Origin of the sequence: Streptomyces sp. NPDC058295 (genome assembly GCF_042880655.1) — a bacterium.
Classification (GTDB): Bacteria; Actinomycetota; Actinomycetes; order Streptomycetales; family Streptomycetaceae; genus Streptomyces; species Streptomyces coriariae.
On the sequence record NZ_JBHVYO010000045.1, the window covers coordinates 1 to 57,671 of the forward strand.

Sequence of the window (57,671 nt, forward strand, 5' to 3'; positions counted from 1 at the left end):
CCCGTCGCCGGGTGCGCCGCCCCTGTGGTCGAACCGTCGTCAGCCCTGCTGCTGGGCCTGCTGTCCCTGCTGCCCCTGGCCGCCGCCCGGACCGCCACAGCCGCCGCCCTGGCCGCCGCCGGGGCCACCCTGACCGCCACCGCCGGGACCGCCGCTCGGCATGCCCGACGGAACACCGGTCGGCGTTCCGGTCGGGGTGCCCGTCGGCTGCCCCGAGGCGGCACCGGTCGGCGCGCCCGACGGGGCCCCCGAGGGAGCGCCGCTCGGCATGCCCGAGGGGTTGCCGGACGGCGGCTGACAGGACTGCTGGGCGGACGTCCCGCTGGTCGAGGAGGAGTCGCCCGAGCCACAGGCCACCAGGGCGAGGGGCGAGAGCGCCAGCAACGCCACCGCGGGGACGAGACGGACGGGCATCAGCGCACGCTTCATGAGAAACAGCTCCGGAGATGATGAGGAGAACCTGAGACCGGAACTCAACCAACGGCGCATAGGCCTTCCTTGGGGCCCCTCTGTCCCCCGCCTGTCAATCAGGTAAAGCACTTCTCAAGGAACCTTGCTGACCTGGGAGTTCACCCGGGTGGACCGGTCGGTGCGCTGGTACAGCTCCGTGACAGAAGCCCCCGCGCACCGGGTCTCAGCCGAGCCTGACCCGGGCCAACTGCCGTGACTGTGCGACCAGTCGGTCCGCGCTGTCCCAGACCTCGGCGTCCTCCTCCAGGAAGCCGCCCGCGAGATTGCGGGTGGTGATGGAGACGCGCAGCGGGCCCGGAGCCGGACGGCAGCGGACGTGGACCGTCAGCTCGACCGTGGGGACCCAGCCGCGCAGGCCGATCTCGAACGCGGTGGGCGGCAGGGCGTCCACCGCGAGGAGGAGGGAGAGCGGGTCGGGGTCGCGACCGTCCTTCAGACCGAACCAGGCCCGCATCTCGCCCTTCCCGGACGGCTGTCCGAGCGCCCAGCCGAGGGTCGACGGGTCGAGCTTGAGCATCAGACGGTCGGCGATCGCGGAGCTGCCGTCGACGGGCGCCGGTCCGTCCTCGGGACCGAAGCACTGGTCCATCGGCGGGATCGCGGGCGGCTTCGCCGTCGTACGGACGTCGTCCGGCAGGGTGTCCAGGTCGCCGTAGGAGGCGAGCACCCGGATCCGCTCGACCTCGGCGCCGTTCTCGTCGTACTGGAAGAGCGAGGCCTGGCCGGTGGAGAGGGTGCGGCCGGTGCGCACGACGTCCGTGCGGACCACCGCGGGGCCGGGCTGGGACGCCGTCAGGTAGTGCGCCGAGATCGTGAACGGGTCGCGGTGCGGCAGGGCGTCGGCGAGCGCGCGGCCGAGGACGGCGAGAAGGTAGCCGCCGTTGACGGCGCTGATGATCGTCCAGCCGGCCGAGAGGTCGATGTCGTAGACGCCGGGCGCGCGTCGGGTGAGCGCGGTGTCGCGGTCGAACTCGAACGCACCGTCTCCGGTCGGGGCCGTGACGAGGGCGATGGAGGCCGGCTCGGCCGCCGCGGTAGCTGCTTCTGGCATGCCTGAACCGTACAACAGCCCATTACTAAGCGGTAGCTTTGGCTGTTGTGGCCGTGCGGCGATCGCGCTACGGCCGGATGAACAGATCGAGCCCCTTCATGACCGATCAAGGGCTCACTGATGACCGGTTCGGGTGAGCGGTCGGCAATTTCTTGGTAAGTGTCCGGACTCGTCCGTAACCTCGACGCCCGGATTCCCCTCTGCAAGGACATGAGCCTCACCGGGACTCCGTTCCTCTACACCCTGATCGCGCTGTCCGTGGTCGCCGTCGCGCTGCCGCTGCTGATGTGGTCGCGACTGCGCGGGCCGCGGGTCCTGCGCGCCGCGGCCCGGATGGTGATGCTGCTGTTCGCCCAGGGCACGGCGGTGGCCCTGGTCTTCGTCCTGGTCAACAACGCCAACGGCCTGTACGACACCTGGGACGACCTGCTGGGCACCGGCACCCATGTGCAGCAGGCCGCCGACCTGGGCGCCGACGGCACCGGCGGCATCGCGCTGGACCGGCTGCCCAAGGTCCGGCAGACGTTCACCCGGGCCGAGGGACCGGGCCTGCACGCTGCGGGCGGGGTGCGCGTCACCCAGCTCGAGGGCCGGGTCTCCGGCGTCAACGCCGAGGTCTACGTCTGGCTGCCCCCGCAGTACGACGAGCCCGCCTACGCGCACCGCTCCTTCCCGGTGGTGGAGCTGCTGCCGGGCTACCCGGGCTCCGCGAAGTCCTGGTACGGGACGCTGCACGTGCACGAGCAGCTGGCACCGCTGATGCGCGCGGGCAAGGTCGCCCCGTTCATCCTGGTCGCGCCGCGCACCACCCTGCTGCCGGGCGTGGACACCGGCTGCGCCAACGTCCCGGGCACCGTCAACGCCGACAGCTGGCTCAGCATCGACGTACCGAAGATGGTCAGGGACAACTTCCGGGCCCAGCCCGCGCCCAGGGGCTGGGCGGTCGCCGGGTACTCCGCCGGCGGCCACTGCGCGGCCAAGCTCGCCGTCGCCCACCCGGACCGCTACCGGGCGGCCGTGAGCCTGTCCGGGTACAGCGACCCGATCGTCGAGCCCGACTCCCTCGCCGCGCAGAGCCCCGCCCTGCGCCGGGCCAACAACCCCTACCTGCTGCTGCGCAGGGCCAGCGTGCCACCGCCCGTGGCCCTCTACCTCTCCGGGCAGCCGAAGGACGGCTACGAGGCGGCCCTGGCCCTGCGGCAGGAGGCGAAGGCGCCGACGGCCGTGCACGTCGTCTACATCCCGAGCGGCGCGGGCGGTCACACCATGGCGCTGTGGCGGCCGCAGGTGGTGCCGGCGTTCCGCTGGCTGACCACCCAGCTGGGCCAGCGCACGGTGACCGCCGACGCGAAGGGGAAGGCGACTACTCCTCGCGCACCGTCGAGCGCCGATTCCAAGCACGCGGCGCTCGCCAGTGGAACCGCATCGCGAGCAGCCGCAGCACGAAGGCCGTGACCGCGGCCACCCCGCTGGCCAGCGGGGTGAGCACGTCGTAGTGGATGCAGAGCACCACCATGGCGGCGCCGACGATCGCCGGGACCGCGTAGAGGTCGCGGTCCCAGCGCAGCAGCGAGGGCACCTCGTTGGCCAGCACATCGCGCAGCACACCACCGCCGACGGCGGTGGCGAGGCCCAGCGCGGCCGACGCGGTGAGGTTGAGTCCGTAGTCGTACGCTTTCGTCGTCCCCGTCACACAGAACAGGCCGAGGCCGGCCGCGTCGAAGACGTTGACGCCCGTCTGGATGCGCTCCACCTGGGGGTGCAGGAAGATCACCAGGAGGGCGGCGAGGAGCGGGGTGAGGAAGTACCCCAGGTCCGTGAAGGCGGCCGGGGGCACGGCCCCGATGACCAGGTCCCGGAAGACTCCGCCGCCCAGCGCGGTGACCTCGGCGAGCATGGCGATGCCGAACACGTCGAAGTTCTTGCGGACGGCCAGCAGCGCGCCCGAGATGGCGAAGACGAAGATGCCGATCAGGTCGAGCGTGTGCTGGACGGAGGGGCTGAAGATTTGCTGGAGCACCCCTACATTCTCACCCAGCACAAAGCCCCCGCCTTACATTGCAAGGCGGGGGCTCGGTGTTACTTACTTCTCTTTGGCCGGAGCGCCGTCACCGGACGCCTCCGACGCGACCTCGTCGGCCGCCTCGGCGTCCCCGCTGACCTCGGTCGGCTCGGTCGGCTCGGCGACCTCAGCCGGCTCGGCGGTCACCGCGGGCTCGGCGGTCACGGCGGGCTCGGCAGCCGCTTCGGCCGCCACTTCCGCCGCCACCGCGGCCGACGTCTCCGCCGACTCCGCGAGCACCTCGTCGGCCACCAGCTCCGCCGCCTCCTTCGCGACGGTCAGCAGGACGGTGTCCTGCGGCGCCTGGTCCTCGAAGTTCTCCGGGTGGTGGCAGGCGACCTGCTGGCCGGGCCGCAGCTCGACGAGGACCGGCTCGGTGGTCTTGCAGACCTGGGTCGCCTTCCAGCACCGGGTGTGGAAGCGGCAGCCGCTCGGCGGCGAGATCGGCGAGGGCACGTCACCCTTGAGCAGGATCCGCTCGCTCTTGGCGTGCTTGCGCCGCGGGTCCGGGATCGGCACCGCCGACATCAGCGCCTTGGTGTACGGGTGCATCGGCGACTTGTAGAGCAGGTCGCGGTCGGCCAGCTCCACGATCTTGCCGAGGTACATCACCGCGATGCGGTCCGAGACGTGCCGGACGACCGAGAGGTCGTGCGCGATGATCACGTAGGTGAGGCCGAGCTCCTGCTGGAGGTCGTCGAGCAGGTTGACGACCTGCGCCTGGATCGAGACGTCCAGCGCCGAGACCGGCTCGTCCGCCACGACCAGCTTCGGGTTCAGCGCGAGCGCGCGGGCGATGCCGATGCGCTGACGCTGACCGCCGGAGAACTCGTGCGGGTAGCGGTTGTAGTGCTCGGGGTTGAGACCCACGACCGACAGCAGCCGCTGCACTTCCTTCTTGATGCCGCCCTCGGGCTCGACGCCCTGGAGCTTGAAGGGAGCGCCGACGATCGTGCCGATGGTGTGGCGCGGGTTCAGCGACGAGTACGGGTCCTGGAAGATCATCTGCACATCGCGGCGCAGCGGACGCATGCCGCTCACCCCGAGGTGCGTGATGTCCTTGCCCTGGAACTCGACCTTGCCCGCGGTCGGTTCGAGCAGCCGGGTGATCAGCCGGCCCATCGTGGACTTGCCACAGCCGGACTCGCCCACGACGCCGAGCGTCTCGCCGGAGCGGACCTCGAAGTCGATGCCGTCGACCGCGTGCACCGCCCCGACCTGCCGCTGGAGCAGGCCCTTCTTGATCGGGAAGTGCTTCTGGAGGCCGGTCACCTTCAGCAGGACCTCGCCGGGGGCGGGGTCCTTGGTGAGGGTCGCGCCCTGCGTCGGGCCCTCGGCCTGCGCGGGGATCTTCACCGCTTTCTCGTCGTCACTCACAGCTTCGGCGCAATCTCTTCGGTCCAGATACGCTCCCGCTGCTCCGTGCCCAGGTGGCAGGCGGCCCAGTGCCGGCTGCCGACCTCGGCCAGCTCGGGCCGGACGGTGCGGGTGACGTTGTCCTTCGGGAGGTCCGCGTACGGGCAGCGCGGGTTGAAGGCGCAGCCGGACGGGATGTTGATCAGCGAGGGCGGGGAGCCCTTGACCGGGATCAGGCGCTCCTGCTGCTCACGGTCCAGCCGCGGCATCGAGCCGAGCAGACCCCAGGTGTAGGGGTGCCGGGGCTCGTAGAACACCTTGTCGGCCGGGCCCCGCTCGACGCAGCGGCCGCCGTACATCACCAGGATGTCGTCGGCGAGTTCGGCGACGACGCCCAGGTCGTGGGTGATCACGATGACCGCGGAGCCGAACTCCTTCTGGAGGTCACGGATGAGGTCGAGGATCTGCGCCTGGACGGTCACGTCCAGGGCGGTCGTCGGCTCGTCCGCGATCAGCAGCTCGGGGTTGTTGACCAGCGACATCGCGATCATCGCGCGCTGACGCATACCACCGGAGAACTCGTGCGGGTAGCTGTCGACCCGCTTGTCCGGCTGCGGGATGCCGACCCGGTCGAGCATCTCGACCGCGCGGCGCTTGGCGGTCTTCTTGTCGACGTCGTGGTGGATCCGGTAGGCCTCCACGATCTGCTGACCGATCGTGTAGTACGGGTGCAGCGCCGACAGCGGATCCTGGAAGATCATCGCCATCTCGCGGCCGCGCAGCTTGCGCACGTGGTCCGGGTCGGCGGACAGCAGCTCGGTGCCGTCCAGCCAGATCTCGCCGGAGATCTGTGCCTTGCGCTTGCCGTACTGGCCGGCCGTGTGCAGACCCATGATGCCGAGCGAGGTCACCGACTTGCCGGAGCCGGACTCGCCCACGATGCCGAGGGTCTTGCCCTTCTCCAGCTGGAAGCTGAGCCCGTCGACGGACTTGACCAGGCCGTCGTCCGTCGGGAAGTGCACCTTGAGGTCGCGCACTTCGAGGAACGAGGTCGGCGCGGGCGAGGCGGGGGTGGGCTCGCCCACGGCCGCTCCGCTCTTGCTGAGTTCGGTCATGAGAGCCTCACTCGGGGGTCGATCACGGCGTACAGGATGTCCACCACGAGGTTGGCGACGAGCACCGCCAGAGAAGTGATCAGGGTGACGCCCAGGATGATGGGCAGGTCCTGGTTCTTGATGGCGTTGAGCACCGCCTGGCCGAGGCCGGGCAGGTTGAACGCCGTCTCGGTCAGGATCGCACCGCCGATGAGGGCGCCGAGGTCCATGCCGAGCATGGTCAGCAGCGGAGTCATCGTGGAGCGCATGGCGTGCTTGCCGATGACGGTGTGTTCCTTGAGGCCCTTGGCGCGGGCGGTGCGGATGTAGTCCTCGCCCAGGATCTCCAGCATGGTGGCCCGGGTGATGCGGGCGTACATGGCCGCGTACAGGAACGCGAGAGTGACCCACGGCAGGATCATGCCGCCGAACCAGCCGGTGAAACTCTCGTCCAGGGGTACGAACTGCCCGTCGAACAGGTCCAGTCCGTACACGAAGATCGACAGGGCGACCATGCCGGTGAAGTAGATCGGGAGGGAGACACCCGAGAGCGCGATGACCATCGCGCCGCGGTCCCACAGGCTGCCCCGCTTGAGCGCGGAGAGCACGCCCGCCGAGACACCGAAGATCAGCCACAGCACGGCGGCACCGAGCGCGAGCGCCAGGGTCACCGGGAAGCGGTCGGTCAGCACCGGCCAGACGGCCTGCTCACTGCGGAAGGAGTAGCCGAAGCACGGAGCGGCGCAGTGGATGGAATCGCCACCGCCCGTGTAGGTCCGGCCGGCGAAGATGCCCTTGAAGAATTCCCAGACCTGGGCGTAGATCGGGTCGCCCAGGCCCAGCTTCTCGCGCACACCCTCGACGGCGGCAGGGTCGGCCTGCTTGCCCACGAAGCTCAAGGCGATGTCTACGCCAGCCCACTTGGGGATGAGGAAGAAGATGCCGAAGACCACCATGACGATGACCACGAGCATCACTGCGGCGGCGAACAGCCGCCTGATGAGGTAAGCGAGCACAGCTCTCGGCCCGCCGCGGACCGCGGGCCACCGGATTGTGTCCAGTGACCCGCGGATCCGCCGCGCCGGCCTTCACCTGCCTTTCGTGCCGTTCGGCGGGTGTGCCGGGACTACTTCTTCGGGTTCTTCAGGCCGAGGTTGACGAAGTCGTACTGACCGCTGTAACCGTCGGTGGTGTAGACGTTCGCCAGGTTGTCCGAGCGCCAGTTGAGGAACCGCTCGAAGACGAAGGGCAGGTAGTACGCGCCCTCCATCACCTTGTGGTTGATCTCCGTGGCGATCTTGGTCTTGCCGGCGTCGTCCAGCGTGGTGACGTACGACGAGAACAGACCGTCGATCGTCTTGTCGTTGATGAGCGCGTAGTTGTTGTTACCGCTCTCGGAGATGTACTTGCTGTTCCACAGCGGCAGACCGAAGCCCTGGACGGACGGGAAGTCCGGACCCCAGCCCATGATGATGATGCCGTAGCCCTTCTTCTTCACGTTCGAGGGGCTACCGATAATGCCGGCGGTCTGCGAGCCGTCGTACTGGTCGATCTCGGCGGTGATGCCGATCTTCTTCAGCGACGCCTGGAGGGACTGGGCGGTGGCCACCTCGACCGGCTTGTTGTTACGCACCGCGATGGTGGTCTTGAAGCCGTTCGGCTGACCGCAGGCCTTCAGGGCCTCCTTGGCCTTGGCCTCGTTGCCGCTCTTGTTGGCACCGGAGATCTCGTACGGGTCGTACTTCTGACCCTCGGCACCCGGGACGGACGGCGGCAGCATGTTGGTGCCGATGTCGCCACCGGCGACCGGACCGCCGCGGGCGGTCTGGAGCGACACGTGGTCGGCGCCGAGGATGACGGCCTTGCGGCACTCGATGTTGTTGAACGGCGCGACGCTCTGCGGGAAGACCGCGTAGCGGACGTAACCGGTGACCGGGTTGTCCAGGTTGCCCTTGTGCTGCTTCAGGGCGGTGGTGCGGCCCTGCGGCGACATGCCGGTCTGGTTCAGGTCGAGGTCCAGGTCACCGCTCAGCAGACGCTGGTCGAGCTGGTTGGCGTCCGAGAAGAACTTGATGCTGATCGTGTCCGGGTAGGCCTTGCGGATCGGGTCCGAGGCCTGCTTCCACGAGGTGTTGCGGACCAGCTTGAGGTCCTTGCCCGGGCTGTACGACGCGAACTTGTACGGACCCGAGGAGAACGGCTTCAGGCCGTACTTGGCCTTCGTGTCCATGTCCTGGCGGACCGGCGAGGCCGAGACCAGGGCCAGCATCTCCTCGAAGTCCGAGTTGGCCTGCGGGAGGTGGAAGACGATGGTCTTGTCGTCGGGCGTGTCGATCGCCTTCAGACCCAGCTTGTCCGCGGACGTGTCCTTGTACGGGCCCTTGTACTCGCCCTTGGGGTCCAGCACGTCCTTCAGGTACGTCGGACCGCCGGACAGCACGTCCTGCGCCCACACGCGCTCGATGCCGTACTTCACGTCCTTCGACGTGATCGCCTTGCCGTCCTCCCACGTGATGCCGTCACGCAGGGTGTACGTGTAGGTCTTGCCGTCGTCCGTGACCTTCGCGGTCTCGGTGGCGAGGTCCGGAGTGACCTCGGCGCCCGCGGCACCCGGCTCGGCCTTGTTGGTGACGAGCTGGCGGCTGTAGTAGCGGGCGAAGTTCCACATCATGCCGTAGTAGCCACGCGTGGTGTCCCACGAGTCGGCATCCTGCGCGGCACCGAACTTCAGCTCGCCGCCCTTCTTGGCGGCGGAGGCCTGGGCGACCTTGTTGTTCGCGGCGTCGAAGCCGGCGGCACCGGAGCTCGAGCCCTTGTCGCCGTCGTCTCCACCGCCGCCGCACGCCGCCGTGGTCAGCAGCGCGGCGACCGCGGCAGCAGCGGCAAATGCCTGCTTCCGCCGCCCTGAGGTGCGTTGGGTAGTCACGATCTCGGATCCTCCGGATAGATGAGAGATACCCCGTGTGAAGACCACGGGACGGTTGGGGCGCCGTGTTTCGGCGGTTCTGCGGCTCGCTGTTCTCGCTGATCCCCGACGGGGCGGATCAGCGGGAGGCCTTCGGGTCCAGCGCGTCCCGGACACCGTCACCGAAGAGGTTGAAGGCCAGCACGGTGATGAAGATCGCCACGCCCGGGACCACCATGTACATGGGGTCGGACTCGTAGTAGTCGATCGCGCTCGAGAGCATCTGCCCCCACGAGGCGGTGGGCGGCTTGACACCGACGCCCAGGAAGCTGAGCGCCGCCTCGGTGAGGATGTTGGTGGGGATCATCATCGTCGTGTACACGACGATCGGGGCGACCAGGTTGGGCAGCAGTTCCTTGAACAGGATGTACAGCCGCCCCGCGCCCAGCGATCGGGCGGCCTCGACGTACTCGCGCTCACGCAGCGAGAGCGTCTGGCCGCGCACCACGCGTCCGATGTAGGGCCAGCCGAAGAAGCCGATGACCAGGATCATCACGAAGACACGCACGCTCGAACCGGAGAGGCCGAGCAGGTCGTTCGGCATGACGGAGACCAGCGCGATGATGAAGAGCAGCTGCGGGAAGGCGAGCAGACCGTCCATCACCCGGCTGATGAGGGAGTCGACCCAGCCGCCGAAGAAGCCGGCGAGGATGCCCAGCACCGTTCCGAGGATCACCGCGACCACGGCCGACAGGAAGCCGACCAGCAGCGAGATCCGGGCCCCGTAGAGGATGCGGGCGAAGATGTCGCGGCCGTTGACCGGCTCGACACCGAGCAGGTGGTCGCCGCTGACGCCGCCCAGGGAGCCCGTGGGCGTACCGAAGAGCGGGTCGATGAGGTTCTCGTGGTACTCGTTCGGGTCCTGCCCGAGCAGCCCGGTGATGACCGGCGCGAGGAGCGCGACCACGACCAGGACGAGCACGACGACGCCGCCCGTGAGGGCGAGCTTGTCCCGCTTGAGGCGCTCCCAGGCGATCCGGCCCAGGGAACGGCCCTGAACGGCCTTGGCGCCGCTGGTGGCGACCGACGCTTCCTCGGCCGCGCTCGGGGCCGCTTCCGCGGTCGGCTCGTGCAATGGTGCCGTCATCTGGCAGGGACCCCTCTCAACCGGCGGTAGCCGGCCCGCACTTGCCGCTGTAGCGGCGTGATCAGTCCGTAATACGCAGGGGATAAGTCCCCTGACGCCGGAGTCTTCAACGGTTTGGCGATCTGTAGCCAGACTTGGCAGTGAATGGATGCGTAAACGTGATCCGGGTAGAGGGGTTCCGTTATCCGGACGGCGGGTAACGCCCCCCGGACAGTGGCTTATTGGGGCAGATCGGTCGAAAAACGGACCAATCGCCTTCATCTACGCGCGAAGAAGTCCGGTCTCCACTTTATGGCGGACCTGTGCCGGGGGTCAGTAACGTCCGGTGGGCGGATAGCCGTACCCGCCGGCGGGAGCCTGGGCCGGAGCGGGAGCGTGGGCCTCGCGGTCGTAGAAGGGCCGGGCGGTGGCACGCATCCACATCACGACGGGGTCGTACTCGTCCGTCATGGCCACCGTCGACACCGGCAGCCCGTCCGGCACCGCCCCGATCGACTGCTGCATCATCGCCCGTACGGCGTCCACGGCCGGCGGGGAGGAGTCGTACACGTCGAGCCCGATGGCCAGGTAGGGCGCGCCGAGCGCCGGCTGCACCCAGGCGCGGCGCAGCGCGCGGACCGCCGGGGTACGGTGGGCGTTCTGCGCGAGCAGGGCGTAGAACTGCGGGATCTCGATGCCCGGTTCGGACAGCCGCAGCGGCCCGGCCGGCTGGCGCTCCAGACCGGTGGCGATCCGGCGCAGATCCAGCCACGGAATGCCGACGCCACCGCCGGGGGCGTGCGGGTTCAGCCAGAGGCCGTAGTGGTCGGGGTAGAGGGTGCGGGCCACGTCCAGCCCCTCGACCACCTCGTACGACCTGTTCCAGCCACTCGCGCTGAGCTCCTGGGCGGAGGTGACGCAGGGCGCGTAGCCGTGCCCTTCGACCTCCATGTTTCCGTACTGGGCGTCCGGGGAGCCGGCCTGGCCGTGCCACAGCAGCATCCAGACCTGGCCGGAGGAGGGGGTCGCGAGCGCGCGCAGGAGCGCCTCGTAGGCGTCGTAGCGCCCGGGCGTGACCTGGCGCAGCATGTGCTCGACCGAGCCGGTCGCGGCAGTGCCAGCGCTCACTTTTTATCGCCCCTTCGAGAAGTTGCCCCGCGTCGGAGTCCAGCTTAGGCGCTCCGCCGGTCCGGCCGTTGAGAGCTCGGGACCTGCTGTGATCTTCGGGCCGCGGATCGCGCGCGGCCGGGCACACCCCGCGGCGGAGCCGCGTACGGATACGCCCCCGCGCCCCTCGGGTGGGTTCACCGGTCCCTCGTGTAGAAGGGGCGGACCCGCTCCCGCAGCCAGTCGCCCACCGGGTCCTGGGCGACGTCCAGGAGGACCAGGTTGACCGGCCAGGGGGCCGAGGTCCTGCCCAGAGCCCTGCCCAGAGCCTCCAGGGGCACGGCCCTCAGGTCGCTTTCCAGCTGGGAGAGTTCCACGCCCACGAACATCACCGGATCCGCCGTCTCGACGGCGGCCAGGCAGCGGCGGGCCGTGCGGACCACGCCCGTGGCCTCGAACTCGGCCGAGGCCGCGGCCAGGAAGTCCATCGGGTCGTCCTGCCAGTCGGGCTCGTAGAGGCGGACCCGGCCGCCGGCCGCGGTGCCGTCCAGCGGGGTGCGGCCCGCCCGGCAGAGCTCGGCCACGGCGGGCGGGGGCAGCGGGACACCGACCACGCCGTCCGGGTTCACCAGGATGCCCACCTGCGGGGGCAGCCCGCGGGCGAACTCCACCGCCGGCGCGATCGTGAACGACATGTGCGAGCCGACGACCTGCCGGAACTGCTCCTCGGAGCTGAAGACCGGCACGTACACCTGGCCCTCGATCTCCATCGTGGGCAGGTCGAGGGGGCCGCTGTGCGGGCCGCCGCCGCCGGGCAGCGGCACCCAGACGAAGCTACGCCCGAGCACCTCGACGATCCGGCCGCCGGCTCCCGGCATGCCGAGGGAGACGGAGAGCACCTCCTCCAGCTCGTTGCCGGGCCATCCGCCGTGCGGATGGGGGTGTGCCTGCGCCGGAAAGTCCGCCGAGAAGTCCGTCGGAAAGTTCGCCGGGGGGAAATCCATCTGCCTACCGCCTGCTGAGAACCGCTCACTTCGCTGTGGCTGAAAGGCTAGCGGGTACCTGGGGCCGCACCCGAGCCCTCAGCCCGTGAAACCGATGCGACGCAGCGTGTCGGCCGCCGCGCGGTCGAGCAGCACCGCCGAGCCGCAGCCCTGGGGCAGCCGGCCCTTCTCCACCGAGCGCGCCAGCCGGGCGGCGGCGTGCCGGTGGCGCAGGAACGCGTACCGGGAGACGCCCCGGCCGCGCTCGCGCTGCCCCTCCAGGGCCGTGTCCGCGGCGACGTCCAGCAGCAGCAGGTGGAGGGTGCCGCCGCGACGGCGGGCCTCGCGGGCCAGCCAGTCACGCACCCAGGCCTGGGTACCGCAGTCGTGCACGACGACGCCCTCGCCGCTGCGCAGCGCCCGGCGCAGTCCGGCGTAGTGGGCGAGCCGGACGAGGGGGCGGTAGAGGCCGTACGGCAGGAAGCGGGGGGCGCGGGCGTCCCAGCGGTCCCGGGTGTCCTGGGAGTCGACCCGGATGCCCCGCACGGTCCGCCGCATGAGCGTGGACTTGCCGCTGCCGGGCAGACCGGTGACCACGACCAGGTCACGGGGACCGAAGAGCAGGCCGTGCGGGCTGCGGCCGGCCCGCTCGCGCAGGTCGCGGACGACGGGCGCCGACTGCGGGCCGCACGCCTCCCGGGCCGGGGCGACGGGCTGCGCGGGCAGCGCGATCCCCGAGCCGGTCGCGAATGCCGTGGACCTCGCCCTGGTCGTCCTGTTCACCGTGATCGTCCTCCCCTGGGGTCAGATGGTGTCCTCATCCCCACCGAGCGTAAAGAGAAGGTAATGCGCCACGCCCGGCGATTTCGTGCGCGTACCGACACAAGCCGGTTACAGATGCGGCCTGCCGTGATCGGGGCGAGCCGTGCAATGATGGCCGCGCCAACTGCATACCGGCCGTTTGAATCCGCGCGGGAGAGTCCTCAGCAGCAGTTTCGCTGGGGCGCCGAAGGAGCAAGTCCCTCCCTTGAATCTCTCAGGCCCCGTTACCGCGCGGGCGAGGCACATCTGAAAAGCGGGCCGCTGTCTCCAGTGGCCCCACCCAAGGTGCAAGTCATGGTCGATCCCCTCGCGGGTTGTCATGGCGAACCTCTCAGGTTCCGATGACAGATGGGGAGGAACGACCTCGCCGTGCCGTCATGCCTTGGGAGACGAACGCCCGATGAGCAGTACCGACCCCGCATCCGACCAGAGCTCCGAGCAGCGCCACACCGCCCTCGACGCGGTGCATCGCGCGCTCGGCGCGACGATGACCGACTTCGCCGGCTGGGACATGCCCCTGCGCTACGGCTCCGAGCGCGACGAGCACCACGCCGTCCGCACCCGGGCCGGGCTCTTCGACCTGTCGCACATGGGTGAGATCACCGTCACCGGCCCGCAGGCCGCCGCCCTTCTCGACTTCGCGCTGGTGGGCAACATCGGGGCGGTCAGGAACGGCCGCGCCCGCTACACGATGATCTGCCGGCCGGACGGCGGCATCCTGGACGACCTGATCGTCTACCGGCTGGCCGACACCGAGTTCATGGTGGTGGCCAACGCCTCCAACGCTCAGGTCGTGCTGGACGCGCTGACCGAGCGCGCCGAGGGCTTCGACGCGGAGGTCCGCGACGACCGCGACGCCTACGCGCTGATCGCCGTGCAGGGCCCCGGGTCCCCCGGCATCCTCGCCGCCGTCACCGACGCCGACCTGGACGGCCTGAAGTACTACGCCGGTCTGCCCGGCACCGTCGCCGGCGTCCCCGCCCTCATCGCGCGCACCGGCTACACCGGCGAGGACGGCTTCGAGCTGTTCGTGCGGCCGGAGCACGCCGTCGAGCTGTGGCAGGCGCTGACCAAGGCAGGTGAGGGCGTCGGACTGGTGCCCTGCGGTCTGTCCTGCCGGGACACGCTGCGTCTGGAGGCGGGCATGCCGCTGTACGGGCACGAGCTGAGCACCTCCCTCACCCCGTTCGACGCGGGTCTCGGCCGGGTGGTGAAGTTCGACAAGGACGGCGACTTCGTCGGGCGTACGGCGCTTCAGGCAGTCGCCGAGCGCGCCGCCTCGCAGCCCCCGCGCGTCCTCGTCGGCCTGGTCGCCGAGGGCCGTCGGGTCCCGCGCGCCGGGTTCGCCGTCGTCGCCGGCGGCGAGGTGATCGGCGAGGTCACCTCCGGTGCCCCCTCCCCCACCCTCGGCAAGCCGATCGCGATGGCGTACGTCGACGCCGCCCACGCGGCGCCGGGGACCACGGGCGTCGGCGTGGACATCCGAGGCAGCCACGAGCCGTACGAGGTCGTGGCGCTGCCGTTCTACAAGCGCCAGAAGTAGACACTGGGCGCGTTGACGCCCGCCCGCGCGTGACCCTGCGCACATTCCGCTGCTCACGTGCGTTTCCAGCAGTTCCCCATTCACCAGCACCCTCCCGCGTACAGGAGAATTCAAGCCATGAGCAACCCCCAGCAGCTGCGCTACAGCAAGGAGCACGAGTGGCTGTCGGTCGCCGAGGACGGCGTCTCGACGGTCGGCATCACGGAGCACGCGGCCAACGCGCTCGGCGACGTGGTCTTCGTCCAGCTCCCGGAGGTCGGTGACACGGTGACCGCGGGCGAGACCTGCGGCGAGCTGGAGTCGACCAAGTCGGTCAGCGAGCTGTACGCGCCCGTCTCCGGCGAGATCGTCGAGGTCAACCAGGACGTCGTCGACGACCCGGCGCTGGTGAACTCCGCCCCCTTCGAGGGCGGATGGCTGTTCAAGGTACGCACGGCGGGTGAGCAGGACGACCTGCTCACCGCCGACGAATACACCGCCTTCACCGCCGGCTGAGGAGTCGTAGACGCATGTCCGTCCTGAACACGCCCCTGCACGAGCTCGACCCGGAGATCGCCGCCGCGGTCGACGCCGAGCTGAACCGCCAGCAGTCCACGCTCGAGATGATCGCCTCGGAGAACTTCGCTCCGCTCGCGGTGATGGAGGCGCAGGGCTCGGTCCTGACCAACAAGTACGCCGAGGGCTACCCGGGCCGCCGCTACTACGGCGGCTGCGAGCACGTCGACGTGGCGGAGCAGATCGCGATCGACCGGATCAAGGAGCTGTTCGGCGCCGAGTACGCCAACGTCCAGCCCCACTCGGGCGCCTCCGCCAACCAGGCCGCCCTGTTCGCGCTGGCCCAGCCCGGCGACACGATCCTCGGCCTGGACCTGGCGCACGGCGGTCACCTGACCCACGGCATGCGGCTGAACTTCTCCGGCAAGCAGTTCGACGTGGTCGCCTACCACGTGGACGACGCCGGCCTGGTCGACATGGCCGAGGTCGAGCGACTCGCCAAGGAGCACCGCCCGAAGGTGATCATCGCGGGCTGGTCGGCGTACCCGCGGCAGCTGGACTTCGCGGAGTTCCGCCGGATCGCGGACGAGGTCGAGGCCTTCCTGTGGGTCGACATGGCGCACTTCGCGGGTCTGGTCGCGGCCGGTCTCCACCCGAACCCGGTGGAGTACGCCGACGTCGTCACGTCCACCACCCACAAGACGCTGGGCGGCCCCCGCGGCGGCGTCATCCTCGCGAAGAAGGAGTTCGCGAAGAAGCTGAACTCGTCGGTCTTCCCGGGCTTCCAGGGCGGCCCCCTGGAGCACGTGATCGCGGCCAAGGCGGTCTCCTTCAAGGTCGCCGCGAGCGAGGACTTCAAGGAGCGTCAGGCCCGCACGGTCGAGGGCGCGCGGATCCTCGCCGAGCGCCTGACCGCGCCGGACGCCCGCGCGGCCGGCGTGAACGTCCTGTCCGGCGGCACCGACGTGCACCTGATCCTGGTCGACCTGCGCGAGTCCGAGCTGGACGGTCAGCAGGCCGAGGACCGGCTCCACGAGGTCGGCATCACGGTCAACCGCAACGCGGTCCCGAACGACCCGCGCCCCCCGATGGTCACCTCCGGACTGCGGATCGGCACACCCGCCCTCGCCACCCGCGGCTTCACCGCCGAGGACTTCGCCGAGGTCGCGGACGTGATCGCCGAGACGCTGAAGGCGCCGTCCCCGTTCGCTGCGGCCGACGCGGCGGCGCTCAAGGCCCGGGTCACGGCCCTGGCCGACAAGCACCCGCTGTATCCCGGTCTGAGCAAGTAGTTCCTTTTCCCGGGTGCCGCGCACACTGAGAGGTGTGGGCGGCACCCCGCACCACCCTGCATTGAGGAGTTCCCCCGTGGCCATCTCGGTCTTCGACCTGTTCTCGATCGGCATCGGCCCGTCCAGCTCCCACACGGTCGGCCCGATGCGCGCGGCCCGTATGTTCGCCCGGCGGCTGCGGAGCGAGGGTCTGCTGGACTCCGTCGCGTCGGTGCGCTGCGAGCTGTACGGCTCGCTCGGCGCGACCGGCCACGGCCACGGCACGCCGAAGGCGGTGCTGCTCGGCCTGGAGGGCTCCTCACCGCGCACGGTCGACGTCGAGGGCGCGGACGACCGGGTGGAGCAGATCAAGGAGTCGGGCCGGCTGCGGCTGCTGGGCTCGCACGAGATCCCGTTCTCCTTCGACGAGGACCTGGTCCTGCACCGCCGCAAGGCTCTCCCGTACCACGCCAACGGCATGACGATATGGGCCCACGACGCCGAGGGCGCCGAGCTGCTGGCGAAGACGTACTACTCGGTCGGCGGCGGCTTCGTCGTGGACGAGGACGCGGTCGGCGCGGACCGCATCAAACTCGACGACACGGTCCTGAAGTACCCCTTCCGCACGGGCGACGAGCTGCTGCGGCTGGCGAAGGAGACCGGCCTGTCGATCTCCTCGCTGATGCTGGAGAACGAGCGCGCCTGGCGCACCGAGGACGAGATCCGCGACGGGCTGCTGGAGATCTGGCGGGCGATGCAGGCGTGCGTCTCCCGGGGCATGTCCCGTGAGGGCATCCTGCCGGGCGGTCTGCGGGTCCGTCGGCGGGCCGCCATGACGGCACGTCAACTCCGGGCGGAGGGCGACCCATTGGCGCTCTCCATGGAGTGGATCACGCTGTACGCGATGGCGGTGAACGAGGAGAACGCGGCCGGCGGCAGGGTGGTGACGGCCCCCACGAACGGCGCGGCCGGCATCATCCCGGCGGTCCTGCACTACTACGTGAACTTCGCGGCCGGTGGCGCCTCCGAGGGAGAGAAGGAGGACGGAGTGGTCCGCTTCCTGCTCGCGGCCGGCGCTATCGGCATGCTCTTCAAGGAGAACGCCTCCATCTCCGGCGCCGAGGTCGGCTGCCAGGGCGAGGTCGGCTCGGCCTGCTCGATGGCGGCGGGCGCGCTGGCCGAGGTCCTCGGCGGCTCCCCCGAGCAGGTCGAGAACGCGGCCGAGATCGGCATGGAACACAACCTCGGCCTCACCTGCGACCCCGTGGGCGGCCTGGTCCAGATCCCGTGCATCGAGCGCAACGGCATGGCCTCGGTGAAGGCGGTCACCGCGGCCAGGATGGCGATGCGCGGCGACGGTTCGCACAAGGTGTCCCTGGACAAGGTCATCAAGACGATGAAGGAAACGGGCGCGGACATGAGCGTCAAGTACAAGGAGACGGCCCGGGGCGGGCTGGCGGTGAACATCATCGAGTGCTAGGGAAATAGACCTTCCCTGATCACTGGGCGGAATGCCCCCGAGACCGGCTCGGCGCAGGGGCCTCCCATGACGCGGTACGCGTTCACGGCGGTGACGATCCGGCCGTCCCGGACGCGAGCTGCGACTGCCACGGTGTGGCCGTAGAGCCTGCCCTTGCTCAGGTCCAAGGCGGCGAACAGGTGCCTCGGCGATCTTCTTGACTCCGGCAGCCTTCGCCACCGGCTCGCCCTGCACGGACAAGAGCACCGTCCGGGCCCGCCGCGGACGGTCCGCCACAGGCGCTGCCTCTCGTCGTCATCGATCTCGCGGACGCGTACTCGTTCCGCCACCCCAGCCTGACGACACCGCGCCGCCCGGGCGGCACAGCGCCAGGCGCCCCCGCGTTCCGAGGGTGGCGCCGAATCGACGGACCACGCCGCCCGATAGGGCGGGGCTTTACGACCGATCCGGTGAAATGCGACGACATGCCGCAAGATCAGCACTCTCCGTGTCTACATAAGCACTATCAGTGACATCATCGGCCGATCTGACTGTCTTGCAGCGGATTGGCACCCGGAGGCTGAAGTGGGAACGCTGAACAAGCTGGAACAGCGCTTCGAGGCTCTAGTCAACGACACCTTCGCCAAGATCTTCAGATCCGCCGTGCAACCCCTGGAGTTCGCCGGCGCGCTCCGGCGCGAGTGCGACGTCAACGCCAGGATCTGGATCCAGGGCTGCACCATCGCACCCAACGGTTTCATCGTCGAACTCAGTCCGGGCGACCACGAGGCTTACGGCGCATGCCTGGTCATGCTCGGCGAAGAGCTGGTCGAGAAGGTGCGCACGCATGCCGAGGAACAGCAGTACTCGTTCGTAGGTCCGTTGAAGGTTCAGCTACAGCGGACGGAGAACTTGAAGGTCGGGCAGTATCGCGTGCGCAGCCGCCTAGAGGTGCCGCCCGAGGTCCAGCACGCCCTGGAAGTCGACCAGTGGTACCGCGCCACGCACGCGACGGCGGTCGGACTGGGCGGCGGTGGCGCCCGGACCTGGCAACCGCCGACGCATGTCCTGCGAGGCGACAAGCGGGTACTGACCCCTGATCAGCTCATATCGATGGGGCTTTCGTTCAGCGAAAACGGCAGCTTGGTCCGCGCCGCCCCGCCGGGTGCTCTCGCCGCGCCACCGCGGCCACTCCGCCTCGTCGAGCCCGTTACGGACCGCCCGGGCGTCGCTGTCCTGTCTCGGCCCGGTCACGCGGTGCGTGCCCCCGCTGCCGGGCAGGGCGGGCGTCCGGCGCTCGAGCCCGCAGGGGTGGTACCGGGCCTGAAGCCTGCCCGCCGCCACGCCGTCGACTCTGTGCCCGAGGGGCCCACCATCTCGTCGAAAGGACACAGCATGACGAACGATCGCGACCTGTACGCCGGCGATCCTGCACCTGGCAGGGGCAGGGAGCTCTCCGACGGGTTCGTTCCCACGCCACCGGACCCGCACGTCGCCGACGGGCCCCAGGCCTCCGTGCCGACGGAGCCGTTGACCAGCCCGCGGGCGGCCCACGAGACCGTGACGCAGGGCGGGCCGGCAGAGAATCACTCCCCGGCGCCTGCGGGGAACCGCTTCGGCGCGGTACCCCTTGCGGCTCCCTATGACAGGGGCGCGCCGCCGACCCGGGTCGCCGGCGGGACACAGCCCTACGCTCGCCCGCCGGCGCACCACACTCAGGCCCAATGGCTGGAGCCGGACTGGAACGGCCGCGGGGTACTGGGGCACAGTGCGACTGTCGAGCTCTCCTCCGACCGCCTGCTGCGCGGCCAGCCCAACGGCCGGAAGATCCTCAGCCGGTTGCGCATCGGCGGCAGGACCGCCGAACGAGAGCGCCAGCAGAAGTTGGCCATCCTCCGCACGCCGGTGATGCAGTGCCACAAGATCGCCGTCATCAGCCTCAAGGGCGGAGTCGGCAAGACGACCACCACGACCGCCCTGGGCGCGACTCTCGCCACCGAGCGGCAGGACCGGGTCGTCGCGATCGACGCCAACCCGGACGCAGGCACCCTCAGCCGCCGTGTCCGTCGCGAAACCGGCGCGACCATCCGCGACCTCGTAGCCGAAATCCCGAACCTCACCAACTACATGTCCGTACGGCGCTTCACCTCCCAGTCCGCGAGCGGCCTCGAGGTCCTGGCCAATGAGGTGGACCCCGCTCTCTCGACGGCGTTCAACGACGAGGACTACCGACAGGTCGTCAGCTGCCTCGGACAGCACTACCCGATCATCCTCACCGACTCCGGCACCGGCCTGCTGCACAGCGCGATGCGGGGCGTCCTGGATTTCGCGGATCAACTGATCGTGGTCGCCACGCCCAGCGTGGACGGCGCGACCAGCGCCAGTACCACCCTGGACTGGCTCATTGCGCACCAGTACGAGGACCTCGTCAGCCGGAGTATCACCGTGGTGTCCGAGGCGCGCCGGAAGAGCAAGGCCGTGAAGGTGAACGAGGTCGTGGACCATTTCCGTGCCCGTTGCCGGGGTGTGGTGATGATCCCGTTCGACGAGCACCTCGCGACGGGCGCGGAGGTCGATCTGGAGCAGATGAAGGCACGGACCCGCGAGGCCTACTTCGACCTGGCGACGCTGGTGGCCGCGGACTTCCCCCGCACCCAGCCCGAGGCCGTGAGCTGGGCGGCCTCCTACCCTCACTCGGGATACAACGCGCCCAGCTACTTCGCCGCTCCCGCACGGGCGTGATCTGTCACCGGAGTCGATCTGCCGGCTGATTTCGAGGCCTCGGCCCTGAAGGACCCTGCGGTGGGAGGAGACGCCGACGCGGTTGCGGAACCGCCCTGCCGTACGAGCCCGACACGAGAGGCCCTCGGATCCGTCCGGGGGCCTCTCGCCAGGTGGCACCCCGCCTCTGGGACGTACGGCGCTGGTTCGTCAGAATGCAGCCATGCGCGCAGGCAGCGTCCGGCCCTCGACGGTCGGTGCAGTCCCCGAGGTGACTCGAGGCGAGCCCGCCCGTGCCGGATCCACAGGTCGAACATCGAGTGCCGAGGGAGCTTCCCCCGATATGAGCAGGTCCGTCGTCAGCGCTGTCAGCAGCAGCGCCACATACTCCTTCACCAAGCCGAACCGGGAGAGTGTCACGCTGGTCGCCGGGGTCGGGGTGGTGGGGGACGTGCATGCCGGGGCCACGGTGAAGCACCGGTTCCGGATGGAGAAGGATCCCTCGCAGCCGAATCTGCGGCAGGTGCACCTCATACACGAGGAGCTGTTCGAAGAGGTGCGTACGGCCGGGTTCGAGGTGGCCGCCGGACAGCTCGGGGAGAACGTGACCACGCGCGGGATCGACCTGCTCGGGCTGCCCACCGGGACGCGGCTGCGGCTCGGCGGACAGGCCGTGGTCGAGGTGACCGGGCTGCGGAATCCCTGCAAGCAGATCGACGGTTTCCGCAAGGGCCTGATGAAGCAGGTCGTCGGTCGGGGCCCGGACGGCCGGCCGGCCTTCAAGTCCGGGATCATGGGTGTGGTCCTCAGCGGGGGTGAGGTGCGGCCCGGGGACTCGATCACGGTCGAGCTGCCGGACGGGCCGCACCACCCCCTGCGGATCGTCTAGGAACCGCCCTGGAAACCGTCCTGCGGCTCACGCCGGACGGGGCCCGCCACGCCGGACACGTTCTGAGTCGGCCACGTCCCAGGTCGGACACGTTCTAGCTGGTCGGACACGTCCTAGCCGCGGAAGGCCGCCGGGCGTTCCGGGCTCGCCTCGGCCAGGGCCTTCGCGACCGCCTCGGCGCCGGCCCGCAGCCCGTACACGGGGGTGTCGGGCTGCTGCCGCCAGGAGTCGTCGATGCCGCCCGTGTCGACGGTGTCGAAGCCGAGCTCGTCGATCAGGGCGCGGACCTTCGCCTTCGCCGCCTCGTCGTCGCCGGCCACCGGGAGCGCCATGCGGTCGGGGTCGCCCGCGGCGAGCGGGCGGTCCAGGATGTCCTGGGCGTAGGTACCGTTGAAGGCCTTGATCACGGGGTGGCCGATGTGGCGTTCGGTCCAGCGGCTCTCGGTGAGGCCCTCGTCCTCGATCTCCGCGATCCGGCCGTCGCGCTGCTGCGGGTAGTAGTTGTTGGTGTCGATGACGGCCACGCCGTCGGCCGCGCCGTCCAGGATGCCGGACGGCAGGCCCGGGACGGCCTTGGTCGGGATCGTGACCACCACGACCTCGGCACCGCGCGCCGCCTCCTCGGCGGTGACGGGGGTCGCTCCCGTCTCCTCGGCGAGATCCTTGAGCGTCTGCGGGCCGCGGGAGTTCGCGACGGAGACGTCGTGGCCCAGCGCGCTGAGGCGCCGGGTGAGGTTGCCGCCGATGTTGCCCGCGCCGATGATGCCGATCTTCATGAGAGGCCTTGCCTTCCGTGACCGAGTCGAGTCAATTCGATGCGCATGCATGCACCTGATGGGGCCAACCTCGGCCGGCGGCGAGCTATTCCGGCGCCACGACGGTTCCTTCGGAATGCTCCGCGGCCCGGCACCGGCCGCCGAACGGATCCTCCAGTTCCGCCGCGAGGACGGCCGCCGCGGTTTCCGGGTCCCCGTCCGCGACGGCGCGTACCAGCGCCTCGTGGACCTCGTCGGCGGTGTCGGGCTCCTGGACGCGCAGTCCGGTCAGAGTCAGGAGATCGCCCAGGCCCTTGCGCAGGTCGATCTGCCGCTGGCGCTGGAACGGCACGGCGGCCGGTGGACCGTGCGCATCGAGCGCCGGTCATGAGGAGGGGGCGCCCCGCATCGCGAGGCGCCCCCTTTCCGCTCGTCTCACTTGTTCAGGTGCGCCCAGAACTCGTCGAACGAGAGGAGCTTGTCACCGTCGAGGTCGCGGCTCTTGATGATGACCTCGGCGACCGACTCGGTGACGTTCCAGTCACCCCCCTGGGCCAGGGCGGTCTTGAACTCGGCCGCGGTGATGAAGCCGTCACCGTCCGTGTCGATCCGCTGGAACTCCTTGCGCGCTTCTTCGATGTCGGCCACCGATCCGCCCCTCTTCGTCATGCCTTGCGGTCATACTCGCTGTTCTACTGACGCAGGTCAGGTTAACGGCCCTGGTGAGCGCGGAGTGCGGCGACCACCCAGGAGAACTCCTCGTCGTACGACGGCTGGCATCCGACGCCGTTCACGATCGCCGACAAGTGACGGTACCGGGCCACCCGTACGTGCGAGGCGGCGGTCAGCCGGTCCAGGACGGCGGCCCGGTCGGCGTCGCCCAGCAGGTCCCGCAGGAGTTCCTCGGCCGCCGGGTCGCCGGGGGCGACGCCCTGCCGCAGCGCCTCGCCGCCGAGGTGCACGAGACGGCTCATGAACCACAGGGACGTGCCCGCCGGGACGTCCGGCCCGCGGTCCGCCGCGTTGAACTCGACCATCGTCCGCATCAGCGTCCGGAATTCCGGGTCCTGGATCAGCTCGGCCAGCTCCACCCAGGCGTCCACCTGCTCGGGAGCGGGATCGTCCGGCAGGTCCGCGGTGGCGAACCGCAGCCGGGTGCGGATGTCGGGGTCGGCGGTGTCGAGGCCGTCGAAGATCTCCGCCGTGAAGTCGTCGAGGAGCCGTTTGCGTTCGGCCGCCGACAGCCGGGCCAGTCTGTTCATCAGGGTCATCTCCTCCGCGGTCGAGCCGCGTCGCGCCACGGACGACAGCACGGCCCGGGTCACCTTCAGCGATCCGATCTGCGCGTCCAGCGCCGTCACGTGCGCCGCCGCGACCTCCGCGACCGTCCGCTCCCCGGCCAGCACCCGGCGCACGTCGGCCAGCCCGAGGCCCAGCTCGCGCAGGGTGCGGATCAGTTCGAGACGGGCGGCGGACTCGGCGTCGTAGAGGCGGTAGCCGCCGGCCGATCGGGCCACCGGCGCCAGGACGCCCTCGTCGGACCAGAAGCGGATGGTGCGCACGGTCAGTCCGGTGGAGCGGGCCAGCTCTCCGATGGTGAGAAGTCCGGTGCCGTCGTCGATCATGTGGGTGAGTGTGGGCCTTCCAGTGGGTGGAGACTCAAGGCGCGCGAAGGGAATCGGTGCGGTGGGGGACTTGCGGAACATTCTCGACGCGGCCGGGCGCGGTGTCTTCCCTCCCCCCGACGGCCGCACGACCGTCCTCCCCCAGCCGTCCCCGCGCGACGCGGGCGTCCTCTCCTTCACCGCGCACTCGGTGGTCTTCGTCGACGAGGACCCCGCCTGGGTGTACGACACACTCGCCGCCGCCGACTGCGACGCCCTCGCCGCGTCGATGAGCCCCCGGTTCCTGACGGCTCTGCTGGACCGCACGGGCCGGGTCGCGGAGACGGTCGACGCGCTGGTGGTCGGCTCCCCGCTGCCGGGCCCGCCGCCCCTCGCGCTGACGGAGATCGAGGACCCGGAGCATCCCCGGGTGGTCAGCTCGCGCAGACGGCGCGACGAGGTGCGGGTGTGGGCCGCGGAGGGCGGCGTGGTCGTCCTCGGGCGCGGGGTCGCGGGCCGGCTGGAGGTCGCCGTGGAGGTCGAGGAGGGCGTGCGGCACCGGGGGCTGGGCCGGGCCCTGGTCACCGCGGCACGGCACCTGGGCGGGGGCGAGCCGGTGTGGGCGCAGATCTCGCCGGGGAACGCCCGCAGCACACGGGCGTTCCGGGCGGCGGGCTATCTGCCGGTCGGGGCGGAGGCGCTGCTCACCGTCCGGCGGGAGCCGGACGTCGGGGCGGTCAGTGCCACGGTACGTAGTTCAGGTTGCTCACACAGCCGCTGAGCACCTCGGTCTTCGTGGCCTTGTCGACGGGACACGCGCCGAGGACGTACTGCCGTGCGATGCCGCCCGGGAAGGCCACCTCGACCTGGTCGGCGTACTTGTGGGTGTCGCCGATGGTGCGGTTGACGTCGATGCCGCCCGGGGCGTCGATGTAGTAGTTGTAGCTCGACTTCCAGCGCTTGTAGAGGTCGTGGTCGTAGGTCGTGGAGACGTACGGGGAGGGCTGGTTCTGCAGGACGTACTTCTCGATGTCGTACTGGCCGGTGACGACGTCCTTGGGGTAGAAGCCCTCGTCGAAGATGACCTCGGGAGCGCGGTTGTCGCTGCGCCACAGCGTGCCGCAGCTCTTGCGCCAGACCGGTGCCGGAGTGATGCGCGGGACGTCCACCTGCCGGTCGGCGGCGGCCTTGACGGGGTCGTCGAACTGGGGACAGGCGGGTGCGGCGGCCTTGGTCCTCGCCTTAGCGGGAGCCTCGGCCGGTGCGGCGGCGGGCACGGCCGCCGTGGTCGCGAGGACGGCACCCAGGGAGAGGACGGCGGCGGCTACCCGCCGCCGGACACGAGTGATGATCATGCGCAGCACGATGTCGGTTCCCCGACGGCGAGCCGTGGATCATCACCCGATCGGCGGCGTGTCCCCGACCGGGGTTGCCTAGCGGAAGATGCCGGTGTGGCCGAGCGAGTAGCGGCCCGGCTGCGGGTAGACGGCCAGACCGTGCGGGCCCCGGCCGACCTTGATCCGGGCGAGCTGCTCCCCGGTGCCGGTGTCGATGGCGTACACCTCGGAGTTGTAGCGCCCGGACAGCCACAGCACCTTGCCGTCCGCCGAGACGCCGCCCATGTCGGGGCTGCCGCCGTCCGGGAGGCGCCACTTCTTGGTCAGCGCGTTCTCGTGGAAGTCGAAGACGGAGACGGTGCCCTCGCCCCGGTTGGAGACGTACATCTCGCGGGAGTCGCGGCCGATGTACAGCCCGTGGCAGCCCTTGCCGGTGTGCAGGAACTCCGGCTTGCCGAAGGTGTCGCCGTCGACGATCCACATCCCGTCGGCCATCATGTCCGCGATGTAGAACCGCTTCCCGTCGGGCGAGACCTTCACGTCCTGCGGCATGGCGCCCTTGAACGGCAGTCTCTGCTGTCCGACGACCTCCATCTTCTCTGTGTCGACCTTCAGCAGTTCACCGCTGAACTCGCAGGACACGATGAAGTACCTCCCGTCGAGGGAGAAGTCGGCGTGGTTGACGCCGTAGCAGGTGACCGGTTCCGTCTTGATCCGCTTCATGGTGTGCGGGTCGCGGAAGACGAGTTCACGGTCGAGGGAGGCCATGACGACGGCGTATTTGCCGTTGGGCGTGAAGTAGAGGTTGTACGGGTCGTGCACCTCGACCGACTTGCCCGCCTTGCCGGTCTTCGGGTCGATGGGGGTGAGGGTGTGCCCCCGGTTGTTGTTGACCCACAGCGTCTTCATGTCCCAGGAGGGGACGACGTGCTGCGGCTGGCGCCCCACCCGGAGGGTCTCGATCACCTCGTACGTCTTCGGGTCGATGACGGAGACGGTGTCGGACTCGGTGTTGGGGACGTAGACCCTGGACGGGAAGTCCTTGACCACCGGGGAGAGCTTGCCGGGGCGGTCGGCGGCGTAGACGTCCTTCGGGTCGAGCACGGGCGGCATGCCGGGCAGACCGTCGACGACGGACTTGTGGACCTTCTTCGCCGGTGCGGGAGCGGCCGCCTTGCTGGCGCCGCTCCGTCCCTCCCCGGCCGCCCCGCCCCCGCCGTCGGTGCCACAGGCGGCGAGGACGGTGAGCGCGGCGCCGGTGAGCAGGGCGCTTTTCACGAGGGTGCGGTGCATCAGCCGATCAGCTCCGTGGTGGTGACCGCGCGCAGTCCGCGGCGGTCGAGTTCGTCGAGTACGGCGGGGAGGGCGGCGACCGTGTCCGCGTACCCGAAGTGCAGGCTCACGACGGACCCGTCCCGGATCCCGCCGAGGATGTTGCGGGCGACGGCGGCGGCACCGGGCGAGGTGAAGTCGAGGGAGTCGACGTCGTAGGAGAGGACGTGCGGGTAACCGGCGCGGCGGGCCAGCGTCGCCACGAGCGGGGAGGCGCGGGTGGCGCGGGAGGGCCGGAACCAGGTGCCGATGGACCCGGTGAGCCGGCGCAGCCGCTCGGCGCACCCGGCGATCTCGGCCGCGGCCTCGGCCTCCGGCATGGCGTTGATGTCCAGATGGCGCTGGGTGTGGTTGCCGAGGTCGTGGCCACCGTCGAGAATCCGGCGGGCGAGGTCGGGGTGCTCGTCGAGCCAGGACCCGACGGCCAGCACGGTGACCCGCGCGCCGTGCCGCTCGGCCTCCCCGAGCAGGGCCCGGGCGACGGCGGGCTCGCCCTGACCGTGAAAGGTGAGAGCGACCCGGGACCGACCGCTCGGACCGTGACTGATCTGAGCGGGCTGCCGGGGGAAGGCACGGGGCGCGGGGGCGGCGAGCGGACGGGCGGAGGCCTTGGGGGCGCGGGTGGGGGACGCGGAGCCCGGGGAGGCGGAGGCGGGGGCATGCGGAGCGACGGCGCCGGAAGGGGACTTGAAGGGCGAGCACGCGGCCGCGAACGCACCCCCGGCGACGAGCCCGGCGCCCGCCCGCAGCACGGAACGACGGTCGGATGTGGTCACCCGCACCATTTAAGGCCGCATATGCGGCATTTCCGCCCATTGACGCAACCCGGCTCGCCGACCGGGGCCGCCACACCCAGCCCCTCCGGCACTTGAGCACGAGACCCGACCAGAACGGAAGCGGGGGTCCGAGGGAACAGCCCTCGACTCACGAACCAGGGCCGCCACACCCAGCCCCTCCGGCACTTGAGCACGAGACCCGACCAGAACGGAAGCGGGGGTCCGAGGGCGCAGGCGACCAGGGCCGCCACACCCAGCCCGTCCGGCGTTTGAGGACGAGGCCCGTTCAGGGCCGAAGCGGGGGTCCGGGGGCGGCAGCCTCTGGAAGTCGGCCTCGGAAGTCGGCCTCGGAGGCGGTCGTGGAGACACCCGCGCATACCCGGCCCACCGCCGGAGGCATCAGCGGTCGGCGACCCGCATCTCGAACCACGTCGTCTTGCCAAGGGGCAGCAGATCCACGCCCCAGCGGTCGGAGAGTTTGTCGACGAGGAACAACCCCCGCCCGCTGATGTCCAGCTCCTGGACCGGCATCAGGCAGGGCAGCCCCCGGGAGGGATCGCGGACCTCGACCCGGATCCAGCCGCGTCGGCGCCGCATCCGGAGGCCGAAGACCCGGGCACCGGTGTGCCGTACGGCGTTGCCGACGAGTTCGGAGACGAGAAGGACCGCGTCCTCGGTCATCTTGGGGGTCAGTCCCCACTGGCGCAGGACGACGACCTGGGCCAGCCGGCGGGCCGTGGCGGCGGACTCGGGGCGGGACGGCAGCGGAACCTCTCCGTCCGTCGGGTTGCCGAACAACTCCAGCGCTTTCAACGCCCGTTCGTCCTCGACCGCAGGCGACCAGCGCGCCGCGGTCGCACGGCCCGGTCCCCGCGGCTGTTCGATGCCCTCCAGCCCCGCCATGCCCCCATCATGGCCGCCCGGAGCCCCCTTGGGGGCCGTTCCTACGGAATACGCCCCCCGGAATCCACTGTTCCGGATGAATCGATCGGCATATGCCAGGGGCAGTTCAAAGCCCGACAAACCGGGACTGACCTGCGGCGACAACTCCCCGGAAGACGCTCGACGGGGCCGCTCGACAAGGCAGGCTTAAGGTCTCCTTAAGGTTCCCATAAACCGCCCCATCGAGGGACCCCGGATGAGACGCCCCGTCAATTGCAAGTGATTCCGGGGAGTTCGAAGGAGACCTCCCTCACAGGAACTTGGCCTTGCCCGGGCCTTCCTCGACGAAGCTGCGCATGCCGATCTCGCGGTCGGCGGTCGCGAACAGACCCGCGAACCAGTTCCGTTCGACGGCCAGACCCGTCTCGATGTCGGTCTCCAGACCGGTGTCGATCGATTCCTTCGCGGCCCGCAGCGCGATCGCAGGGCCCTGCGCCAGCTTCGCGGCCCAGCGGTGCGCCTCCGTGTACACGTCGGCGGCCGGGACGACCCGGTCCACCAGGCCCAGGGTCAGCGCCTCGTCGGCCTTCACCATCCGGCCCGTGAAGATCAGATCCTTCGCCTTGGAGGGGCCGACCAGCCGGGAGAGGCGCTGGGTGCCGCCGGCGCCCGGGATCAGCCCGAGCAGGATCTCCGGCTGGCCCAGCTTGGCGTTGTCCCCGGCGATCCTGAAGTCCGCGCAGAGCGCGAGCTCGCAGCCGCCGCCCAGCGCGTAGCCGGTCACCGCCGCGACGACCGGCTTGGGGATGCGGGCCACCGCCGTGAAGGAGTCCTGGAGGGCGCGGGCGCGCAGGACCATCGCGGTGTGGTCCATCTCCTGCATCTCCTTGATGTCCGCGCCCGCCGCGAACACCTTCTCGCCGCCGTACACGACGACCGCGCGTACGTCGTCACGACGGGTCGCCTCCTCGGCGAGCTCCTTGAGCCGGTCCTGGGTGGCCACGTCCAGCGCGTTCATGGGCGGGCGGTCGAGACGCAGCGTGCCGACGCCGTCGGCGACTTCGAGATTCACGGTCATGGCAGCAGGTTAACGCTGACTAACGGCGGCGGGCCCGGTGCGGTCGGTCACATCGGGCCGGGGGTCCGGGGGTTGCCCCCGGGCAGACACAGCACGCTGACTAACGGCGGCGGCCTCGGTGCGGTCGGTCACATCGAGGCGGGGGGCCGGGGAACCGGGGGTTGCCCCCGGGCAGACACAGCACGCTGACTAACGGCGGCGGACTCGGCGCGGTCGGTCACATCGGGCCGGGGGGCCGGAGGCATCGGGGCGGGGCCGGAGGCATCGGGGCGGGGGCATCGGGGTGGGGTGGAGACGACGAAGGGCCCGGTGCCGTGGGTCGCGGCGCCGGGCCCTTCCGGGAGTCATCGAGCGGGTGCTACTTCGTCCACTCCGCCCACGGGATGTTCCAGCCGTTGAGGCCGTTGGCCGGGTTGACCGTCGGGTCGGTGGAGTTCTTCACGACCACCACGTCGCCGACCATCGAGTGGTTGAAGAACCACGCGGCCGGCACGCCGCTGTCGTAGCCGCCGCGCACGTCCCGCAGGCCGATGCAGCCGTGGCTGGCGTTGTAGTTGCCGAAGGCGTCGCCGCCCCAGTAGTTGCCGTGCACGAAGGTGCCGGAGTCGGTCAGGCGGATGGCGTGCGGGACGTCCTTGATGTCGTACTCGCCGTCGTAACCGACCGTGTCACCGTTCATGCGGGTCACGGTGAACTTCTCGCTCATGACCATCTGGCCGTTCCAGGTGGCGTAGCCGGGCTTGCCGGTGGTGACCGGAATGGTCTTGACGACCTTGCCCTCCTGCGTGACCTTCATCGTGTGCTTCTTGGCGTCCACGACGGTCACCTGGTCGCGGCCGATGGTGAAGGAGACCGTCTTGGCCTGCTTGCCGTAGACGCCCTTGCGGCCCTCGACGCCGTCGAGGTTCAGCTTCACGGTGACCTTGGTGCCGGCCTTCCAGTACTTCTCGGGACGGAAGTCGAGGCGGTCGTTGCCGAACCAGTGGCCCTGGACGTCGACGGCCGGCACGGTCGTGATGGAGATGGCCTTCTCCACGTCGTCCGGGTGGGTGATGCCCCGGGTGAAGCGCACCGAGAACGGCATGCCGACGCCGACCGTGGAGCCGTCCTCGGGCGTGAAGTTGCCGGTGAAGGTGTTCTGCGGGCTCAGCGTGGTGAAGGACGAGTCCTCGGCGGCCGTACGGCCCTCGGAGTCCTTCGCGACCGCGTGCACCTGGTACTTGGTGGACCCGGCGAGATGCGTGGCCGGCGTCCAGCCCACGCCGTCCGCGGAGATCGCGCCGGTGACCGCCGTCCCCTTGTCGTCCTTGACGACGACCTCGGTCAGTTTGCCCTTGGCGGCCGTCACCTTCAGGGCGCCGCTGGTGTCGACGTCCTTGGCACCGGTCTTCGGGGCGATGGTCACGACCGCCTCGGACTGCTTGCTCTCGGCGGTGGCCGAAGCGCCCTTGCCGTCGGAGCCCGCGTCCTTCGCGGACCCGGAGTCCGAGTCCCCGCCCCCGCCGCAGGCCGTGACGGCCAGCAGCAGCCCGCCGACGATCAGCGCCAACCGCTTGTCGCGGCCGCGCGAGCGCCCCCCAACCGACGCCCCCGATATCGGTCGCACGTTCAAAGTCGTTCTCCCCACTCCCCCGGGCCCTCCCCGGGCCCGCACCGCGACGCGTCCCCCGCGTTCGCCGCATATTAACCACAAGGTCAACGGCCTGGACGGGCCAAGATTGTCACCGTTCAGTCCCAACTAGGACCGTGCGAACGCGGGGAAGGTTGCATCGGGGGGCGAGCTCATTTCAGGGCGCCGCCGGCGATCCACTCCTTCCAGGTCATGTTCCAGCCGCCGAGCCCGTTGTCCGGGGCGACCTGCTTGTCCTTGCTGTGCACGACCTCGATGACGTCACCGACGAGCGAGCGGTCGAAGAACCAGCCCGCGGGCGTGTCCGCCGCGCCGCCCTTGACGTCCCTGAGGCCCACGCAGCCATGGCTCACGTTGACCCGGCCGAAGACGTCCTCCGCCCAGTAGTTGCCGTGCAGGAAGGTGCCGGAGCTGGTCAGCCGCATGGCGTGCGGCACGTCCGGAATGTCGTACTCGCCCTTGCCGTCGGCCTTCTTGAAGCCGACCGTGGCGCCGTTCATCCGGGTCAGCTCCAGCATCTCGGTCACCACCATCTTCCCGTTGTAGGTGGTGTTCTTCGGCGCCCCGGCCGTGATCGGCACGGTGGCCAGCAGTTCGTCGTCGCGCCGCACCTGCATGGTGTGCTTCGCCGCGTCCACCAGGGACACCTGGCTGCGGCCGACGGTGAAGGAGAACGACTTGTGCTGGAGCCCGTAGACACCGGGCGCCCCCTCGACGTCGCGCAGCCCGAGTGTGACGGTGACCCGGGTGCCGGGCTGCCAGTACTCCTCGGGCCGGAAGTCGAGCCGGGTGTCCCCGAACCAGTGCGGCCGGATGTCCACCGCGGGTTCGGCCGTGACCCGGACGGCACGCTGAACCGCGGCCCGGTTGTCGATCTCCCGGTTGAACTCCAGCGAGACGATCATCCCGGTGCCCACGGTGGAGCGGTTCTCCGGGGTGACGTAGCCGATGAAGCGCTCTTCGGGGACGTAGGTGGTGAAGGTGGTGTGCCGGGCCGAGCGGTTCCCGTCGCCGTCCAGGGCGACGGCGTCGACGGTGTAGCGGGCGGCGAGCCCGAGCCGGTCGTCGTCCGGCCGCCAGCTCGCTCCGTCCGCGGTGATCCTGCCCGGGACCGGGGTCTCCTGGGCGTCCTGCGACCTGACGACCTTCACGGACTCCAGCCGCCCGCCCGGAACCCGCACCAACAGCCGCTCTTCGGGCCGTACCCCTTTCGTTCCGTCCGCCGGGGTGACGCGGATGACGTCCTCGGGGGCCGGGGGCTTGCCGAGCACCCGGTCGAGTCCGCTCCGGCTGTCCTCGCCGGTGCAACCGGCGGCCCCGGCCAGTAGTCCTGCCCATGTCAGTACGGCGGCCAGTGCGACCCCCGCGCGCCGTGCGCGCCCTTGTACGTGCCTCACATGGTGCCCAACGACCGGGCACGCTCCGGGGAAACGTGAGTGCGAGGGCCGCTCTGGGCAGAAATGGGGGGAGGACGACGCGACGGGGAGCCGCGGCCGGGACACCGCGCGCTCTTTTCCCACGTCGTTCCATGAGCCGCGGGAGGCTGAACGGTGTCCAGCGCAGCCGAGCAGGAGGCGGTGGCGGAACGCGCCACGCCGGACACCGTCATGAACGGTGCGTCGCGCAAGGTGCCGGGTCCACCCGTGTGGCCGGGCGCGTCCACACCACTGGGCGCCCGGTTCCGGGTCGGCCCGGACGGGGTCGCGGGCACCAACTTCGCGCTGTGGGCGGGTGGGGCGGAGTCGGTCGAACTGTGTCTGTTCGACGAGGCCGGCCGGGAGACCCGTGCCCGGCTCACCGAGCTCACGCACGAGATCTGGCACGGCTTCGTGCCGGGGATCATGCCGGGCCAGCGTTACGGCTACCGGGTGCACGGCCGCTGGGATCCGTGGACCGGCGGCCGCTGGAACCCGGCGAAGCTGCTCCTGGACCCGTACGCCAGGGCGGTGGACGGCGAGTTCAGCCTGCCGCCGGAGGTCTACGGGCATGTCCGGGACTGGCCCCAGCAGCAGGTCGCCGACACGGTGCGCGACGAACGGGACTCGGCACCGCACGTGCCCAAGGGCGTCGTCGTGCACGATGACGACGACTGGGCCGACGACCGCCGTCCGAAGACGCCCTGGGCGGACTCGGTGATCTACGAGCTGCATGTGCGCGGCTTCACCCGGCTGCACCCGGGGATCCCGGAGGAACTGCGCGGCACGTACGCCGGGCTGGCGCACCCGGCGGCCGTGGAGCACCTGGTGAAGCTGGGCGTCACGGCGGTGGAGCTGCTGCCCGTCCACCAGTTCGCGCACGAGGACCATCTGCTGCGCCGGGGGCTGAAGAACTACTGGGGTTACAACTCCATCGGCTACTTCGCCCCGCACGCCGCGTACGCCTCCGCCGGGACGACGGGCGGGCAGGTCGGCGAGTTCAAGCGGATGGTGCGCGCCCTGCACGCGGCGGGCATAGAGGTGATCCTCGACGTCGTCTACAACCACACGGCGGAGGCCGGCGAGCTGGGGCCGACGCTGTCGCTGAAGGGCATCGACAACCGGGGGTACTACCGGGTGCAGTCGGACGCGCGCCGGTACGCCGACTACACGGGCTGCGGGAACACCCTGCACGTGGTCCAGCCCCATGTGCTGAGGCTGATCACCGACTCGCTGCGCTACTGGGTGACGGAGATGGGCGTCGACGGCTTCCGTTTCGACCTGGCGGCGGCGCTGGCGCGTTCCATGCACGACGTCGACATGCTGTCCCCGTTCCTGGCGGTGATCGCGCAGGACCCGGTGCTGCGCCGGGTGAAGCTGATCGCCGAACCCTGGGACGTGGGCTCGGGCGGCTATCAGGTGGGCGCCTTCCCGCCCCTGTGGACGGAGTGGAACGACCGCTACCGCGACGCCGTACGGGACTTCTGGCGGCAGTCGCTGCCGGACGTCCGGGAGATGGGCTACCGGCTGTCGGGGTCGAGCGACCTGTACGCGTGGGGCGGACGCCGGCCCTACGCGTCGGTCAACTTCGTGACCGCGCACGACGGCTTCACCCTGCGCGACCTGGTGTCGTACGACCGCAAGCACAACGAGGCCAACGGCGAGGGCAACCGGGACGGCACGAACGACAACCGCTCCTGGAACGGCGGCACCGAGGGCGAGACGGCCGACGAGCGGGTCCTGGCGCTGCGGCGGAGGCAGCTGCGGAACCTGCTCACGACCCTGCTGCTGTCGACGGGCGTGCCGATGCTGGTCGCGGGCGACGAGCTGGGGCGCACCCAGCGGGGCAACAACAACGCCTACTGCCAGGACAACGAGATCAGCTGGCTGGACTGGGGGCTGCTCGATGAGCCGGCATGGCGCGCCCTGTTCGACCTGACCGCCCGGCTGATCGCGCTGCGCCACCGGCACCCGGTGCTCCGCCGCCGCGCCTTCTTCTCCGGGCGGGCGCACTCGGCGGACGGACTGCGGGACCTCGCCTGGTTCACCGAGCGGGGCACCGAGATGACCGAAGGGGACTGGTACGCGCCCGCGGCGACCCTCGGGATGTACCTGTCCGGACGGGACATTCCCGGCCGGGACGAGCGGGGCGTGCCGATCACCGACGACAGCTTCCTCGCCGTCCTGCACGCCGGGGACCGGCCGGTGAGCTTCGTCCTGCCCGGGGCGCCGTGGGCGGAGCGGTACGAGGTGGTCGTCGACACGTCGAACGAGGAGCAGGGGGAGGCACCGGGGGTGACGCACCGGGCGGGGATGCCGGTCACGGTGCCGGGGCGGGCGGTGCTGCTGCTGCGGGTGGTGGGGTGAGGCAACGTCGAAGACAGCGTCGCGGGCAACGTTTCAGGCCCATGAACTCCCCGGCGGATTCCTGGCCCCGAGGCCGGCCGGCTGATCACATGGACGCAGCGCCCCGGCCACCCCCACTCTCCGCCTCCGCCGCCCCGAGGATCCCCCATGCCCGAAATATCCCGCCGTGCCTTCAGTGGTCTCGTCGGTGGTGGTGCCGTGACCGCCGTCGCCGGTACGGTCACCGCCGCCGAGGCGGCCCCCGCCCAGGCGGCACCCGCCGAGCAGCCGTTCAAGGCTCGTCCCGGCGCCGCAAAGGGCCGCCGCCCCAACCTCCTGGTCATCCTCGGTGACGACCTGGGCTGGGCCGACCTGTCGTCCTACGGCGCCCCGCACATCAGGACGCCGAACCTGGACCGGCTGGCCCGGCAGGGAGTGCGCTTCACCGACGCCTACTCGGGGTCGGCGACCTGCTCCCCCACCCGGTTCAGCCTGTACACCGGGCGATACCCCGGGCGCACGAAGGGCGGGCTGGCCGAGCCGATCGCCAACAAGGCGCAGGGCCTGGACCCGAACCACCCCACCCTGGCCTCCCTGCTGAAGAAGGCGGGCTATTCGACCGCGCTGATCGGCAAGTGGCACTGCGGCTGGCTGCCGGACTACAGCCCCACCAGGTCCGGCTGGGACGAGTTCTTCGGCAACCACGGAGGCGTGCTGGAGTACTTCTCCAAGCTGGGCCAGCTCGGTGACTACGACCTCTACGAGGGGGACGCCGAGTACAAGGACCTGCGTTACTACACCGGCGTCCTCACCGAGCGGGCGGTCGAGTACGTCGGCCGGGACCACGACAGGCCGTGGTTGCTGAACCTCAACTTCACCACCCCGCACTGGCCCTGGCTCGCGGAGGACGACGCCGAGACGGGCGCCGAGATCGCGGCGAAGATCCGGGCCGCGAAGACCCAGGCCGAGGTCGGCCGGGCGCTCAACCACTACGACGGCGGCTCGGTCGAGAAGTACGCGCAGATGGTGGAGAGCCTGGACGCGGCGGTCGGCGAGGTCCTCACCGCGCTGCGCCGCTCCGGCCAGGAGGAGAACACGCTGGTGCTTTTCGCCAGCGACAACGGCGGTGAGCGCTACTCCTACAACTGGCCGCTCAGCGGACAGAAGTTCGTCCTGCTGGAGGGCGGGATCCGGGTCCCGACGATCGTCCGCTGGCCCGCCCGTATCGACGGCCACCAGGTCAGCCACGAACCGAACGTCTCCCCCGACTGGACGGCGACCCTGCTGGAGCTGGCGGGCGCCCGCCCCGATCCGGCGTACCCGCTGGACGGCACGAGCCTCGCCGGATACCTGCTGCGCGGTGAACGGGTTCCGGAGCACGACCTGTTCTGGCGGGTCCGGGCCAACCGGGCGCTGCGCCGCGGGGACTGGAAGTACTACCAGGACGCCACGAAGACCGACCACCTCTACAACCTGGCCGCCGACTCGCGTGAACAGGCCGACCTCGCCCCGGACCGGCCCGAGCTGCTCGCCGAGCTGAAGGCGGCCTGGGAGCGGACCGCGGCCGGGCTGCTGCCGTACACCGACTGAGCGGCGCCCCGGAGAGGCCGGTTCCCGGGGAGCGCGGGGACCGGCCGTTCCCGGGCGGCGCGGGGATCGGCCGGCTCACTCGAACGGGCCTCAGCCGATCGGCTGACGTGCCGGTACGACTCCTCGAACACGCAGGTCGTAGGACCTGCGGCCGAGCCCGGTCCGGCCAAAACTCGGTGGGCGTTGTCAGTGCCGGTCCGTAGGCTCGCGGTGATGCCCAGGACACCTGCAACCGCTTCCCAGGACCGCTCCGCCGTACGTTCCCTGCTGCGTCTGTGGCCGTACGTCCGTCCCGTGCGGATACGGCTGTTCGCGGCCGCCTTCGTCGCCGTGCTGGCCTCCTGTACGGGGCTGGTCATCCCGCTGGTCCTGAAGTGGATGGTGGACGGCCCCGTGGCCGACCGGGACACGGCCGGGGTCTGGCTGGGCGCGCTCTGCCTGCTGCTGCTCGGGTTCGCGGAGGCGCTGCTGTTCGGGTTGCGCCGCTGGCTGGTGGCGCGTCCGCTGTCGCATGTCGAGGCGGAGATGCGGGCGGATCTCTACGGGCGGCTCCAGCGGCTGCCGGTGGCGTTCCACGACCGGTGGCCCTCGGGGCAGTTGCTGTCCCGGGCCACCTCCGACCTGGGGCTGCTGCGCATGTTCCTCGCCTTCCCGCTGACGTTCCTGCTGGTCAACTCGGTGACGATCCTCCTCGGGGTGGTCATCATGCTGCTCCAGGACTGGACGCTCGGGCTGGTCATCCTCGGGCCGGCCGTCCCCGTCGTCGTGATGTGCGTGTACTTCGAGAACCGGTACGCGGTCGTGGCGCGGCGCGCCCAGGACCAGGCCGGGGACCTGACGACGGTGGTCGAGGAGAGCGTCCTCGGGATCAGGATCATCAAGGGCTTCGGGCGGCACCGCAGCCAGGCGCTGGCCTTCCGGGAGCTGTCGTCGACCCTGCGCGGCACGGAGCTGCGCAAGGCGCGCCTGCTGGCCACCATCTGGGCCGTCATCGTGACGCTCCCGGAGGTGGCGATCGGGGCGGCGCTGGTGCTCGGCGCGGTGCAGGTGGCGGACGGCGAGCTGTCCGCGGGCACCCTGGTCGCCTTCCTGTCCACGGCGCTCGCACTGCGCTGGCCGGTGGACTCGATCGGGTTCCTGCTGGCGATGAGCCAGGAGGCGGCGACGGCGACGGAGCGCTACTTCGAGGTGATGGACGAGGCGCCCGAGGACCCCGACGGCCGGGGCGGGCCGGCCGCCACGTCCGACGGCGGCCTGCGGTTCGACGGTGTCACCTTCCGCTATCCCGACGCCTCCCCCGACTCCCCGCCCACCCTCGACGGCGTCGATCTGCACATCCGGCCCGGTGAGTCGATGGCGCTGGTCGGCGCGACCGGCAGCGGGAAGACCACGCTCACGGCCCTGGTCCCCCGGCTGCACGAGGTCACCGCCGGCCGCATCACGCTCGACGGTGAGGACATCACCGCGATGTCCCGCGAGGAGCTGCGCTCGCGGGTCGCCGTCGCCTTCGAGGAGCCGACCCTGTTCTCCGCGAGCGTCGGGGAGAACGTCCTCATGGGAGCGGCGGACGAGGCGGGCGCCGTCGAGCTGGAGCGGGCGCTGGGCGTGGCCCAGGCGGACTTCGCGCACGCGTTGCCGCAGGGCGTCGGGACCCAGGTCGGCGAGCAGGGGCTCAGTCTCTCCGGCGGGCAGCGGCAGCGCCTCGCGCTGGCCAGAGCCGTCGTCGGGCAGCCCCGGTTCCTGGTCCTGGACGACCCGCTGTCCGCGCTGGACGTGCACACCGAGGCGGCCGTGGAGGCCGCTCTGCGGCAGGTCCTCGCCGACACCACCGCGCTGATCGTGGCGCACCGTCCGTCCACCGTGCTCCTCGCCGACCGGGTCGCCCTGCTGTCCGAAGGGCGCGTCACCGCCGTGGGCACCCATCACGAACTGCTGCGCAGCAACACCGAGTACGCCCACCTCATGTCCGGAGAGCCGTCCGGATCGCTGTCCGGATCACCGTCCGCAGAGCCGTCCGGAACACCGTCCGGAACCCACTTCGGGGAACAGGAGGCCGACCGCCGATGACCGCCCCCACCACCGCTCCCCCCGTCACCGACGACGACCCCGAAGTCCCTGCGCGGACCGGCGCCGCCGACCCCTTCGACAAGGACGTCCTGCCCACCCCGCCCGGTGCCACGGGCGCGCTGCTGCGTTCCCTGCTCGAGCCCATGAGGGCGCGGGTCGCCTTCACCTCGCTCCTGCTGCTGCTCCAGCAGGCGGCCGTGCAGGCCGGCCCGCTGCTGGTGGCGTACGCCATCGACCGCGCCGTACCGGCCTTCCGGGCCGACGATCACGGGCCGCTGATCGCGGTCGGCGTCGGCTATCTGCTGTGCGCGCTGGTCTCCGGCGGACTGCAGTACGCGTTCCTGATCGCCTCCGCCCGCGTGAACCAGGACGCACTGCTCGATCTGCGCGGCCGGATCTTCCGGCACGCGCAGGCGCTGAGCCTCGACTTCCACGAGCGTTACACCTCGGGCCGGCTCATCTCCCGTTCCACCACGGACGTGGAGTCGCTGCGCGAGCTGCTCAGCGAGGGCCTCCAGGAACTCGTGACGGTGGTCCTCTCCTTCCTCTACATCTCGGCCATGCTGCTCTGGCTGGACCTGGGCCTCGGGGCCGTCGCGGTGGCCTCCTTCGTGCCGCTGTACCTCCTCGTCAGGATCTACCAGCGGCGTGCCGGGCAGGTGTTCCGGACCCGCTCCACCGCGATCGCGGCCGTGATCGTGAAGTTCGTCGAGACGATGAACGGGATCCGGCCGGTGCGCGCGTTCCGCCGCGAGCCCGTCAACGACGCCGACTTCCGCGTCCTGAACCAGCGGCACGAACGGATCAACGGCGACGCGCTCCTGGAGATGGCCCGGTACGTCACCGGATCGCGGCTGGTCGCCAACACGGCGGTCGCGGTGATCGTGCTGTGGGGCGCCACCCGGGTGGCCGACGGCTCGCTGGAGCTGGGGGTGCTGGCGGCGGCCGTGCTGTATCTGCGGCGGCTGTACGACCCGATAGACCGGCTCGCCATGTTCCTCAACTCCTACCAGTCGGCGGCCGCCTCGCTGGAGAAGATCGCGGGGCTGCTCGCGCAGACGCCGTCCGTGCCCGACCCGTCCACGCCGCGGGAACTCCCGGCGCCGGAGAGCGAACTGCCCGGCCGGGAGGTCGTCTTCGACGGGGTCTCCTTCGGCTACCGCACGGGGGGCGAGATCCTCCCCCGCTTCGACCTGACCCTGCCCGCAGGGCAGACCGTCGCCGTGGTCGGCTCGACCGGCGCGGGCAAGTCCACACTGGCCAAGCTGCTCGCCCGCTTCTACGACCCGTCCGAGGGGCGGGTACTGCTGGACGGGGTCGACCTGCGCGAGCTGGCCGTGCCCGAACTGCGGCGCGGGGTGGTCATGGTGACGCAGGAGGCGTTCCTGTTCTCCGGCACGGTCGCCGAGAACATCGCCATCGGCCGGCCGGACGCGAGCCGGGAGGAGATCGAGCGGGCGGCGAAGGCGATCGGCGCGCACGAGTTCATCAGCGCCCTGCCCGACGGCTACGACACCGACGTCCGCAAGCGCGGTGGTCGTATCTCCGCCGGGCAGCGACAACTCGTCGCGTTCGCACGGGCGTTGCTCGCCGACCCGGCGGTGCTGATCCTCGACGAGGCGACCAGCTCGCTCGACATCCCGGGCGAGCGGGCCGTGCAGGCGGCGATGGCGACGGTGCTGAAGGGCCGTACGGCGGTGGTGATCGCGCACCGGCTGTCGACCGTGGAGATCGCCGACCGGGTCCTGGTCATGGAGCACGGACGGATCGTCGAGGACGGCACCCCGGCCGCGCTGATCGCGGGCACCGGCCGGTTCGCGGACCTGCACCGGGCCTGGCGGGACAGTCTGGCGTGAGCGTCCAGGGATCCAGGGGGACCACGGGGGCCGGAAGGACGAGTGGATGATCGACGCGTACGAGGATCCCGGCACGCCCGACAGTCGCGGCGGCTGGGCGTACCTGGCGTGGCTGGTGCGCTGCCAGCCGTGGCGGGCGCTGGCCGGGGCGGTGCTGGCCAGCGTCTGGATGGTGCTGATGGCGGTGGCGCCCTACCTGCTGTCGAAGGCGGTGGACGACGGTCTCGAACCCGGTGACACGGCGGCGCTGGCCGGCTGGACGGCGGCCCTGTGCGCGGTGGGCGCGTTCAACGCCTGGGTGAGCATCATGCGGCACCGCACGATGACCCGGGTGCGTATGGACGCGTACTTCCGCACCACCAAGGTCGTCATCGGGCACACGCTGCGGCTCGGTGCCGCGCTGCCGCGCCAGGCGGGGGCCGCGGAGGTCGTCACCATCGGGGTGAGCGACGTGCACACGATCGCGGGCGCGCTGACGGTGATCGGGCCGGGCGTCGGCTCGGTCGTCGTCTACGTCTTCGTCGCCGGGCTGCTGCTGTCGGTGTCACCGCTGCTGGCGGCGGTCGTGCTGCTGGGGATGCCGGTGGTCGCGGTGCTGGTCGGGCCGCTGATGTCGCGGTTGCAGGGCACGGAGACCGAGTACCGCGAGCGGCAGGGAGTGCTCACCGCGCGGATCGGTGATCTCGCGGGCGGGCTGCGGGTGCTCAACGGGCTCGGTGGCAAGGAGCTGTTCGCGGCCTCCTTCGACCGCGACTCGCAGCGGCTGCGGGCGCAGGGCTACCGGGTCGGCGCGGTCACCAGCTGGATGCAGGCGCTCGGGGTGGGCCTGCCGACGCTGTTCCTCGCCGTGGTGACCTGGCTGGCGGCCCGGCTCGCCGCCCAGGGGGACATGACCGTCGGCGAGTTGGTGTCGGTGTACGGCTATGTCGCGGTCCTGATCGGCCCGGTGGCGTTCCTCGTCGACATGGGCTATCAGCTCAGCCGGGGCGTGGTGGCCGCCAGACGCGTCGTACGACTGCTGCGACTGGAGCCCGCCCCCGACACCGACCCCACCGGCACCCGCGTCGCCGACGCGCCCGTCGAGCCGTCGGTGCTGCACGACCCCGTCTCGGGTGTGCGGGTGGCGCCGGGCCGGCTGACCGCGCTGGTCGGCGCCCGGCACGCGGAGGTGACCGCCGTCGTGGACCGGCTCGGCCGGTACGGTCCCACGGACGCCACCTGGGGCGGGGTACGGCTGGACGCCGTCCCGCTGGACCAGGTCAGGGAACGGATCCTGGTCGCCGACAACGAGGCCGACCTGTTCGCCGGGAGTCTGCGCGAGGTGGTGGGCGGACGGCGTGAACCCTCCCCTGCGGACGTCGGGCCGGCGGTGCGGGCGGCGGCGGCCGACGACATCGTGCAGGGCCTGCCGGAGGGGCTCGAGTCACCCGTGACCGCGCAGGGCCGCAGCCTCTCCGGAGGCCAGCGGCAACGGGTCAGGCTGGTGCGGGCGTTGCTCGCCGACCCCGGGACACTGCTGGCCGTCGAGCCGACATCGGCGCTCGACGCGCACACGGAGGCGGCGGTCGCCCAGCGGCTGCGCGCGGCACGGACCGGCCGGACCACGGTGGTGACCACCACCTCCCCGCTGCTCCTCGCCCAGGCGGACACCGTCCACTACCTGGTCGACGGAAAGGTGACGGCGACCGGCCACCACCACGACCTGCTGGAACGGGAACCGGGATACCGGTCCTTGGTGGCACGAGACACCGACGACACCGACGACACCGATCCGGGTGGGGACAAGGGCACGGATTCGGACACGGACACGGACACGAACACGGGTGCCGGTGCCGGTACCGGTGCCGAGGAGGTCGTGCGGTGACGGTGGTCGAGGAGGGCTCGGGCCGGCTGCCGGTCGCGGAGCCCGGTGACGTGCGCCGGGCGGCGGTCCGGCTGGTGCGGGCCGACCGGCGGGCCTTCGCCGGCGCCCTCGCCCTGAACGTGCTCGCCGCCGGGGCCGGCCTGGCCGGCCCGTGGCTGCTGGGGCGGATCATCGACGAGGTGCGGGCCGGACACGGCACCGGGGCCGTGGACCGGCTGGCGGCGGCCATCCTGGCCTGCGCGCTCGCGCAGTTGCTGCTGGCCCGCTGGGCCCGGTACGCGGGCCACCGCTTCGGTGAGCGGACGCTGGCGCGGGTGCGGGAGGAGTTCGTCGGGCGGGCGCTCGCGCTGCCCGCGTCGGTCGTGGAGCGGGCCGGCACCGGCGATCTGACCACGCGCGGTACCGCCGATGTGGCGGCCGTGGGCACCACCCTGCGGGACGCCGGGCCCGAGCTGCTGGTCTGTACGGTCCAGGCGCTGTTCACGCTCGGCGCGGTGTTCGTGATCGACCCGCTGCTCGGGGCGATCGGAGTGCTGGGGCTGACCCCGATCTGGTTCGCGCTGCGCTGGTATCTGCGGCGGGCGCGCGCGGCCTATCTCGCCGAGGGCGCGGCCACCTCCGAGGTCGCCGAGATCGTCGCCGCCACCGCGTCCGGGGCGCGCACGGTCGAGGCGTTCCGGCTCCAGGAGCGGCGGACGGCGGCGAGCCGGGACGCGCTGGAGATCTCGCGCCGCACCCGCTTCCGTACCCTTCACCTGCGTTCGGTGTTCTTCCCGGTGATCGAGGTGTCGTACGCGCTGCCGGTGGCGGGCGTGCTGCTGCTGGGCGGCGCGCTGCACGCGCGGGGCGCGATGAGCCTGGGCGCGGTGGTGGCGGCCGCGCTGTATCTGCGGCAGTTCACCGAGCCGCTCGACCAGATCCTGCTGCGCGTCGAGCAACTCCAGAGCAGTGGCGCCTCGTTCGCCCGGGTGGAGGGCCTGGCCGGGGCGCCGCGCGCCGAGCCGGACGGCGGGGCGCCCACTCCGGCGGACGACCGGATCGACGTCACGGGCGTGCGGTACGCCTACGAGCGCGGTGGCGAGGTGCTGCGCGGGGTCGACCTGACGGTGCGGCCCGGGGAGCGGCTCGCGGTGGTCGGCCCGTCGGGCGCGGGCAAGACCACGCTGAGCAGGCTGCTCGCGGGCGTGGACGCGCCGAGCGCGGGCACGGTGACGGTGGGCGGGGTGCCGGTCGCGGAGCTGGCGCCCGAGACACTGCGCCGACAGGTCGTGCTGGTCACCCAGGAGCACCACGTCTTCCTCGGTACGGTCCGCGACAATCTCCTGATCGCCGAACCGGCCGCGAGCGACGGGCAGTTGTGGGCGGCGCTGGCCGCGGTCGGTGCCGCCGACTGGGTCCGGGAGCTGCCCGGCGGCCTCGATGCCCTGCTCGGCGGAGGCGCTATCCGTACGGACGGCTCGCAGGCCCAGCAACTCGCCCTGGCCCGGGTGGTGCTGGCCGATCCGCACACGCTGATCCTGGACGAGGCGACGGCGCTGCTGGATCCGGCGACCGCCCGGCACACCGAGCGGGCACTGGCCGCCGTGCTGCGGGGCCGGACCGTCATCGCCATCGCCCACCGCCTGCACACCGCGCACGACGCGGACCGGGTCGCGGTGATGGAGGACGGCCGTCTCACCGAACTCGGCACGCACGAGGCGCTGGTGACGGCGGGCGGGGCGTACGCGGCACTCTGGCGGACCTGGCACGGGGAGCGGACCGACCCCTGATCCACCGTTCGCTCCGGCCAGGAAAATGGGCAGGGCAGCCGTGCCGGCCTGCCCGACCGGACCACCACCGGCCCGCACCGAAGGAGAGGCTCGGGGGCGCAGGACATCCGGGGACGCTGCCGGCGGGCCGCGCCTGCCCGAAGCTCGCCCGGCGAGGGGGGCACGAGCCGCGGCTCGCCCGACCACACGTCCTGCGGACCACTCGACACGCCCGTCCGCCCGCTCGCCGGGTCCTGCGACACGTCCGTCCGCCGCTCGTCACGTTCGTCCGCCCGCTCGACATGGCCTGTCGGCCAATCGACCGCATATCGAACATGAACTACCGGACAACGAACTGTTTCCGGCCAACTTCCTGACGCGCTCCTGACAGATAGCGCAATCCACTGCCACTCTTCCCACTGCTGGTTCACAGCAACCCCACAGCTAAGCCCGCTCCACGTACCGCCTTTGTTCTGCGTACCGCCTTTGTCGTGCCCGCACGGCTCACCAGCCGTCGGGTCTCCCCTGGCCGCGTGACCCGTGGCCGCGCAGAAGGAGTCAGTGTTGAGCAGCAGCCCCTCTCGCAGACGCACCCCCCACAGCACCTCCCGCCGTGCCGCGGCCGTCGCCCTCGTCGGCGTCTCCGCGCTCATCGCCGCCGCCGTGCAGTCCGGCGCCGCGACCGCTGCCCCGGTGAAGGCACCGCAGGCCGCGGGCCAGGCCGACCCGGGCGCCGAGTCGGTGCGCCTCACCCCCGCCCAGCGCGCCGCACTGATACGTGACGCGGACGCCGACAAGGTGTCCACCGCAAAGGAGTTGGGCCTCGGCGCCAAGGAGGCGCTCGTCGTCCGTGACGTCGTCAAGGACGCCGACGGCACCCTGCACACCCGCTACGAGCGCACCTACGGCGGCCTGCCGGTCCTCGGCGGCGACCTGGTCGTCGAGACCGCGAAGTCCGGCGCCACCGAGGCCGTCACCAAGGCCACCCGGACAGCCATCAAGGTCGCCTCGCTCTCGCCCGCCGTCAGCGCGGCCAAGGCGCAGAAGCAGGCGCTGAGCCTCGCCGCGGCCGCGGGCGCCGAGCGGGCGGACACCAACCGCGCCCCGCGCAAGGTGATCTGGGCGGCGAACGGCACCCCGGTCCTGGCGTACGAGACGGTCGTCGGCGGCCTCCAGGAGGACGGCACCCCGAACGAGCTGCACGTCGTCACCGACGCCACCACCGGCGCGAAGCTCTACGAGTACCAGGGCATCGAGACCGGCACCGGCAACACGATGTACAGCGGCCAGGTGACCCTCGGCACCACGCAGTCGGGGTCGACGTACAACCTGACCGACGGCGCGCGCGGCGGCCACAAGACGTACAACCTCAACCGGGGCACCTCCGGCACCGGCACGCTCTTCTCGGGCCCGGACGACGTCTGGGGCACCGGCGCCGCGTCCAACCTGGAGACCGCGGGCGCGGACGCCCACTACGGAGCGGCCCTGACCTGGGACTACTACAAGAACGTGCACGGCCGCAGCGGCATCAAGGGCAACGGCGTCGCCGCGTACTCGCGCGTCCACTACGGCAACGCGTACGTCAACGCGTTCTGGGACGACAGCTGCTTCTGCATGACGTACGGCGACGGCTCCGGCAACACCCACCCGCTGACGTCCATCGACGTGGCCGGGCACGAGATGACGCACGGCGTCACCTCCAACACGGCGGGCCTCAACTACTCGGGCGAGTCCGGCGGCCTCAACGAGGCCACCTCGGACATCTTCGGCACCGCCGTGGAGTTCTACGCGGCGAACGCCTCCGACGTCGGTGACTACCTCATCGGCGAGGAGATCGACATCAACGGCGACGGCTCGCCGCTGCGGTACATGGACAAGCCGAGCAAGGACGGCGCGTCGAAGGACAGCTGGTACTCGGGGATCGGATCGGTCGACGTCCACTACTCGTCCGGCCCGGCGAACCACTTCTTCTACCTCCTGTCGGAGGGCAGCGGCACCAAGACCATCAACGGTGTCACCTACAACTCGGCCACCGCGGACGGCCTTCCGGTCACCGGCATCGGCCGGGACAAGGCGGAGAAGATCTGGTTCCGCGCGCTGACCACGAAGTTCACCACGACCACCAACTACGCGGCGGCCCGCACCGGCACGCTGGCGGCGACCGGTGAGCTGTACGGCACGACCTCCACCGAGTACAAGGCCGTGCAGGACGCGTGGGCCGGCGTCGCGGTCGGCGCCCGTTCCGACGGCGGGGGCGGCGGTGGCGGCACCTCCTTCGAGAACACCGCCGACGTATCGATTCCGGACAACGGGGCTGCGGTCACCTCCTCGGTCACCGTCTCCGGCCGGACCGGCAACGCGCCCTCGAACCTCGCGGTGGCGGTCAACATCGTCCACACCTACATCGGTGACCTCCAGGTGCAGTTGCTCGCCCCCGACGGCACGGCCTACACGCTGAAGGCCTACGGCACCGGCGGCAGCACGGACAACCTCAACACCACGTACACCGTGAACGCGTCCTCCGAGGTCGCCAACGGGGTCTGGAAGTTGCGGGTCCAGGACAACGCGGCCCAGGACACCGGCTACATCAACAGCTGGAAAGTGACCTTCCCGTAGGTCACAGGCCTCACAGGGTCCGCGCACAGCAGACCGACGGGCCTCGCACAGGACGCCGTCCCGGAGTCTCGACTCCTCCGGGGCGGCGTCCTCTTTTTGCCGGTGCCTTACCTGCTCCCTGTTGGCCTTTGACCCAGGTCAAGTCCGTTTACATTCCGGCAATGTTCATCCGGCAGTTGATTTTCGGCCAACATCACTTCGAGGTCCTGACATGTACGCGCCTTGATGCCAGTCTTCCTGTCACCCGCCGCACAACTTCACAGCAGTCACGGACGGCCACCCCACGCCGTTCGGGCACCCCCACATCCAAGGAGCTTGTGTGACCTCCCTCTACGCGCGTCACAAGCACACCACCCTGGCCATCGCCACCGCCGTCGCGGCCGGAGCCCTGGTCACCACCGGCCTCACCGCCGGCAGCGCCGCCGCCCAGACCCCGGCGGACGCCACCAGCGCGACCCCCCTCGCCGCGCCCACCGCGCTGGCCCCGGCCGCCCGCACCGCCCTGATCCAGGACAAGCAGGCCGACGCGACCGCGACCGCGCAGGAGATAGGCCTGGGCACCAAGGAGGCGCTCGTCGTCCGTGACGTCGTCAAGGACGCGGACGGCACGGTCCACACGCGCTACGAGCGGACCTACGCGGGTCTGCCGGTCCTCGGCGGCGACCTGGTCGTCCACGAGTCGGCCGCGGGCGCGAACAAGGGTGTCACCAAGGCGACCAGCACCACCATCAAGGTCGCCTCGCTCACCCCCGTCGTCACCGCCGCCAAGGCCGAGAAGCAGGCCCTGACCCTCGCCAAGGACGCCGGCTCCGCCAGCACCGAGGCCAGCGACGCGCCCCGCAAGGTGATCTGGGCCGGCAACGGCAGCAAGCCGGTCCTCGCCTACGAGACGGTCGTCGGCGGTCTCCAGGAGGACGGCACCCCGAACGAGCTGCACGTCATCACCGACGCGGCCACCGGCAAGAAGCTGTACGAGTACCAGGGCATCGAGACCGGCACCGGCAAGAGCCTCTACTCGGGCACGGTGACCCTCGGCACGACCCTCTCGGGCTCGACGTACCAGCTGACCGACGGCACGCGCGGCGGCCACAAGACGTACAACAAGGCGCACGCCACCAGCTCCTCGGCGGGCACCCTGTTCACCGACGCGGACGACACCTGGGGCACCGGCGCCGCCTCCAGCTCGACCACGGACCAGACGGCCGCGGTCGACGCCGCGTACGGCGCGCAGGCGACGTGGGACTTCTACAAGTCGACGTTCGGCCGCAGCGGCATCAAGAACAACGGCGTCGCCGCGTACTCCCGCGTCCACTACGGCAACGCCTACGTGAACGCCTTCTGGGACGACAGCTGCTTCTGCATGACGTACGGCGACGGGTCGAGCAACACCCACCCGCTGACCTCGCTGGACGTGGCCGGCCACGAGATGACCCACGGTGTCACCTCCAACACGGCGGGCCTGAACTACTCGGGCGAGTCCGGCGGCCTCAACGAGGCGACCTCCGACATCTTCGGCACCGCCGTCGAGTTCTACGCGGCGAACTCCTCCGACGTCGGCGACTACCTCATCGGCGAGAAGATCAACATCAACGGCGACGGCACCCCACTGCGCTACATGGACCAGCCCAGCAAGGACGGCGGCTCGGCCAACTACTGGTCGTCCTCGCTGAAGAACCTGGACGTGCACTACTCGTCCGGCCCGGCGAACCACTTCTTCTTCCTGCTGAGCGAGGGCAGCGGCAGCCGGACCATCAACGGGGTCAGCTACAACTCCCCGACGTACAACAGCTCCACCCTCACCGGTATCGGACGCGCCAAGGCCGTCCAGATCTGGTACAAGGCGCTGACGACCTACATGACCTCGACGACCACCTACTCGGGCGCCCGCACGGCGACCCTGAGCGCGGCGTCGGCGCTGTACGGCTCGACCAGCACCGAGTACAAGGCGGTGGCGGCGGCCTGGACGGCCGTCAACGTCGCCTGATCGTTGAAGAGTTGACCTGAGGCGGTACCCGGGAGGAAGGCATCCCCGGGTACCGCCTTACTCTTGGCTCCCATGTCTTCGAAGGACTTCACGTACGACGATGTCGGCGCGACCCGCGACCGCCCCGGCCACTGCCCTCCGGGCTTCCACTCCCTGCACGTCCGCACCCGCCTCGGCGAGGGCCACGAGGTCTTCCGCCGAGCCGCCGAAGCGGTCCTGACCTGGGAGATGCACCGCGCTCTGGGCGTGGGCATGGACACCACCGCGGACCGGGCGGCCCCCGACGTCGACGTCACGGTCACCCTGGCCGGCCTCATAAAAGCCCCCTGCCGAGTGGTCTGGACGGTGGACGAACACCGGCGGGCCGGCTGGGCGTACGGCACCCTCCCCGGCCACCCCGAATGCGGCGAGGAGTCCTTCGTCGTCGACCGCACGGGAGACGGCACGGTCTGGCTGACGGTCTCCGCCTTCAGCCGGGGCGCGAAGTGGTACGCGAGAGCCGGCGGCCCGGCGGCCCGCGGTCTGCAGCAGGCGTACGCCCGCCGGTGCGGGGTGGTGCTGCGGGGGTTGTGCGGGGGCGACAAGTCCTAGCCGGGGACGAGTCACGGCCGGGAACACGTCGTGGCCGGAAACAAGTCACAGCCGGGCGGGCCGCCCCCGCGCACCGACAGGTCAGGTGCGGGACACCACGCCGCAGCCCTCGGCGTGCCCGGCGATCTCCTGGCTACGGTCGTAGGGGTCGGTCGTCGGGCCGGTCGCCGGGGCGCCCGACGGCTCGACCGTCGCGAACTGGGGGTGCAGATAACCGTCGTAGACGTCGCAGGCGGAATTGCCGATCTCCTGGTCGTACCTGGTGACGGTGATCTTCCCCGGCGTGACGACCCACTTGTCGGGATCGAAGAGCTCGATGTCGAGGACCCGGCGCACGATGGTGCGCTCCACCTCGGTCGCGGCGTCCTTGTCGACCCGCATCAGCGGATACACGAAGGTGTAGTCGGCGTGGACGACGACAGAGGCACTCTCGCCCGCCTTGAACGTCATCCGTCCCCGCGTCTTGACCACGTCACCGGCCAGGCGCAGTTCGGCGGGGTCGAAGCGGCTGAACATCAGCACCGGGTCGTGCTCCTCGTCCGGCTTGCTCAGCGAGGTGTCCAGCAGGTCCAGCAACTCCTTCTGCCGTGGCTCGATCACGGAGAGCGCCGTCTCGGGACGTCCGCCGCGCAAGGTGGCCGGATCGAGGTTCGCGTCGATCAGCAGCTTCCTGGTCTGCTGAAGCGCCTGCTCCACCTGGGCCTTGGACAGCGAGCCGACGCGGGTCGCCTTCGGCGGGACGACACCGGCCGCGCCGTCGGCCCACCGCAACGCCGGGGAGCCCGCGAACGGCCGCTCGAGCGTGGGAATCGCGACGCCGGCCGCGCCGGGCGCGCCGGTCGGGGCGGCGGTCTCCATGGGCAACGGCGAAGCGGCGACGGCGGATTCGGGCTCGCCGACGCGGAAGGGGTTTCCCGGCAGCAGCGACGGCCGCATCGCCACGACGACCAGAGCGATCACGACAGGCACACCGAGGAAGGTCCACAGCCGCCGCCTCCTTCGAGACGCCCGCTCCTGCATCCCTTGCAGATCCGCGACGGTTCGCCACCCCGTGGGCGTCGCCCCGCGCGCCTCCTGCTGCCGCAGCCGCTCCGTGACCTCGCGGGCCCGCGCGGACGGCTCCTTCGGCGCGGAGTCGGGTATCCCGCGTTCGCTGTCCTGGACGAACCTCGCCCATTCCTCATCGGATATGGAGCGGCTCTCCCCCTCCCCCTCCCCCTTCTGCGAACCGGATCTGTGCTCTTCGGACGGTCTGTCAGACACGCGCCGTCGGCCTCTCTCTGCGTCGATCAACGGGCGGCACAGCCTATGTCAGCCCTGCTCAGGCGTGGCGAGAGACCTGGTCTCGACCGGATCACCGGGCTGCCACTCCTCGGAGCTCCACTCCGGCGTGGGAGCCGGACGGGGCGGCGCGGGCAAAGGATCGGACCCCCGGTTGGGATTCTGCACGACAGAACCCGACCCCCCTGACCCACCGTCGCTCGTACCGGAGCCGCTCGACCTGCCGGAGCCGCCGCCCACCTGTGCCGACGAGTCCTTCGTCGTCCGCGGGGCCGAGGTCCTCGACGGTGACGGCGAGGCCGACGCGGTCGCCGAACGACTCGGAGCAGGGGTCGGTGTAGCGACACCGCTCGACGAACCCACCGACGCGGACACCGAGGCCGAGGGTGAACTCTCGCTGTCCACCGACCCGTCGGTACCGGTACCCCCGGCGCCCGAACACCCCACCAGGCACAGACCGGCCACCACCAGGACAGCCCGCACGACACCCGCCCCACGACGACGGACTCCGGGCATCTCGGGTCTCTCTACGCTCACTTGCTTCATTCCACTCATCCGCCGCTCCGACGTGCCGAACGCGCGGAACCCCCCGCCCAAACGATCACGAATGGGCAAGTTCTAAAGGATCTCTCAGCGGGAGCACAAGATGTTCACACGGTCGCCGTGGTCGAAGTGAACGTGGTCACACGACATTCACCACAGAACACCCTCACCCGGTCACCCGATCTCCACCACCCGGGCCCAGGCGGGCGGCTCGTCCGGTACGTAGTCGGGGTCGTCCTCGTCGTACGACGCCGAGCCGCGGGGGAACAGGCCCACCACCGTGCGGCACGGCGGGCGGGTGCTCGGCCAGGGGGTCTGGCCGTCGGTCAGCGCGACGATGACGTCGGGGCGCGGCCGCGCGCGGAGGGCCTTGGTGAAGCCCGCGCGCAGATCCGTACCGCCGCCGCCCAGCAGCGGAATGCCCTCGCCGCGGCAGAGCGGGTGCACGATGCGGGCCGCCGCGTCGCACGGCACCACGGTGACCAGGTCGCGTCGGCCGCCCACGGCCCGGGAGATCGCGGCGACCTCCAGGATCGCGCTGCCCAGTTCGGCGTCGCTGACCGAGCCCGACGTGTCGATGACCACGCTCACCCGGGGCGGTCTGCGGCGCAGGCTCGGCAGGACCGTGCCCGGGACGCCCGCCGAGCGGCGGGACGGTCGGCCGTAGGAGTAGTCCTCTCCCGCGCCCGGGGCCGAGGCCGCCGAGCGCACCGCCGCGCCCAGCAGATCCCGCCACGGCTGCGGCGGATGGAAGGCCTCCTCCGCCCACCGCCGCCACCCCGCCGGGGCGGTCCCCCGGCGGCCGGCGATGCCCTGCGCCACGCGGAAGCGGACGGCGTCCCGTTCCTGTTCGCTCAGGCCGTGCGCGCCGTCCGGGCCGAGGTCCCACTCCCGTTCCCGTCCGTCGGCGCCGCTGCCGCAGTCCAGCCAGACCAGGTTCTGGGTGTGCGGCCCGAGCCGGAACTGGCGCAGGTAGTCCTCCATCAGCTCGCCCGGCCGCAGCCCGAGGGACTCCGGCGTGACGGCCCCCTCGGGCTCGACCAGGCCGTCCCCGAACGCGTCGTCGTTGATCTCGCAGTCGGCGGCGATGTTCATCCGCAACCGCTCCCCCACACCCGTCAACTCCCGCTCCCGGGCGACCCGTTCACTGCGCCCGTGGTGGTCGCGCAGCAGGTGTGACACCTCGTGCACCCACACCCCGGCCAGCTCCTCCACCGGCATACGGTCCACGAACGCCGGTGAGACATAGCAGCGCCAGTGCCGGTCCACGGCCATCGTCGGCACCCAGCGCGACTCCACCGGGTGCAGAGCGAACAGGGCCGTCGCCAGGTACGGCCGGGCCCGGGCGGCCTGCAGCCGGGCGGCGAGAAGCTTGTCGAGGTCCAGGGGCCTCGGCTCCACCGCGCCCCGCGGCCTGCCGGTGACGGCCTGCGCCTGGTCGGCGCCCAGCCGCTCGTCCGGGCTCATCGGCCCGCCTTCGCGGTGGCCGTGGTGCGCGCCGTCGCGCGTTCCGCCGCCCGGTCCGCCCGCCGGGACAGGGTCACCACTCCGGCCAGCTTCTCGATCGACGCCGGTACGTCCCAGTCCTCCCGCCGCAGCGAGGCGAGCGTGGTCGCGGGGACGACCACCAGATCCGGGGCGCCGGTCTCCAACGCCCGTACGAGGAGCGCCCACGCCGCGTCCCAGCGGGGCCTGTCGGGGCGGATACGGACCGCCGCCACGACACCGTCCAGCACGGCCTGGCGCAGATCGCCCCGCTCGGGCAGCTCGGCGCCCGCCGGGTCGGCGAGCAGCGTCTCGGGGTCCGGGAGGTCCATCCGGTCCAGGCTCGCCAGCAGTTCCAGTCCCGGACCGTCCCCGACCGTGCCCCTGACCAGCAGCGAGAGTACGTCGCGGGAGGAGCCGGCCGCGGTCGCGAAGGCGATCAGGCTCAGGGTCATGTCCCAGCTGCGCGGCGACGGCCAGGCGCCGCCCCGCCGCGCTTCGGTGCTGGGCAGCTGGTGCACGAGCTTGGGACGCGCGGCGAGCAGTCCGCACACCGCGCGCCGGGCGAAGTCCACGGCCTCCGGCAGCTTCGCCGGGTCGAGCCGGGGCAGGGTCGCCCGGGGCCAGGTCCCGCCGAGTCCGCGGACGACGACCTCGTGGTCGTGGGTCCACTGGAGATGGACGAACCGGTTGGCCAGCGGCGGGCTCAGTTCCCAGCCGTCGGCGGCCGAACCCCTCGGGTTGGCGGCGGCCACGATCCGCACCCCGGGCGGCAGGGTCAGCGCGCCGATCCGACGCTCCAGTACGAGGCGGAGCAGGGCGGCCTGCACGGCCGGCGGCGCCGTGGACAGCTCGTCGAGGAACAGCAGCCCCCGGCCGGCCCGCACCAGGCGCACCGCCCAGTCCGGCGGGGCCATCGGCACGCCCTGTTCCGCCGGATCGTCCCCGACGATGGGCAGCCCGGAGAAGTCGGACGGCTCGTGCACGCTGGCGATCACCGTGGTCAGCGGCAGGTCCAGCGCCTCCGCGAGCTGGGTCAGCGCGGCGGTCTTGCCGATCCCCGGCTCGCCCCACAGCAGCACGGGGAGGTCGGCGGCCACGGCCAGGGTGAGTGCCTCCAACTGACTGTCGGGACGCGGCTCGGTGGTGGAGTCGCGCAACAGGGTCAACAGCTCGCCCGCCACATCGAGTTGGGAGACCGGGGCCGGGGCGGAGGAGGTCGGAGCAGCGAGGTGGGCACGTGTGGGCATGGGTGTGGGCATGGGTGATCACCTTTGGGGTTCGTAGAAGTTCGCGGGGAGTTCGCGGGGGTCGCAGGGGTTCTCTGGACTTCGCAGGACGGAAAGTGGGGCCGAAAAGAGGGCTCAGCGAGGAACGCCGTGGCGTGGGTGCGCGCGCATATGGCCGGGACGGCGGCGATCCTGGCCGGGTCCGGGGCCGATCAGACCGGCCCTGAACAGTCCGTAGGTGATCCGCCGTCGCGCGGCCGCCTCCAGCTCGTCCCGCAGAGCACCGTCGCGCAGGACCGCCTCGGGGCCCAGCAACCCCTCCACGACGGCCAGCGCACCGGCGACATCACCGTGGACGAGGCGTTCACGCACGCCGACGAGGCAGTCCGGACGCCGGTGTGCCCGGTCGATCGCCTGGAGGCAGGGCAGCGGAGTGCCGGTCAGCGCGGCCAGCAGTTCCTCGCGCCGGATCTCGGCCGGGTCGTGGTCCAGCGGAGCCAGCACCCCGTCGACCAGGCCGATCCGGTGCGTCGCTCCCCGGCACTCCACGAGTCGGGCCCGTCCGGCCCGGTCGGTAAGCCGGCCCGGTCCGGTCGCCGCGTACTCCGTTCCGACGTGCTCCGTTCCGGCGTGCTCCGGTACGAGCGCCGAGGCGACCAACGGATGCAGCCGCCCGGCCTCGATGGCTCCCGTACGGATCAACTCCAGGTCGGGCAGCACCCAGGTCGCAGCGTCGGGCAGCACCGGCAGCGCGGAGACACAGCCCGCCGCACCGCGCAGGACCGGCCGGCCGTCCCGGCCGCCGACCGGATCCAGGACCAGCCGCCGCCCGGACCCGAGGCGTACGAGAACGGGCCCGGTGGTCCGCCCCTCGGCCCGCAGCAGGATCCCCGCCTCGGCCACCCACCGGTCCACGGCACAGCCGAGTACCGGCAGTTCCGCGCCCCGCGCGGGCGGATCCAGGGCGGGCGGATCCAGGGCGGGCGGGTCGTCTCCGGGCGGTCGATCGGCTCCGCACCGGACCCGCAGCTCACCCGTTCTGCGCGCGTCCCACAGGTGGCGGTGCAGGTCGAGACGGAACCGCCGGTCGGGACGCGGATGCGGATGACGGCGGTCCCTCGCCACCGGGCCGGACGCGTCCCACAGCGTGAGGCTGATCCGCTGCCCGGCATCCGCCCAGGCGGGCGGTGTCCGCACCACGAGGTGCACGGGCCACCGGGTGTCGTCCCGCCCGGCGCCGCCGACGGCCTCGTACCGAGCGAGGGAGACCGTCACCCCCGGCCGCAGCAGCCCGTCCGGAGCGACCCTCGGCAGATGCCAACGCAGCAGGTCTGGAGCCAGGTGACGGAGATCGGCCCGGAGTCGGGAAACGAACGCACGACCGTACGTCCGCGCCACGGTACGAAGGTCGAGATCGACGTCGACACCCGCGGCGGCACACGCCCCCGCCCAGTCCCCGGCACGGCGGCGGGCGGTCGCAGTCTCGATCATGGAGGCCGGCACGGCGAACTCGCGCACGCGCAGCCAGAAGGAAAGTCGGGAATCCTCGTTCGCGATCCGAGTGAGCATCAGCACTCACCTTGCGCGGACGGGGCCCCCGATCTGTCTACAGAAGAAGTAGTCATCGCGGGGGAGCATAGCCCCCGCCCTGCGATCCGCCCACCGAATATTCCCGCAGCCCCGGGGCGGACGGGTCGCCGAAAACCCATTCGAACTCCCGTTCGCCATACCGTAACTTGACTCCGCTCGGGGCCTTTCGGCCCCCTCGGGAAAGGCTGCGACTTCGTGTACTTGCCCTCCTCCCACAGACCGCGCCGCAGACCCGCCCTCACCGCGGCAGCGGCACTCGGCCTGTTGATCGCGACCGCGGGAATCGCCCGGCCGACCGCGGCCTCGGCCGCGACGCAGGACAACCCTCCCGCCGTTCCGACCACCTTGCGCACCTCGCCGGTGACCTCCTGCGACGGCGCCACCATCGTCGGCGACACCGACCTCTATCTGTACGCGAACGTCTCGGACCCCGACGGCGGCACCCTGGGCGCCGACTTCCTCCTGACGCGGCACGACGGCGAATCCGGCGACGCGATCGCGGAAGCGCAGGTGTCCGCCGCGTCCGGCACACGTGCCGTCTACCTCGTCCGGAAGGACAAGCTGGAGGCCGCGGCGGGCGGTTCCCTCACCGAGTTCGACTGGAAAGTCCGGGCCACCGACTCCGACCGCACGAGCGACTGGTCGACCGTCTGCCACTTCTCCTTCGACCCGACGCATCCGGGTACGCCCGTGATCACCGAACCCGGGGCGTCCACCGTCGGACATCCGTTGAGCATCGCCGTCAGCGCGCCCGGCGGCGGGACCGTACCGACCGGCTACCGGTATCAGCTCAACGGGGGCGCACCGGTCAACGTGAGCGCCGACGCGTCCGGCAACGCCACCCTCACGGTCACCCCGACCAGCTCGACCAACGTCCTGTCGGTCACCAGCTTGTCCGCAGGCGGCAACTACGGCGAGACGGCGACCATTTACATCATCTCGGCTCCGCCCTCGACGAACCAGGCCGACGGCGACCTGACCGGCGACGACATCCCCGACCTGCTCACCGTCGGCGCCCGGAACGGACTCCCGTCGGGTCTGTGGCTGGCACCCGGTACCGGTGACGGACACGTCAGCACGTCGCCGACCGACATCGGCGTCAACGGCGGCGGCCGTAACAGCCACGGCTCGCCGTCGGACTTCGACGGCTCGACGGTCATCACCGGCCGCTTCACCGGCGGCGCGGAACAGGACGTGCTGGTCTACTTCCCGTCCGGCACCTATGCGGGTAGCGGCGTGGTCGTCAAGGGCAACGGGGACGGCTCGCCGCTCAACCCGGTCAGCGGAAACACCATCAACATTTACGGCGGTTCGCTCCAGGACGTCTACGGCAACAACCCTCTCCAGCTCGCCAACGCCGGAACCACCTCCGGTCGCGACACCGGATTCCCCGACCTCATCGGCATCTCCGGTGACAGTGCCAATGGTTACGCCCTGAACCTCTACGCGAGCGGCTTCAACGCCGGCCTCTTCTTCCCCGTCACACTCAACGCCACCACACCCGACGGCACCGCGAACTGGAACGACTGGACCGTCGCCACCACCCAACTGCCCACCCCGGGCGGCGGCGGCAGTACCGCGATGTTCCTGTGGAACAAGTCCACCGGCGAGCTCGACCTGTGGGAGGACCTGGCCGCCGACCCGGAGACCGGTGACCTCACGTACACCGCCTATCCGGTCGCTACCGGGTGGCACACCGGAGCCGCTGTGACCCTCCAGGCCGCCGATGCCGACGGCGACGGCGTACCCGACCTGCGGGCCGTCTCCGAAGCCGGGACGGTCACCACCGACCTCTTCACCGACCTGTCCGGCAGCGCCCCGGCGACCGTCACCCGCATCACCGGGACCCTCACCGCTTCTTGAGTCTTCCGGTGGCCACCGAGGCGCCGACGTCACCCGTCGGCGCCTCGGACCGGGCGGCGAGCGGTTACCGCAACAGCACCCCCGCCCCCTCCACCGCCTCCTCCGACGGCACCTCCAGCAGGCCCAGCTCCGCGCCGGAGGCCAGGAGTCGGTGGGCCGGGAGGATGCGGACCGTGTAGCCGTAGGGTCCCGTGCGGTCCAGGGACAGGGGGCCCTCGTAGAGCCAGCGGCCGTCCAGGTCCGGGCCGCCGGACGGTTTCAGGGGGACCGTCGTCGCGTCCGTGATGCGGTCCTCCTCGTCGACCCGGCCCGAGACGGCCTGCACCTCGACGTCGTCGGGGGTGAGGTCGCCGAGGCCGACGCGGACCCTCAGCGCGAGGGTCGTGCCGAGTTCGGCGGTGGTGGTGGCCACCGACGTCTCGACGTGGTCCACCTGCACCGCGTGCCAGGCCGAGCGCACCCGCTGTTTCCACAGGGCGAGTTCGCGTGCGGTGTCGGGGGTCATCGTCCGGTGCGCGTGGGCGGCCGGCGTGTACAGCCGTTCGACGTACTCGCGGACCATGCGTCCCGCCAGCACCTTCGGGCCCAGCAGGGTGAGGGTCTGGCGGACCATCTCGATCCAGCGGTCGGGCAGACCCGCCTGGCCGCGTTCGTAGAAGCGGGGGGTGATCCGCTGTTCGAGGAGGTCGTAGAGAGCCGCCGCCTCGATGTCGTCGCGGTGGTCGGGGTCGGTGCCGGCGCCGTCGGCGGTGGGGATCGCCCAGCCGAAGTCCGGCTGGAACCACTCGTCCCACCAGCCGTCCAGGACGGAGAGGTTGAGGCAGCCGTTGAGCGCCGCCTTCATACCGGACGTG

The 57,671-nt window shown here is 71.1% G+C and carries 45 protein-coding genes, 1 pseudogene and 1 riboswitch (1 of these 47 running past the window's edge); of the genes and pseudogenes, 18 read left to right on the plus strand and 28 right to left on the minus strand.

Translation table 11 applies throughout. The features are described 5' to 3' along the window. Positions 1–39 precede the first annotated feature (39 nt). The gene (locus ACFVYS_RS34690; protein ID WP_389508609.1) at positions 40–429 is read right to left on the minus strand and encodes a hypothetical protein; all 390 of its coding nucleotides are present in this window, start codon (positions 427–429) and stop codon (positions 40–42) included. Positions 430–634: 205 nt separating this feature from the next. After that, positions 635–1,522: a thioesterase family protein gene (locus ACFVYS_RS34695; protein ID WP_389508610.1), complete on the minus strand. Its 888-nt coding sequence runs from the start codon at positions 1,520–1,522 to the stop codon at positions 635–637. Between the two features lie 210 nt (positions 1,523–1,732). Between ACFVYS_RS34695 and ACFVYS_RS34700 the strand changes: the two genes are divergently transcribed. Continuing rightward, entirely contained in the window at positions 1,733–2,977 is a 1,245-nt protein-coding gene (locus tag ACFVYS_RS34700; RefSeq protein WP_389508680.1) for an alpha/beta hydrolase, read from the plus strand. Here ACFVYS_RS34700 and ACFVYS_RS34705 read toward each other — a convergent pair. The 9 genes from ACFVYS_RS34705 to ACFVYS_RS34745 all read right to left on the minus strand — a co-directional run bounded on the left by ACFVYS_RS34705 (position 2,886) and on the right by ACFVYS_RS34745 (position 12,944). Further along, positions 2,886–3,542, minus strand: coding sequence for a trimeric intracellular cation channel family protein (locus ACFVYS_RS34705; protein WP_389508612.1), 657 nt, complete (start codon positions 3,540–3,542; stop codon positions 2,886–2,888). The two genes, ACFVYS_RS34700 and ACFVYS_RS34705, sit on opposite strands and share 92 nt — an antisense overlap. Before the next feature lie 63 nt (positions 3,543–3,605). Next, positions 3,606–4,940 (minus strand): ABC transporter ATP-binding protein, encoded by a 1,335-nt coding sequence (locus tag ACFVYS_RS34710; protein WP_389508682.1) that lies wholly within the window; start codon positions 4,938–4,940, stop codon positions 3,606–3,608. Positions 4,941–4,957: 17 nt separating this feature from the next. After that, positions 4,958–6,055, minus strand: coding sequence for an ABC transporter ATP-binding protein (locus tag ACFVYS_RS34715; protein ID WP_389508614.1), 1,098 nt, complete (start codon positions 6,053–6,055; stop codon positions 4,958–4,960). Beyond that, the gene (locus tag ACFVYS_RS34720) at positions 6,052–7,050 is read right to left on the minus strand and encodes an ABC transporter permease (protein WP_389508616.1); all 999 of its coding nucleotides are present in this window, start codon (positions 7,048–7,050) and stop codon (positions 6,052–6,054) included. The genes ACFVYS_RS34715 and ACFVYS_RS34720 overlap by 4 nt, the downstream gene beginning before the upstream one ends. A gap of 110 nt (positions 7,051–7,160) precedes the next feature. Continuing rightward, entirely contained in the window at positions 7,161–8,960 is a 1,800-nt protein-coding gene (locus ACFVYS_RS34725; protein ID WP_389508618.1) for an ABC transporter substrate-binding protein, read from the minus strand. 118 nt (positions 8,961–9,078) lie between these two features. Continuing rightward, on the minus strand, positions 9,079–10,086 hold the full coding sequence (locus ACFVYS_RS34730; protein ID WP_307165516.1) for an ABC transporter permease: 1,008 nt from the start codon (positions 10,084–10,086) through the stop codon (positions 9,079–9,081). A 312-nt stretch (positions 10,087–10,398) separates the two neighbouring features. Continuing rightward, on the minus strand, positions 10,399–11,154 hold the full coding sequence (locus ACFVYS_RS34735; protein WP_389508684.1) for an enhanced serine sensitivity protein SseB C-terminal domain-containing protein: 756 nt from the start codon (positions 11,152–11,154) through the stop codon (positions 10,399–10,401). A 215-nt stretch (positions 11,155–11,369) separates the two neighbouring features. Beyond that, entirely contained in the window at positions 11,370–12,176 is an 807-nt protein-coding gene (locus tag ACFVYS_RS34740; RefSeq protein ID WP_389508619.1) for an enhanced serine sensitivity protein SseB, read from the minus strand. Between the two features lie 78 nt (positions 12,177–12,254). Then, on the minus strand, positions 12,255–12,944 hold the full coding sequence (locus tag ACFVYS_RS34745) for an AAA family ATPase (RefSeq protein ID WP_389508686.1): 690 nt from the start codon (positions 12,942–12,944) through the stop codon (positions 12,255–12,257). Between the two features lie 173 nt (positions 12,945–13,117). Beyond that, positions 13,118–13,217: riboswitch (glycine riboswitch) on the plus strand. Between the two features lie 160 nt (positions 13,218–13,377). On the opposite strand from ACFVYS_RS34745, the gene gcvT reads away from it, so the two are divergent. The 4 genes from gcvT (at position 13,378) to ACFVYS_RS34765 (ending at position 17,766) form a co-directional block, all read left to right on the plus strand. Continuing rightward, on the plus strand, positions 13,378–14,520 hold the full coding sequence (gene gcvT, locus ACFVYS_RS34750) for a glycine cleavage system aminomethyltransferase GcvT (protein ID WP_389508621.1): 1,143 nt from the start codon (positions 13,378–13,380) through the stop codon (positions 14,518–14,520). A 117-nt stretch (positions 14,521–14,637) separates the two neighbouring features. Beyond that, a complete protein-coding gene (gcvH, locus tag ACFVYS_RS34755; protein WP_020131386.1) occupies positions 14,638–15,015 on the plus strand; it encodes a glycine cleavage system protein GcvH in 378 nt (125 codons plus the stop codon). 14 nt (positions 15,016–15,029) lie between these two features. Continuing rightward, on the plus strand, positions 15,030–16,307 hold the full coding sequence (gene glyA, locus ACFVYS_RS34760) for a serine hydroxymethyltransferase (RefSeq protein WP_389508622.1): 1,278 nt from the start codon (positions 15,030–15,032) through the stop codon (positions 16,305–16,307). A 76-nt stretch (positions 16,308–16,383) separates the two neighbouring features. Further along, the gene (locus tag ACFVYS_RS34765) at positions 16,384–17,766 is read left to right on the plus strand and encodes an L-serine ammonia-lyase (protein WP_389508624.1); all 1,383 of its coding nucleotides are present in this window, start codon (positions 16,384–16,386) and stop codon (positions 17,764–17,766) included. A gap of 41 nt (positions 17,767–17,807) precedes the next feature. Here ACFVYS_RS34765 and ACFVYS_RS34770 read toward each other — a convergent pair. Next, positions 17,808–17,906: pseudogene (locus ACFVYS_RS34770) on the minus strand (cytidine deaminase); the annotation flags it as partial. Positions 17,907–18,330: 424 nt separating this feature from the next. Here ACFVYS_RS34770 and ACFVYS_RS34775 point away from each other — a divergent pair. After that, the gene (locus tag ACFVYS_RS34775) at positions 18,331–20,487 is read left to right on the plus strand and encodes an FhaA domain-containing protein (protein ID WP_389508626.1); all 2,157 of its coding nucleotides are present in this window, start codon (positions 18,331–18,333) and stop codon (positions 20,485–20,487) included. A gap of 322 nt (positions 20,488–20,809) precedes the next feature. Beyond that, positions 20,810–21,355 carry an MOSC domain-containing protein gene (locus ACFVYS_RS34780; protein ID WP_389508628.1) on the plus strand — a complete coding sequence of 182 codons (546 nt, stop codon included), beginning with the start codon at positions 20,810–20,812 and terminating at the stop codon, positions 21,353–21,355. A 113-nt stretch (positions 21,356–21,468) separates the two neighbouring features. On the opposite strand, the gene ACFVYS_RS34785 is transcribed toward ACFVYS_RS34780, so the two are convergent. The 4 genes from ACFVYS_RS34785 to ACFVYS_RS34800 form a co-directional block, all read right to left on the minus strand. After that, positions 21,469–22,131: an NADPH-dependent F420 reductase gene (locus ACFVYS_RS34785; protein ID WP_389508630.1), complete on the minus strand. Its 663-nt coding sequence runs from the start codon at positions 22,129–22,131 to the stop codon at positions 21,469–21,471. Positions 22,132–22,216: 85 nt separating this feature from the next. Continuing rightward, entirely contained in the window at positions 22,217–22,462 is a 246-nt protein-coding gene (locus ACFVYS_RS34790; protein WP_389508632.1) for a hypothetical protein, read from the minus strand. An 83-nt stretch (positions 22,463–22,545) separates the two neighbouring features. Next, positions 22,546–22,758 (minus strand): EF-hand domain-containing protein, encoded by a 213-nt coding sequence (locus tag ACFVYS_RS34795; protein ID WP_028807102.1) that lies wholly within the window; start codon positions 22,756–22,758, stop codon positions 22,546–22,548. Between the two features lie 62 nt (positions 22,759–22,820). Next, complete coding sequence (locus tag ACFVYS_RS34800) at positions 22,821–23,735, minus strand: MerR family transcriptional regulator (RefSeq protein ID WP_389508634.1); 915 nt, start codon at positions 23,733–23,735, stop codon at positions 22,821–22,823. A gap of 61 nt (positions 23,736–23,796) precedes the next feature. Between ACFVYS_RS34800 and ACFVYS_RS34805 the strand changes: the two genes are divergently transcribed. After that, positions 23,797–24,495 (plus strand): GNAT family N-acetyltransferase, encoded by a 699-nt coding sequence (locus ACFVYS_RS34805; protein ID WP_389508636.1) that lies wholly within the window; start codon positions 23,797–23,799, stop codon positions 24,493–24,495. Here the strand turns inward: ACFVYS_RS34805 and ACFVYS_RS34810 are convergent. The 7 genes from ACFVYS_RS34810 to ACFVYS_RS34840 form a co-directional block, all read right to left on the minus strand. After that, positions 24,452–25,069, minus strand: a complete 618-nt coding sequence (locus ACFVYS_RS34810; protein ID WP_389508638.1) for an ADP-ribosyltransferase — start codon at positions 25,067–25,069, stop codon at positions 24,452–24,454. The genes ACFVYS_RS34805 and ACFVYS_RS34810 overlap by 44 nt on opposite strands. A 78-nt stretch (positions 25,070–25,147) precedes the next feature. Next, the gene (locus ACFVYS_RS34815) at positions 25,148–26,344 is read right to left on the minus strand and encodes a YncE family protein (protein ID WP_389508640.1); all 1,197 of its coding nucleotides are present in this window, start codon (positions 26,342–26,344) and stop codon (positions 25,148–25,150) included. After that, complete coding sequence (locus ACFVYS_RS34820) at positions 26,344–27,168, minus strand: polysaccharide deacetylase family protein (RefSeq protein WP_389508642.1); 825 nt, start codon at positions 27,166–27,168, stop codon at positions 26,344–26,346. Before ACFVYS_RS34820 ends, ACFVYS_RS34815 begins: the two co-directional genes overlap by 1 nt. A gap of 390 nt (positions 27,169–27,558) precedes the next feature. After that, positions 27,559–28,062: an ATP-binding protein gene (locus ACFVYS_RS34825; RefSeq protein ID WP_389508644.1), complete on the minus strand. Its 504-nt coding sequence runs from the start codon at positions 28,060–28,062 to the stop codon at positions 27,559–27,561. A gap of 289 nt (positions 28,063–28,351) precedes the next feature. After that, the gene (locus tag ACFVYS_RS34830) at positions 28,352–29,119 is read right to left on the minus strand and encodes an enoyl-CoA hydratase-related protein (RefSeq protein ID WP_314218943.1); all 768 of its coding nucleotides are present in this window, start codon (positions 29,117–29,119) and stop codon (positions 28,352–28,354) included. Between the two features lie 358 nt (positions 29,120–29,477). After that, on the minus strand, positions 29,478–30,731 hold the full coding sequence (locus ACFVYS_RS34835) for an Ig-like domain-containing protein (protein ID WP_389508647.1): 1,254 nt from the start codon (positions 30,729–30,731) through the stop codon (positions 29,478–29,480). 170 nt (positions 30,732–30,901) lie between these two features. After that, the gene (locus ACFVYS_RS34840; protein ID WP_389508649.1) at positions 30,902–32,146 is read right to left on the minus strand and encodes an Ig-like domain-containing protein; all 1,245 of its coding nucleotides are present in this window, start codon (positions 32,144–32,146) and stop codon (positions 30,902–30,904) included. A 153-nt stretch (positions 32,147–32,299) separates the two neighbouring features. On the opposite strand from ACFVYS_RS34840, the gene glgX reads away from it, so the two are divergent. The 9 genes from glgX (at position 32,300) to ACFVYS_RS34885 (ending at position 48,826) form a co-directional block, all read left to right on the plus strand. Then, positions 32,300–34,531, plus strand: a complete 2,232-nt coding sequence (glgX, locus tag ACFVYS_RS34845; RefSeq protein ID WP_389508651.1) for a glycogen debranching protein GlgX — start codon at positions 32,300–32,302, stop codon at positions 34,529–34,531. 147 nt (positions 34,532–34,678) lie between these two features. Next, positions 34,679–36,100: a sulfatase gene (locus tag ACFVYS_RS34850; RefSeq protein ID WP_389508653.1), complete on the plus strand. Its 1,422-nt coding sequence runs from the start codon at positions 34,679–34,681 to the stop codon at positions 36,098–36,100. Between the two features lie 213 nt (positions 36,101–36,313). After that, the gene (locus ACFVYS_RS34855; protein ID WP_389508655.1) at positions 36,314–38,167 is read left to right on the plus strand and encodes an ABC transporter ATP-binding protein; all 1,854 of its coding nucleotides are present in this window, start codon (positions 36,314–36,316) and stop codon (positions 38,165–38,167) included. Continuing rightward, on the plus strand, positions 38,164–40,023 hold the full coding sequence (locus tag ACFVYS_RS34860; RefSeq protein WP_389508657.1) for an ABC transporter ATP-binding protein: 1,860 nt from the start codon (positions 38,164–38,166) through the stop codon (positions 40,021–40,023). Before ACFVYS_RS34855 ends, ACFVYS_RS34860 begins: the two co-directional genes overlap by 4 nt. A 46-nt stretch (positions 40,024–40,069) precedes the next feature. Continuing rightward, positions 40,070–41,887: an ABC transporter ATP-binding protein gene (locus tag ACFVYS_RS34865; protein ID WP_389508659.1), complete on the plus strand. Its 1,818-nt coding sequence runs from the start codon at positions 40,070–40,072 to the stop codon at positions 41,885–41,887. After that, positions 41,884–43,656: an ABC transporter ATP-binding protein gene (locus ACFVYS_RS34870; RefSeq protein ID WP_389508661.1), complete on the plus strand. Its 1,773-nt coding sequence runs from the start codon at positions 41,884–41,886 to the stop codon at positions 43,654–43,656. The genes ACFVYS_RS34865 and ACFVYS_RS34870 overlap by 4 nt, the downstream gene beginning before the upstream one ends. Before the next feature lie 540 nt (positions 43,657–44,196). Further along, a complete protein-coding gene (locus ACFVYS_RS34875; protein WP_389508662.1) occupies positions 44,197–46,251 on the plus strand; it encodes a M4 family metallopeptidase in 2,055 nt (684 codons plus the stop codon). A gap of 319 nt (positions 46,252–46,570) precedes the next feature. After that, positions 46,571–48,235 carry a M4 family metallopeptidase gene (locus ACFVYS_RS34880; RefSeq protein WP_389508663.1) on the plus strand — a complete coding sequence of 555 codons (1,665 nt, stop codon included), beginning with the start codon at positions 46,571–46,573 and terminating at the stop codon, positions 48,233–48,235. A 72-nt stretch (positions 48,236–48,307) separates the two neighbouring features. Further along, on the plus strand, positions 48,308–48,826 hold the full coding sequence (locus ACFVYS_RS34885) for a DUF1990 domain-containing protein (RefSeq protein WP_389508665.1): 519 nt from the start codon (positions 48,308–48,310) through the stop codon (positions 48,824–48,826). 81 nt (positions 48,827–48,907) lie between these two features. Here ACFVYS_RS34885 and ACFVYS_RS34890 read toward each other — a convergent pair whose 3' ends face one another. From ACFVYS_RS34890 to ACFVYS_RS34905, 4 genes are all read right to left on the minus strand, one after another. Beyond that, complete coding sequence (locus ACFVYS_RS34890) at positions 48,908–50,089, minus strand: hypothetical protein (RefSeq protein WP_389508666.1); 1,182 nt, start codon at positions 50,087–50,089, stop codon at positions 48,908–48,910. A 735-nt stretch (positions 50,090–50,824) separates the two neighbouring features. Next, positions 50,825–52,117: a VWA-like domain-containing protein gene (locus ACFVYS_RS34895; protein ID WP_389508668.1), complete on the minus strand. Its 1,293-nt coding sequence runs from the start codon at positions 52,115–52,117 to the stop codon at positions 50,825–50,827. Further along, positions 52,114–53,385: an AAA family ATPase gene (locus ACFVYS_RS34900; protein ID WP_389508688.1), complete on the minus strand. Its 1,272-nt coding sequence runs from the start codon at positions 53,383–53,385 to the stop codon at positions 52,114–52,116. Before ACFVYS_RS34900 ends, ACFVYS_RS34895 begins: the two co-directional genes overlap by 4 nt. 114 nt (positions 53,386–53,499) lie before the next feature. Then, a complete protein-coding gene (locus ACFVYS_RS34905) occupies positions 53,500–54,933 on the minus strand; it encodes a hypothetical protein (protein WP_389508670.1) in 1,434 nt (477 codons plus the stop codon). 216 nt (positions 54,934–55,149) lie between these two features. Here ACFVYS_RS34905 and ACFVYS_RS34910 point away from each other — a divergent pair, with 216 nt between their 5' ends. Continuing rightward, positions 55,150–56,817, plus strand: a complete 1,668-nt coding sequence (locus ACFVYS_RS34910) for a hypothetical protein (RefSeq protein ID WP_389508672.1) — start codon at positions 55,150–55,152, stop codon at positions 56,815–56,817. Positions 56,818–56,881: 64 nt separating this feature from the next. On the opposite strand, the gene ACFVYS_RS34915 is transcribed toward ACFVYS_RS34910, so the two are convergent. Next, on the minus strand, positions 56,882–57,671 hold the end of the coding sequence (locus ACFVYS_RS34915; RefSeq protein WP_389508674.1) for a glycosyltransferase family 1 protein. It continues 1,835 nt past the right edge of the window; the window shows 790 of its 2,625 coding nt (coding positions 1,836–2,625); its start codon lies off the right edge, out of view; it ends in the stop codon at positions 56,882–56,884.

What these genes read in the sequence shown, in the direction of transcription:
- gcvT (WP_389508621.1), top strand. Translation starts at nt 13,378, where the DNA reads ATGAGCAGTACCGACCCCGCATCCGACCAGAGCTCCGAGCAGCGCCAC.
- ACFVYS_RS34900 (WP_389508688.1), bottom strand. Translation starts at nt 53,385, where the DNA reads ATGCCCACACGTGCCCACCTCGCTGCTCCGACCTCCTCCGCCCCGGCC.
- ACFVYS_RS34855 (WP_389508655.1), top strand. Translation starts at nt 36,314, where the DNA reads ATGCCCAGGACACCTGCAACCGCTTCCCAGGACCGCTCCGCCGTACGT.
- ACFVYS_RS34820 (WP_389508642.1), bottom strand. Translation starts at nt 27,168, where the DNA reads ATGGTGCGGGTGACCACATCCGACCGTCGTTCCGTGCTGCGGGCGGGC.
- ACFVYS_RS34885 (WP_389508665.1), top strand. Translation starts at nt 48,308, where the DNA reads ATGTCTTCGAAGGACTTCACGTACGACGATGTCGGCGCGACCCGCGAC.
- ACFVYS_RS34815 (WP_389508640.1), bottom strand. Translation starts at nt 26,344, where the DNA reads ATGCACCGCACCCTCGTGAAAAGCGCCCTGCTCACCGGCGCCGCGCTC.
- ACFVYS_RS34800 (WP_389508634.1), bottom strand. Translation starts at nt 23,735, where the DNA reads ATGATCGACGACGGCACCGGACTTCTCACCATCGGAGAGCTGGCCCGC.
- ACFVYS_RS34785 (WP_389508630.1), bottom strand. Translation starts at nt 22,131, where the DNA reads ATGAAGATCGGCATCATCGGCGCGGGCAACATCGGCGGCAACCTCACC.
- ACFVYS_RS34740 (WP_389508619.1), bottom strand. Translation starts at nt 12,176, where the DNA reads ATGGATTTCCCCCCGGCGAACTTTCCGACGGACTTCTCGGCGGACTTT.
- ACFVYS_RS34850 (WP_389508653.1), top strand. Translation starts at nt 34,679, where the DNA reads ATGCCCGAAATATCCCGCCGTGCCTTCAGTGGTCTCGTCGGTGGTGGT.
- ACFVYS_RS34780 (WP_389508628.1), top strand. Translation starts at nt 20,810, where the DNA reads ATGAGCAGGTCCGTCGTCAGCGCTGTCAGCAGCAGCGCCACATACTCC.
- ACFVYS_RS34830 (WP_314218943.1), bottom strand. Translation starts at nt 29,119, where the DNA reads ATGACCGTGAATCTCGAAGTCGCCGACGGCGTCGGCACGCTGCGTCTC.
- ACFVYS_RS34715 (WP_389508614.1), bottom strand. Translation starts at nt 6,055, where the DNA reads ATGACCGAACTCAGCAAGAGCGGAGCGGCCGTGGGCGAGCCCACCCCC.
- ACFVYS_RS34865 (WP_389508659.1), top strand. Translation starts at nt 40,070, where the DNA reads ATGATCGACGCGTACGAGGATCCCGGCACGCCCGACAGTCGCGGCGGC.
- ACFVYS_RS34810 (WP_389508638.1), bottom strand. Translation starts at nt 25,069, where the DNA reads ATGATCATCACTCGTGTCCGGCGGCGGGTAGCCGCCGCCGTCCTCTCC.
- gcvH (WP_020131386.1), top strand. Translation starts at nt 14,638, where the DNA reads ATGAGCAACCCCCAGCAGCTGCGCTACAGCAAGGAGCACGAGTGGCTG.
- ACFVYS_RS34825 (WP_389508644.1), bottom strand. Translation starts at nt 28,062, where the DNA reads ATGGCGGGGCTGGAGGGCATCGAACAGCCGCGGGGACCGGGCCGTGCG.
- ACFVYS_RS34695 (WP_389508610.1), bottom strand. Translation starts at nt 1,522, where the DNA reads ATGCCAGAAGCAGCTACCGCGGCGGCCGAGCCGGCCTCCATCGCCCTC.
- ACFVYS_RS34895 (WP_389508668.1), bottom strand. Translation starts at nt 52,117, where the DNA reads ATGAGCCCGGACGAGCGGCTGGGCGCCGACCAGGCGCAGGCCGTCACC.
- ACFVYS_RS34735 (WP_389508684.1), bottom strand. Translation starts at nt 11,154, where the DNA reads ATGCTGCGCCAGGTCACGCCCGGGCGCTACGACGCCTACGAGGCGCTC.
- ACFVYS_RS34690 (WP_389508609.1), bottom strand. Translation starts at nt 429, where the DNA reads ATGAAGCGTGCGCTGATGCCCGTCCGTCTCGTCCCCGCGGTGGCGTTG.
- ACFVYS_RS34905 (WP_389508670.1), bottom strand. Translation starts at nt 54,933, where the DNA reads ATGCTCACTCGGATCGCGAACGAGGATTCCCGACTTTCCTTCTGGCTG.
- ACFVYS_RS34860 (WP_389508657.1), top strand. Translation starts at nt 38,164, where the DNA reads ATGACCGCCCCCACCACCGCTCCCCCCGTCACCGACGACGACCCCGAA.
- ACFVYS_RS34730 (WP_307165516.1), bottom strand. Translation starts at nt 10,086, where the DNA reads ATGACGGCACCATTGCACGAGCCGACCGCGGAAGCGGCCCCGAGCGCG.
- ACFVYS_RS34700 (WP_389508680.1), top strand. Translation starts at nt 1,733, where the DNA reads ATGAGCCTCACCGGGACTCCGTTCCTCTACACCCTGATCGCGCTGTCC.
- glyA (WP_389508622.1), top strand. Translation starts at nt 15,030, where the DNA reads ATGTCCGTCCTGAACACGCCCCTGCACGAGCTCGACCCGGAGATCGCC.